The 55,683-nt window shown below is 73.3% G+C and carries 54 protein-coding genes (2 of these 54 cut by a window edge); 16 read left to right on the top strand and 38 right to left on the bottom strand.

Going from position 1 to position 55,683, the window contains the following annotated elements; all coding sequences use genetic code 11:
- Both abc-f and ACZ6W9_RS19545 read right to left on the bottom strand, forming a co-directional pair.
- Positions 1-763: the start of a ribosomal protection-like ABC-F family protein gene (gene abc-f / locus ACZ6W9_RS19550; RefSeq protein WP_389968240.1), read on the bottom strand. 833 nt of this gene lie to the left of the window's left edge; only the first 763 of its 1,596 coding nucleotides appear in the window; its start codon is at positions 761-763; the stop codon falls past the left edge of the window.
- 274 nt (positions 764-1,037) lie between these two features.
- Positions 1,038-1,694, bottom strand: a complete 657-nt coding sequence (locus tag ACZ6W9_RS19545; protein WP_389968242.1) for an acVLRF1 family peptidyl-tRNA hydrolase — start codon at positions 1,692-1,694, stop codon at positions 1,038-1,040.
- 211 nt (positions 1,695-1,905) lie between these two features.
- Here ACZ6W9_RS19545 and ACZ6W9_RS19540 point away from each other — a divergent pair, with 211 nt between their 5' ends.
- Both ACZ6W9_RS19540 and ACZ6W9_RS19535 read left to right on the top strand, forming a co-directional pair.
- On the top strand, positions 1,906-3,003 hold the full coding sequence (locus tag ACZ6W9_RS19540; RefSeq protein ID WP_389968244.1) for an EAL domain-containing protein: 1,098 nt from the start codon (positions 1,906-1,908) through the stop codon (positions 3,001-3,003).
- 279 nt (positions 3,004-3,282) lie between these two features.
- Positions 3,283-4,125, top strand: coding sequence for a siderophore-interacting protein (locus tag ACZ6W9_RS19535; RefSeq protein ID WP_389968246.1), 843 nt, complete (start codon positions 3,283-3,285; stop codon positions 4,123-4,125).
- Positions 4,126-4,207: 82 nt separating this feature from the next.
- Here the strand turns inward: ACZ6W9_RS19535 and ACZ6W9_RS19530 are convergent, their stop codons facing one another.
- The 17 genes from ACZ6W9_RS19530 to ACZ6W9_RS19450 form a co-directional block, all read right to left on the bottom strand.
- Positions 4,208-4,813 (bottom strand): response regulator transcription factor, encoded by a 606-nt coding sequence (locus ACZ6W9_RS19530; protein WP_362944096.1) that lies wholly within the window; start codon positions 4,811-4,813, stop codon positions 4,208-4,210.
- Entirely contained in the window at positions 4,810-5,946 is a 1,137-nt protein-coding gene (locus ACZ6W9_RS19525) for a sensor histidine kinase (protein WP_389968249.1), read from the bottom strand. Before ACZ6W9_RS19525 ends, ACZ6W9_RS19530 begins: the two co-directional genes overlap by 4 nt.
- A 50-nt stretch (positions 5,947-5,996) precedes the next feature.
- Positions 5,997-6,731, bottom strand: a complete 735-nt coding sequence (locus ACZ6W9_RS19520; RefSeq protein WP_389968251.1) for an ABC transporter permease — start codon at positions 6,729-6,731, stop codon at positions 5,997-5,999.
- Entirely contained in the window at positions 6,728-7,615 is an 888-nt protein-coding gene (locus ACZ6W9_RS19515; protein ID WP_389968253.1) for an ABC transporter ATP-binding protein, read from the bottom strand. The genes ACZ6W9_RS19520 and ACZ6W9_RS19515 overlap by 4 nt, the downstream gene beginning before the upstream one ends.
- A 164-nt stretch (positions 7,616-7,779) precedes the next feature.
- Positions 7,780-8,625: an ATP phosphoribosyltransferase gene (gene hisG / locus ACZ6W9_RS19510; RefSeq protein WP_362944088.1), complete on the bottom strand. Its 846-nt coding sequence runs from the start codon at positions 8,623-8,625 to the stop codon at positions 7,780-7,782.
- 64 nt (positions 8,626-8,689) lie between these two features.
- Positions 8,690-8,953, bottom strand: coding sequence for a phosphoribosyl-ATP diphosphatase (locus tag ACZ6W9_RS19505; RefSeq protein WP_012892448.1), 264 nt, complete (start codon positions 8,951-8,953; stop codon positions 8,690-8,692).
- Positions 8,954-9,328: 375 nt separating this feature from the next.
- Positions 9,329-10,891, bottom strand: a complete 1,563-nt coding sequence (locus tag ACZ6W9_RS19500; protein WP_470118927.1) for a DEAD/DEAH box helicase — start codon at positions 10,889-10,891, stop codon at positions 9,329-9,331.
- 364 nt (positions 10,892-11,255) lie between these two features.
- Positions 11,256-11,624, bottom strand: coding sequence for a metal-sulfur cluster assembly factor (locus ACZ6W9_RS19495; protein WP_389968257.1), 369 nt, complete (start codon positions 11,622-11,624; stop codon positions 11,256-11,258).
- On the bottom strand, positions 11,621-12,058 hold the full coding sequence (sufU, locus tag ACZ6W9_RS19490) for a Fe-S cluster assembly sulfur transfer protein SufU (protein ID WP_389968259.1): 438 nt from the start codon (positions 12,056-12,058) through the stop codon (positions 11,621-11,623). Before sufU ends, ACZ6W9_RS19495 begins: the two co-directional genes overlap by 4 nt.
- A gap of 19 nt (positions 12,059-12,077) precedes the next feature.
- Complete coding sequence (locus tag ACZ6W9_RS19485; RefSeq protein ID WP_389968261.1) at positions 12,078-13,337, bottom strand: cysteine desulfurase; 1,260 nt, start codon at positions 13,335-13,337, stop codon at positions 12,078-12,080.
- Positions 13,337-14,110: a Fe-S cluster assembly ATPase SufC gene (gene sufC, locus ACZ6W9_RS19480; RefSeq protein WP_389968263.1), complete on the bottom strand. Its 774-nt coding sequence runs from the start codon at positions 14,108-14,110 to the stop codon at positions 13,337-13,339. The genes ACZ6W9_RS19485 and sufC overlap by 1 nt, the downstream gene beginning before the upstream one ends.
- Position 14,111: 1 nt before the next feature.
- Entirely contained in the window at positions 14,112-14,429 is a 318-nt protein-coding gene (locus ACZ6W9_RS19475) for a non-heme iron oxygenase ferredoxin subunit (RefSeq protein WP_389968265.1), read from the bottom strand.
- Positions 14,426-15,547, bottom strand: coding sequence for a Fe-S cluster assembly protein SufD (gene sufD, locus ACZ6W9_RS19470; protein ID WP_470118924.1), 1,122 nt, complete (start codon positions 15,545-15,547; stop codon positions 14,426-14,428). The genes ACZ6W9_RS19475 and sufD overlap by 4 nt, the downstream gene beginning before the upstream one ends.
- Positions 15,547-16,959, bottom strand: a complete 1,413-nt coding sequence (gene sufB / locus ACZ6W9_RS19465) for a Fe-S cluster assembly protein SufB (RefSeq protein ID WP_389968269.1) — start codon at positions 16,957-16,959, stop codon at positions 15,547-15,549. The genes sufD and sufB overlap by 1 nt, the downstream gene beginning before the upstream one ends.
- Positions 16,956-17,732 carry a helix-turn-helix transcriptional regulator gene (locus ACZ6W9_RS19460; RefSeq protein ID WP_389968423.1) on the bottom strand — a complete coding sequence of 259 codons (777 nt, stop codon included), beginning with the start codon at positions 17,730-17,732 and terminating at the stop codon, positions 16,956-16,958. The genes sufB and ACZ6W9_RS19460 overlap by 4 nt, the downstream gene beginning before the upstream one ends.
- A 105-nt stretch (positions 17,733-17,837) precedes the next feature.
- Positions 17,838-19,190 carry a multidrug effflux MFS transporter gene (locus tag ACZ6W9_RS19455; RefSeq protein WP_389968271.1) on the bottom strand — a complete coding sequence of 451 codons (1,353 nt, stop codon included), beginning with the start codon at positions 19,188-19,190 and terminating at the stop codon, positions 17,838-17,840.
- Positions 19,191-19,375: 185 nt separating this feature from the next.
- Positions 19,376-20,188 (bottom strand): VOC family protein, encoded by an 813-nt coding sequence (locus ACZ6W9_RS19450; RefSeq protein ID WP_389968273.1) that lies wholly within the window; start codon positions 20,186-20,188, stop codon positions 19,376-19,378.
- Between the two features lie 196 nt (positions 20,189-20,384).
- Here ACZ6W9_RS19450 and ACZ6W9_RS19445 point away from each other — a divergent pair, with 196 nt between their 5' ends.
- The 3 genes from ACZ6W9_RS19445 to ACZ6W9_RS19435 all read left to right on the top strand — a co-directional run bounded on the left by ACZ6W9_RS19445 (position 20,385) and on the right by ACZ6W9_RS19435 (position 23,200).
- Positions 20,385-21,293 carry an ABC transporter ATP-binding protein gene (locus ACZ6W9_RS19445; RefSeq protein ID WP_389968275.1) on the top strand — a complete coding sequence of 303 codons (909 nt, stop codon included), beginning with the start codon at positions 20,385-20,387 and terminating at the stop codon, positions 21,291-21,293.
- A gap of 124 nt (positions 21,294-21,417) precedes the next feature.
- Positions 21,418-22,185: an ABC transporter permease gene (locus ACZ6W9_RS19440; RefSeq protein ID WP_389968276.1), complete on the top strand. Its 768-nt coding sequence runs from the start codon at positions 21,418-21,420 to the stop codon at positions 22,183-22,185.
- Between the two features lie 100 nt (positions 22,186-22,285).
- A complete protein-coding gene (locus ACZ6W9_RS19435; protein ID WP_389968278.1) occupies positions 22,286-23,200 on the top strand; it encodes an EamA family transporter in 915 nt (304 codons plus the stop codon).
- 81 nt (positions 23,201-23,281) lie between these two features.
- On the opposite strand, the gene ACZ6W9_RS19430 is transcribed toward ACZ6W9_RS19435, so the two are convergent.
- The 13 genes from ACZ6W9_RS19430 to ACZ6W9_RS19370 all read right to left on the bottom strand — a co-directional run bounded on the left by ACZ6W9_RS19430 (position 23,282) and on the right by ACZ6W9_RS19370 (position 35,990).
- Entirely contained in the window at positions 23,282-23,992 is a 711-nt protein-coding gene (locus ACZ6W9_RS19430) for a GntR family transcriptional regulator (protein WP_470118920.1), read from the bottom strand.
- A gap of 11 nt (positions 23,993-24,003) precedes the next feature.
- Positions 24,004-25,041, bottom strand: a complete 1,038-nt coding sequence (locus tag ACZ6W9_RS19425; protein ID WP_389968282.1) for an ornithine cyclodeaminase family protein — start codon at positions 25,039-25,041, stop codon at positions 24,004-24,006.
- The gene (locus tag ACZ6W9_RS19420; protein ID WP_470118917.1) at positions 25,038-26,054 is read right to left on the bottom strand and encodes a proline racemase family protein; all 1,017 of its coding nucleotides are present in this window, start codon (positions 26,052-26,054) and stop codon (positions 25,038-25,040) included. The genes ACZ6W9_RS19425 and ACZ6W9_RS19420 overlap by 4 nt, the downstream gene beginning before the upstream one ends.
- Before the next feature lie 161 nt (positions 26,055-26,215).
- Positions 26,216-26,923 (bottom strand): ABC transporter ATP-binding protein, encoded by a 708-nt coding sequence (locus tag ACZ6W9_RS19415; protein WP_362944058.1) that lies wholly within the window; start codon positions 26,921-26,923, stop codon positions 26,216-26,218.
- Positions 26,916-27,686 carry an ABC transporter ATP-binding protein gene (locus tag ACZ6W9_RS19410; protein WP_362944056.1) on the bottom strand — a complete coding sequence of 257 codons (771 nt, stop codon included), beginning with the start codon at positions 27,684-27,686 and terminating at the stop codon, positions 26,916-26,918. Before ACZ6W9_RS19410 ends, ACZ6W9_RS19415 begins: the two co-directional genes overlap by 8 nt.
- Positions 27,683-28,678: a branched-chain amino acid ABC transporter permease gene (locus ACZ6W9_RS19405; RefSeq protein WP_470118915.1), complete on the bottom strand. Its 996-nt coding sequence runs from the start codon at positions 28,676-28,678 to the stop codon at positions 27,683-27,685. The genes ACZ6W9_RS19410 and ACZ6W9_RS19405 overlap by 4 nt, the downstream gene beginning before the upstream one ends.
- On the bottom strand, positions 28,675-29,568 hold the full coding sequence (locus ACZ6W9_RS19400; RefSeq protein WP_362944052.1) for a branched-chain amino acid ABC transporter permease: 894 nt from the start codon (positions 29,566-29,568) through the stop codon (positions 28,675-28,677). Before ACZ6W9_RS19400 ends, ACZ6W9_RS19405 begins: the two co-directional genes overlap by 4 nt.
- On the bottom strand, positions 29,565-30,734 hold the full coding sequence (locus ACZ6W9_RS19395; protein WP_470118912.1) for a branched-chain amino acid ABC transporter substrate-binding protein: 1,170 nt from the start codon (positions 30,732-30,734) through the stop codon (positions 29,565-29,567). Before ACZ6W9_RS19395 ends, ACZ6W9_RS19400 begins: the two co-directional genes overlap by 4 nt.
- 259 nt (positions 30,735-30,993) lie before the next feature.
- On the bottom strand, positions 30,994-31,995 hold the full coding sequence (locus tag ACZ6W9_RS19390; protein ID WP_362947511.1) for a proline racemase family protein: 1,002 nt from the start codon (positions 31,993-31,995) through the stop codon (positions 30,994-30,996).
- Positions 31,996-32,111: 116 nt separating this feature from the next.
- Positions 32,112-33,005, bottom strand: coding sequence for a dihydrodipicolinate synthase family protein (locus tag ACZ6W9_RS19385; RefSeq protein WP_362946049.1), 894 nt, complete (start codon positions 33,003-33,005; stop codon positions 32,112-32,114).
- Between the two features lie 5 nt (positions 33,006-33,010).
- Complete coding sequence (locus tag ACZ6W9_RS19380; RefSeq protein WP_470118910.1) at positions 33,011-34,501, bottom strand: FAD-dependent oxidoreductase; 1,491 nt, start codon at positions 34,499-34,501, stop codon at positions 33,011-33,013.
- Entirely contained in the window at positions 34,498-34,812 is a 315-nt protein-coding gene (locus ACZ6W9_RS19375) for a (2Fe-2S)-binding protein (protein WP_470118908.1), read from the bottom strand. The genes ACZ6W9_RS19380 and ACZ6W9_RS19375 overlap by 4 nt, the downstream gene beginning before the upstream one ends.
- On the bottom strand, positions 34,812-35,990 hold the full coding sequence (locus ACZ6W9_RS19370; RefSeq protein ID WP_389968298.1) for an NAD(P)/FAD-dependent oxidoreductase: 1,179 nt from the start codon (positions 35,988-35,990) through the stop codon (positions 34,812-34,814). Before ACZ6W9_RS19370 ends, ACZ6W9_RS19375 begins: the two co-directional genes overlap by 1 nt.
- Positions 35,991-36,239: 249 nt before the next feature.
- Between ACZ6W9_RS19370 and ACZ6W9_RS19365 the strand changes: the two genes are divergently transcribed.
- Positions 36,240-37,229 carry a COX15/CtaA family protein gene (locus ACZ6W9_RS19365; protein ID WP_470118907.1) on the top strand — a complete coding sequence of 330 codons (990 nt, stop codon included), beginning with the start codon at positions 36,240-36,242 and terminating at the stop codon, positions 37,227-37,229.
- 122 nt (positions 37,230-37,351) lie between these two features.
- On the opposite strand, the gene ACZ6W9_RS19360 is transcribed toward ACZ6W9_RS19365, so the two are convergent.
- Together ACZ6W9_RS19360 and ACZ6W9_RS19355 are read right to left on the bottom strand one after the other, a co-directional pair.
- Positions 37,352-37,795: an NUDIX hydrolase gene (locus ACZ6W9_RS19360; protein WP_389968302.1), complete on the bottom strand. Its 444-nt coding sequence runs from the start codon at positions 37,793-37,795 to the stop codon at positions 37,352-37,354.
- A gap of 208 nt (positions 37,796-38,003) precedes the next feature.
- Positions 38,004-38,516 carry a DinB family protein gene (locus tag ACZ6W9_RS19355; protein WP_470118906.1) on the bottom strand — a complete coding sequence of 171 codons (513 nt, stop codon included), beginning with the start codon at positions 38,514-38,516 and terminating at the stop codon, positions 38,004-38,006.
- A gap of 194 nt (positions 38,517-38,710) precedes the next feature.
- Between ACZ6W9_RS19355 and ACZ6W9_RS19350 the strand changes: the two genes are divergently transcribed.
- Positions 38,711-39,400, top strand: coding sequence for a SanA/YdcF family protein (locus ACZ6W9_RS19350; RefSeq protein WP_389968306.1), 690 nt, complete (start codon positions 38,711-38,713; stop codon positions 39,398-39,400).
- A 105-nt stretch (positions 39,401-39,505) separates the two neighbouring features.
- Here the strand turns inward: ACZ6W9_RS19350 and ACZ6W9_RS19345 are convergent, their stop codons facing one another.
- The gene (locus ACZ6W9_RS19345) at positions 39,506-40,654 is read right to left on the bottom strand and encodes a PrsW family intramembrane metalloprotease (RefSeq protein ID WP_470118904.1); all 1,149 of its coding nucleotides are present in this window, start codon (positions 40,652-40,654) and stop codon (positions 39,506-39,508) included.
- 114 nt (positions 40,655-40,768) lie between these two features.
- The gene (locus tag ACZ6W9_RS19340) at positions 40,769-41,725 is read right to left on the bottom strand and encodes a heme o synthase (RefSeq protein WP_389968310.1); all 957 of its coding nucleotides are present in this window, start codon (positions 41,723-41,725) and stop codon (positions 40,769-40,771) included.
- A gap of 394 nt (positions 41,726-42,119) precedes the next feature.
- Between ACZ6W9_RS19340 and tkt the strand changes: the two genes are divergently transcribed.
- The 6 genes from tkt (at position 42,120) to pgl (ending at position 50,549) form a co-directional block, all read left to right on the top strand.
- Positions 42,120-44,153: a transketolase gene (gene tkt, locus ACZ6W9_RS19335; protein ID WP_389968425.1), complete on the top strand. Its 2,034-nt coding sequence runs from the start codon at positions 42,120-42,122 to the stop codon at positions 44,151-44,153.
- Between the two features lie 2 nt (positions 44,154-44,155).
- Positions 44,156-45,259: a transaldolase gene (gene tal, locus ACZ6W9_RS19330; RefSeq protein ID WP_389968312.1), complete on the top strand. Its 1,104-nt coding sequence runs from the start codon at positions 44,156-44,158 to the stop codon at positions 45,257-45,259.
- A gap of 5 nt (positions 45,260-45,264) precedes the next feature.
- Entirely contained in the window at positions 45,265-46,893 is a 1,629-nt protein-coding gene (locus ACZ6W9_RS19325; protein ID WP_470118902.1) for a glucose-6-phosphate isomerase, read from the top strand.
- On the top strand, positions 46,894-48,669 hold the full coding sequence (zwf, locus tag ACZ6W9_RS19320; RefSeq protein WP_389968316.1) for a glucose-6-phosphate dehydrogenase: 1,776 nt from the start codon (positions 46,894-46,896) through the stop codon (positions 48,667-48,669).
- Entirely contained in the window at positions 48,670-49,584 is a 915-nt protein-coding gene (locus tag ACZ6W9_RS19315) for a glucose-6-phosphate dehydrogenase assembly protein OpcA (protein ID WP_389968318.1), read from the top strand.
- 191 nt (positions 49,585-49,775) lie between these two features.
- On the top strand, positions 49,776-50,549 hold the full coding sequence (pgl, locus tag ACZ6W9_RS19310; RefSeq protein WP_470118899.1) for a 6-phosphogluconolactonase: 774 nt from the start codon (positions 49,776-49,778) through the stop codon (positions 50,547-50,549).
- A gap of 45 nt (positions 50,550-50,594) precedes the next feature.
- Here pgl and add read toward each other — a convergent pair whose 3' ends face one another.
- The gene (gene add / locus ACZ6W9_RS19305; protein WP_389968322.1) at positions 50,595-51,644 is read right to left on the bottom strand and encodes an adenosine deaminase; all 1,050 of its coding nucleotides are present in this window, start codon (positions 51,642-51,644) and stop codon (positions 50,595-50,597) included.
- A 178-nt stretch (positions 51,645-51,822) separates the two neighbouring features.
- On the opposite strand from add, the gene ACZ6W9_RS19300 reads away from it, so the two are divergent.
- A complete protein-coding gene (locus tag ACZ6W9_RS19300; RefSeq protein ID WP_389968324.1) occupies positions 51,823-52,509 on the top strand; it encodes an alpha/beta fold hydrolase in 687 nt (228 codons plus the stop codon).
- A gap of 24 nt (positions 52,510-52,533) precedes the next feature.
- Here ACZ6W9_RS19300 and ACZ6W9_RS19295 read toward each other — a convergent pair whose 3' ends face one another.
- Entirely contained in the window at positions 52,534-53,646 is a 1,113-nt protein-coding gene (locus ACZ6W9_RS19295) for a GNAT family N-acetyltransferase (protein WP_362946000.1), read from the bottom strand.
- A gap of 165 nt (positions 53,647-53,811) precedes the next feature.
- On the opposite strand from ACZ6W9_RS19295, the gene ACZ6W9_RS19290 reads away from it, so the two are divergent.
- Both ACZ6W9_RS19290 and ACZ6W9_RS19285 read left to right on the top strand, forming a co-directional pair.
- Positions 53,812-55,212: an NAD(P)/FAD-dependent oxidoreductase gene (locus tag ACZ6W9_RS19290; protein WP_389968326.1), complete on the top strand. Its 1,401-nt coding sequence runs from the start codon at positions 53,812-53,814 to the stop codon at positions 55,210-55,212.
- A 114-nt stretch (positions 55,213-55,326) separates the two neighbouring features.
- A protein-coding gene (locus tag ACZ6W9_RS19285) for an amidohydrolase (RefSeq protein WP_389968328.1) crosses the window boundary here: on the top strand, positions 55,327-55,683 show its 5' end (the start). Its footprint extends 1,269 nt past the window's final position; 357 of the gene's 1,626 nt are visible here — the first part of the coding sequence; it begins with the start codon at positions 55,327-55,329; its stop codon lies off the right edge, out of view.

Genomic DNA, 55,683 nt, shown 5'->3' with positions numbered 1-55,683 from the left:
GCTTCTCGTCGGTCTCCCGCTGGGTCAGGTAGGCCTTCCAGCCGACGTTGTAGGTGTCGACCACCGAGCGGTTGGCGTCGAGGTGCAGGACCCGGTTTACCGTCGCTTCAAGAAGCCCCACGTCGTGGCTGATAATGATCAAACCGCCCTGATGGGATCGTAAAAAATCACGAAGCCACCCGATTGAGTCGGCATCGAGGTGGTTTGTCGGCTCGTCAAGCAGGAGAGTCTCCGCCCCGCTGAACAGGATCCGCGCCAGCTCCACCCGCCTGCGCTGACCTCCCGAGAGGGTGGACAGCGGCTGCCCGAGCACCCGGTCCGGCAGCCCGAGGCTGGAGGCGATCGAGGCCGCCTCCGACTCGGCGGCGTATCCCCCCAGGACGTGCAGCCGGTCCTCCAGCCGCCCGTAGGCCCGCACCGCCCGGTCGCGGGTCCGGTCGTCCGCCGAGGACATGCCCGCCTCGGCCGCGCGCAGCTCACGCAGCACCTCGTCCAGCCCGCGGGCCGACAGGATGCGGTCGCGGGCCAGCACCTCCAGGTCGCCGGTGCGGGGGTCCTGCGGGAGGTAGCCGACCGCGCCGGTGGTGGTCACCGTGCCCGACGCCGGCAGCGCCTCCCCCGCCAGCACCTTCGTCAGGGTGGTCTTGCCCGCGCCGTTGCGGCCGACGAGCCCGATCTTGTCACCCGGGTTGACCCGGAACGACGCGCCCTCGATGAGCAGCCGGGCCCCGGCGCGCAGCTCGATGTCAGAAGCCACGATCATGGTGGAAAACACTCCAGAATGGGATGGGACGGCTCACCGTACTGCCAGTACCGCCGAAGTACCGCCGAACCGGCCGTCGTGTGCTCCTCAGGCCCCCGGCCCGGCCGTCTCGCCTCGCGGGGCGGCGTCAATCGGAAGTGCGCATACCGATCAGTGTACGGCGCGCGTACGAGGGCTCTCCCCAGGTCGCGCCGGACCGGCCGTGCCGCGGGTGCGGTACGGCCGGGCCACCGGTACGGCCGGCCGCGCCCCCGGTACGGCCCGGCGGGGCCGGTCAGGTCGGATCGGCCAGCCGGATGCGGACCGCGCGGAACAGGCCCGGGGCGGTCCGGAGCACGGCCAGCCGGGGATCGGGGACCGTCAGGAAGGGCCCGGCCTCCAGCGCGAAGACCCCCTCCAGCCTGCGGTCGGCCCGCAGCGCGTCCACCGCGCGCCGGTCGCCGCCCAGGACCACCGCCTCCAGCTCGGCCAGACGCGGGGCCAGGACCCGCAGCGCGACCTCGGCCGCCGCCGCGTGGGCCTCCCCCACCTGCTTGTCCCTGCGCCGGGCGAACCGCTGCTGGGACCAGCCGCCCGCCGCGCTGCGCCCGTGCACGAGCCGAGAGCCCACCTTGGACGCCAGGAGCGTCTCCCCCTGGAAGACCCCGGCCGCGTGGCCGCCGAGCCGCACCAGCAGCACGCCGACGCGGCGCTCGGCGCGGGCGTGGGTGATCAGCCGTGCCAGCGGGCCGCCTCCGTCGGGCGTCAGCGGCGGGAACGGCACGTGACACTCGGCCACCGCGCCGTCGGCGGCCGCCAGCCGTACGGTCCCGTCACCCGCCGTCGTCTCCAGCGGGCCGTGCCGGGCGGCGAAGCCGTCGATCCAGCGGCCGAGCCGCTCCGGCCCCACCGACACCCAGCGGGCCCCGCCTCCGGCCGGTCGTGATGTCACGGGAACCGACCCTACCGGCCCCGTCGCCGCCCCGGACCCCGCCGGGAGGGGGACGCATCCGCCACGGGCGGCATGTCCACGGCGGCGTCCGGCCCGCCACGTGACGTTTCCGCCACGGTGACCGGCCGCTCAGCGCAACCCCCGGAGAAGACTCGGTGAACATCCCCGCGCCCGGTTCAGAAGCGCACCGGAGAGGCCCCATCCTCGGAACGTGCCGAGTGGAACGCCCCCTTTCTCGCCGGCTTCCGGGCCCGCCGCCGCGGCCCCCGCGCCCGTCGTCGATCTCGCCACCGGGGGCGTCATCGCCCTCCAGCCCGCGGTCCGGGGTGAGAACCTCTCCTCGGTGCTGCGGGCGATTCCGCACGTCGCCGGAGCCGGAACCCGCATGCCGCTGCTGCTCCCCCTGCCGTCGACGGTGGTGATCGGCGGATCGGCCGCGCTGGCGCCGCTGCACGAGGCCCTGCGCGTCAGCGGGCGTCGCCCCCCGGAGGTGATCCTGCTGGTGCAGGGCGACTTCGCCCCGATCGAGCGCCGGACCCTCCTCACCGGGCTGGAGGGGATACGTGCCGTCGGCTACCTGACGGCGATCGGCGGGCTCGGCACCGGCCACGTCCCGCTGGACCTGCTCGCCGACGCCGCGCCGTACCTGGCGGCGCTCTCCCCCGCACTGATGGCCGAGGTGCCGCGGGACCGGCGGCGCGCCACGCTCGCGGAGTCCCTCTCGGGCCTCGCGCGCAGTCTCGGCGTCCACATGCTCGCCCCCGCCGTGACCCGGGAGAGCCAGCTCGCCGCGGTGCGCTCCTGGGGGGTACGACTGGCGCAGGGGCCGCTGCTGGTCCCCGGTCCTTCCGGGCGGGTGCACGTACCGCTGCCCGTCGCCGAGCGGGAGCTGGCGGCGGCCCCCCTCGGCCCTCGCGTCCAGGAGTTCCTGCTCCCGGCGGTGACCCTGCCCTGCGAGGCCACCGCCGAGGAGGTGACCGCGGCCTTCGGTGGAGAGCCGTCGATCACCAGCGTGGTGCTGGTGGACGAGTACCAGCGTCCCCGGTCGAGTCTCGACCGGGGACGCTTCCTGCTGGCCGTCGCCGGCCGTTTCGGGCATGCGCTGCACGCCCGCAGGCCTGCCGCCCGCCTGGCCGACCCGGCCCGCACCGTTCCCAGGTCCACCCCCGCCGTCACCGCCATGCGGGCCGCCGGGCATGATCCGGCGCGGGTCTACGACGACCTGGTGGTCATCGACGAGATGGGCCGCTGCATCGGGATCGTCCGCGTCTCGGACCTCATCCGTCACGTCACGGCCGAGACGCGCTGAGCTTCTCGTCACCGCCGTTCCCCCGGCTCACCCGCGGTCGGCCGTTCCCGCGGATCACCGTCCGGACCCGGTTTCTTTACATCGTAGATTCATAGTTCGCGCTCCGCGTGCGAGCGCGCCGGGGGAAGGCGCGGACGGGCCGCCCGAGGACGGACGGGCGGAGCGCCCGCGGGCGCCGGAGCGCTCCCGGCCCCGTGGCGCGCCCCCCGCGGGAGCAAGTCCGGCAAATGCCCGTATCCTACGAATTAGGCGAACCTAACCTTCCCTATCGGAGTGATCATGGCAGAGGGCAGACCGGCGCGCAGGACGACCCGCGGCGAGGTGGTGCGGGTGGAGCGGCTCACCCCGCACATGATCCGGGTGGTGCTCGGCGGCGACGGCCTGGCCGGGTTCGAGGCGGGCGAGTTCACCGACCACTACGTGAAGCTGCTGTTCCCCCCGGCCGGGGTGACCTACCCCGAGCCGTTCGACCTGGCCGCCGTCCAGCGCGACCTGCCCCGTGAGCAGTGGCCCACCACGCGGACCTACACGGTCCGGGCGTGGGACCCCGCGGCGCGCGAGCTGACGCTGGACTTCGTCCACCACGGCGACAGCGGCCTGGCCGGCCCCTGGGCGGCCCGGGTACGGCCCGGCGACGAGATCCACTTCCTGGGTCCCGGCGGGGGCTACGCGCCCGACCCCGAGGCCGGATGGCACCTTATGGCGGGTGACGAGAGCGCCCTGCCGGCCATCGCCGCCTCGCTGGAGCGCCTCCCCGCCACCGCCCGCGCCCACGTGTTCCTGGAGGTGGCCGGCCCTGAGGAGGAGCAGCCGCTGAACCACCCGGCGGACACGGAGATCGTGTGGCTGCACCGCGGCGACGCGCCGGTCGGCGAGGCGCTGGTCGCCGCCGTGCGGGCGTTCGCCTTCCCCGAGGGCGAGCCGCACGTCTTCGTGCACGGCGAGGCGGGGTTCGTCCGGGACCTGCGCCGTCACCTGCGGGCCGAGCGCGGCCTGCCGCTGTCGCGGCTGTCCATCTCCGGCTACTGGCGCACGGGCCGCGACGACGAGTCCTGGCGCGCCACGAAGAAGGAGTGGAACCGGCGGATCGAGGAGGAGGAGTCCGCGCTGCTGTCGGCCTGAGGCGCGGCGTCACGGGGCCGGGAGCCCGCCGGGCCCGGACACGGGCCGCCCGGAGCGGAGCCGGGGCGGCCCCGTGGCGAGGTCAGAGCCAGCCCTGCGACCGGGCGCGCCGGACCGCCTCGATGCGGTTGCGGGCGTGGGTCTTGTGGATGGCCGAGGACAGGTAGTTGCGGACCGTGCCCTCCGACAGGTGCAGGCGCCCGGCGATGTCGCCGACGGTGGAGCCGTCGGCGGCGGCGGCCAGGACGTCGCGCTCACGGGGCGACAGCGGGTTCGGGCCGGCGCTCAGCGCCGCCGCGGCCAGGTCCGGGTCGATGACCCGCTCGCCGCGGCGCACCCGCCGTACGGCGGCGGCCAGCTCGCGCGCCGGGCTGTCCTTGACCAGGAACGCCACCGCCCCGGCCTCCATCGCCCGGCGCAGGTAGCCGGGGCGGCCGAAGGTCGTCAGGATCACGACCCTGCAGTCCGGCACCTCCTCGCGGATCATCGCCGCGGCCGTGATGCCGTCGCCGCCGGGCATCTCGATGTCGAGCAGTGCGACGTCCGGGCGGACCTCACGCGCCACGGCGACCGCCTCCGGGCCGGAGGCGGCCTCCCCCACCACCTCGATGTCGGGCTCCAGCCCGAGCAGGGACACCAGCGCGCCCCGGACCATCGCCTGGTCCTCCGCCAGCAGCACCCTGATCACGCCCGCGCCTCCCCCGCCGCCGCGGGGACCGTGACCCGCAGGACGAACCCGTTCCTCCGCGGCCCGGCGCTGACCACGCCGCCGGCCGCCTCCACCCGCTCGGCCAGGCCGCGCAGCCCGCTGCCCGGCTCGTACGGCCCCGCCCCGCGCCCGTCGTCGGCGATCTCCAGCACGGTGGCGCCGCCGTCGGAGGTCACGCCGATCTCGCACCGGCCCGCCCGGGCGTGCCGTATGACGTTGGTGACGCCCTCCCGCACCGCCCAGCCGAGCAGACCGTCCAGCTCCTCCGGCAGGGGCGTGCCCGCCAGGCGGACCGTCACGTGCGTCCCGGCGGCCTCCAGGGCCGCGCGGGCGCCGTCCAGCTCCTCCGGCAGGCCGCGCCTGCGGTAACCGGCGACGGCCTCGCGCACCTCGACCAGCGCCTTCCTGGCCACCGCCTCGACGTCGCGGATCTCCGGCAGCGCCCGCTCCGAGCCCTCCGCCGCCAGCCGCCCGGCCAGCTCGCTCTTCAGCACGATGAGCGACAGGCTGTGGCCGAGCAGGTCGTGCAGGTCGCGGGAGATGCGCAGCCGTTCCTCTCCCGCCGCCAGCCGGGCCATCTCCTCCTGCGCCCGGCGCAGCTGGGCGACCAGCAGCCGGGTGGAGCGCATGCCCCGGAACAGCGCGCCGAGGGTGACGGCCTGCAGCAGGAACAGTAGGGTCAGGCCGAGGTCGTGCTCCTCCAGCAGGCCGACCAGCGTGACGACGAGACACATCGCGGCGATGCAGGCCATCGACTGGCGCGGGCGCAGCATGCCGGCGTGCAGCACGACGGCGAAGATCGGCAGGGCCGTCCAGCTGCCGCCGAGGGTCGCCGCCAGCGCGACGGCCAGGACCGTGGCGGCGCCCAGCAGCCAGTAGGTGGAGCGGTCGGGCTCGCCGAACGTCCGCACGAGCAGCACCGCGGCGGCGTAGCAGGCCGTGAAGACCACCAGCCCGAGGACGCCCCACGCGGCCCTCGCGCCGGTCAGCTCCCCGGTGACGATCTCCAGGATTGGGAAGCACATGTAGACCAGGCCGGTGGACAGCTTGGCCAGCAGCCTGACGCGGTCGCCGTCCACCTCGCGGAGGAGCCGCGCGGAGAGGGTCTTCACGTCGGGAATCCTCCCATCAGGAGATCTCAGGCGCGCGCGGCTCGGGGATCTCAGGCGCGCGCGACGGCCCGCCGGTAGGCGAGCACCGCGATCACGCCCAGGACCACCGCCCAGCCGGCGAGGGCCAGGAGGTCACCCGGCGGCAGGCCGTCCCCGGCGACGATGCCGTGCCCCACGCCGACGTAGTCGGCGGACGGCAGCAGCCGGGCGACGCCGCGCATCCCCTCGGGCATGACCTCCAGCGGGATCCACAGACCGCCGAAGAGCGCCAGCGCGAACATCCCCATCATCGACACGGGCTGCGCGGTGTCGGGGGGCAGCAGCGAGCCGACGGCCAGGCCCAGCGCCGTGAACGGCGCCACGCCGAGCCACATCGCCGCCAGCAGGCCGAGCCACCGCCCGGGAGGCATCGAGACGCCCTGGAACAGCATGGCGGCGGCGCTGACGAGCAGGATCGCCGGCAGCACCAGCAGCATGGAGGCGATCAGCTTGGTCGTGATGATCTTCCAGCCGGCCAGCGGGGTGATCTGGAGCTGACGCAGCCAGCCGCTCCCGCGTTCCTGCGCCCACGGCACGGCGGTGCTCATCAGGGAGGCGGCGAGGCCGCCGTAGGCGCTCATCGAGACCAGGAAGTACGCCCTGCCGCTCAGCCCCCCGGCGTCGGCCTGGTCGCCGTAGACGCTGGAGAAGATGAGGTAGAAGACGACGGGGAAGACCACGACGAAGATGACGTAGCGCTTGTTGCGCAGCATCCGCAGGGCTTCGAGCCTGACGTAGTCCGTCATCGTGACTCCTGGACGAGGGAGAGGAAGGCGTCTTCGAGGTCGGCGCCGTCGATCCGCAGGTCGCGGACCTCCAGCGTGGTGCCGCGGTAGAGGGCCGCGACGGTGGCGTCCGGGTCGGCGGTGCGGAGCGTGGCGGTGCCGGCGGAGATCTCCACGTCGGAGACGCCCGGCAGGGCCTCCAGGCCGGCCGCCGCCTGGCCGCCGAGGGTGAAGCGGACGGTGTGGCCGCCCGCCCCGGCCTTGATCTCGGCGGCGGTGCCGTCGGCCACGACGCGTCCCCCGGTGATGACGATCACCCGGTCGGAGTTCTCGTCGGCCTCGTGCAGGTAGTGGGTGGCGAACAGGACGGTCCGGCCGCCCGCGGCGTAGGAGCGCATCGCCTCCCAGAACCGCAGCCGCGACTCCACGTCCATGGCCGCGGTGGGCTCGTCCAGCACCAGCAGTCTGGGCGCCCCGGCGACGGCCAGGGCGAACCTGACCCGCTGCGCCTGCCCCCCGGACAGCTTGACGGCCCGGCGCCCGGCCAGGGCGGTGAGGTCGGCCATCGCAAGGATCTCGTCCAGGCCGAGCGGGGAGGGGTAGAGCCGCCGCACGAAGGCGACCAGCTCCCGGACGGTGAGCTCGGGGATGAGCTCGCCGCTCTGCAGCATGGCGCCGACCTCTCCCCTGGCGACGGCCTCGTCCGGGGAGTGGCCGAAGACCTCGATGCGGCCCCGGGTGGGGCGCAGCAGCCCGAGCAGCATGTTGATCGAGGTGGACTTGCCGGCCCCGTTGGGGCCGAGCAGGGCGACGGTCCGGCCGGCCTCGACGGTCAGGTCCAGGCCGTCGACGGCGAGCACGTCGCCGTAGCGTCTGCTCACGTCGGCGAAGGAGATGGCGTTCATGGGCGCAACGCTAGGCACGCCCGGACGCGGGGCTCAGTGCCCGCCGTCCGGGATCGGCGGTGACATTTGTCAGATCCGCCCCGCCGGCCGTACGGCCGCCCGCCGCGGGCCGTACGGCGGGCGGCCAGACCGGCGAGAGACGGCGCGCGGCCGGAGAGGACGGATCAGAGACGGCAGGCGAAGATGGCGGTGACCAGGATGGCCTTGGCGCCGATCTCCCAGAGCCGGTCCATCACCTGCTGGTGCCCCTTGCGCGGCACCATGGCGCGGACCGCCACCCAGCCCTCCCGGTGCAGCGGGGAGACCGTGGGCCCCTCCATGCCGGGGGTGAGGGCGATGGCCTCCTCGATCCGCTCGACGCGGATGTCGTAGTCCATCATCACGTAGTCGCGGGCCACCAGCACGCCGCGCAGGCGGCGCAGGATCTGCTGCATTCCCTGGGTCTCGGGGGCGCCGACCCGCCTGATCAGCACCGCCTCGGAGCGGGCGATCGGCTCGCCGAACACCTCCAGGCCCATGTTGCGCAGCGTGGTGCCGGTCTCGACGACGTCGGCCACGGCGTCGGCCACGCCCAGCCGGACGGCGGTCTCGACCGCGCCGTCCAGCTTGATCACCCGGGCGTCCACGCCCTGCTCGGCGAGGTAGGCCTCCAGCAGGCCGGCGTAGGCGGTGGCGACGCGCCTGCCCTTGAGGTCGGCGACGCCGGAGAAGCGGCCGGGGACGGAGGCGAAGCGGAAGGTGGAGCCGCCGAAGCCGAGGGGCAGGACCTCCTCGACCTGCGCGCCGGAGTCGCGGAGCATGTCGCGGCCGGTGATCCCGGCGTCGAGGGTGCCCTCTCCGACGTAGACGGCGATGTCCTTGGGCCGCAGGAAGAACAGCTCGCAGGAGTTGTCGGGGTCGACGACCACCAGTTCCTTGCTGTCCTTGCGCGGGCGGTAGCCGGCTTCCTTGAGCATGGTCTGGGCGCCCTCGGTGAGGGCCCCCTTGTTGGGGACGGCGAGACGCAGCATGGCGTGGAAGTTCCTTACACGGGCGGGAGAGGTGTCACGGGATCTGCGAGCCGGGCGGACCGGCTCACAGATGCTTGTAGACCTCGTCCAGCCCGATCCCTTTGGCGATCATGAGGACCTGCACGTGGTAGAGGAGCTGGGAGATCTCCTCCGCGGCGCGCTCGTTCGACTCGTGCTCGGCGGCCATCCAGCTCTCGGCGGCCTCCTCGACGACCTTCTTGCCGATGGCATGGACCCCGGCGTCCAGCGCGGCCACGGTCCCCGACCCCTCGGGCCGGGTGCGCGCCTTGTCGGACAGCTCGGCGTACAGCTCTTCGAAGGTCTTCATGGTCTCTCTCGGAAAGTCGTCGGATGTACCCGTCAAGGGTAGCCGGACCCCGGGACGTGCGGGGTGGGTGTTCGCACTTCGGGACGGGTACGGGGACGGCGGCCCGCACCGGGCGGACGCATCCGGGATGCTTCGTCCTGGATCGGCCCGCCGGACCGTCCATCCGGGCGGGCCGACCCGGGCGTCCGTCCGGGCATCTGTCCGGGCATCTGTCCGGGCGTCTGTCCGGGCGTCCGCGGAGGGGCCGCACCGGTCCTGAGCGGCGGACCCGGCCGGCACGTCCACCCGGGCGGACGCGTGAGGGCCGGCACGGCATCGCCGTACCGGCCCTCACGGTCGGTCAGTCAGTCAGGCCGGCACGCGCGCCGGCGGCCCTCAGCGGCCGTGGTGGCGGTTGCCGCGCCCTTCGGGGCGGCCCCCGGAGCGGAACTCGCCGCGGAACGACTCGCGCTCCCCGCCGGAACGCCCGCCGCGGCGGGCGCCGGGCCTCGAGTCGGGGTGGCCGTCGGAGCGGCGCTCGGAGCGGTACTGGCCGCGCAGCTCCGAGACGTTCCCGCGGGGCTCGCCCGCGCCATGCTCACGGGAGCGCTGGCCGTCCTCGCCGCGGGCGGGCCGCTCGCGGAACCGGCGCGGGCCGCGGCCGCCGCCGCCGAAGCCACCGCCGCCGCGGCGCTCGCGCTGCTTGGTCGCGGGGGCGGCGGGCTCCCAGACCGGGACCGCCTCGCCGCTGGGCGTGCGCGCTCCGGCGATCTCCGAGAGGCGCGGGTGGCCCGGGGTGGCCCGCAGGCGGAACGGCTTGATGCCCGCGCGGCGGGCCATCGCGTCGGTGGAGCGGCGCTCGCTGGGGAGCACCAGCGTCATGACGGTGCCCTTCTCCCCCGCGCGGGCCGTACGGCCGCCGCGGTGCAGGTAGCTCTTGTGGTCCTGCGGCGGGTCGACGTGCAGCACGAGGCTGATGTTGTCGACGTGGATGCCGCGGGCGGCGACGTCGGTGCAGACCAGGACGTCGATCGTGCCTTCCTTGAACTCGGCCAGGATGCGGGTGCGCTGGTTCTGGCGCTTGCCGCCGTGCAGGCCGCCGGCGCGGACGCCGACCTGGGCGAGCTGCTTGCACAGCCGGTCGACGCCGTGCTGGGTGCGCGCGAACACGATGGTGCGGCCCTCGCGGTTGGCGATCGCGGCGGTCACCGCGAACTTGTCGTCGCGGTGGACCTCCAGGAGGTGGTGCTCCATGGTGTCCACCGGCGAGGAGGCCGGGGCGAGGGAGTGGGTGACCGGGTCGGTGAGGAAGCGGCGGACCAGCTTGTCCACGTCGCCGTCGAGGGTGGCGGAGAACAGCAGGCGCTGGCCCTTGGCCGGGGTCTGCTGCAGGATCGCGCTGACCACCGGGAAGAAGCCCAGGTCGCACATGTGGTCGGCCTCGTCCAGGACGGTCACCCGGACCTCGTCCAGGACGCACTCGCCCTGCTGGATCAGGTCGGTCAGCCGGCCCGGCGTGGCCACGACGATCTCGACGCCGCGGCGCAGCGCCTCGATCTGGCGGCCCATGGACATGCCGCCGACGACGGTCTTCATCCGCAGCGACAGGCCGCGGCCGAGCGGCTCCAGCGCGTCGGTCACCTGCATGGCCAGCTCGCGGGTCGGCACCAGGATGACGGCGAGGGGGCGGCCCGGGCGCGCCTTGGTCCCGGCGACGCGGGCCATCGTGGGAAGGCCGAAGGCGAGGGTCTTGCCGGAGCCGGTCTGACCGCGGCCGAGGACGTCGCTGCCGGCGAGGATGTCGGGGATGGTGGCCCGCTGGATCGGGAAGGGGGCCTCGATGCCCTGGCGGGAGAGACCGGTCACCAGCGGCTTCGGCAGACCCAGGAGGGTGAACTCGGAGACGCCCGCGGGGGCCGCGGCGGACTGGGTGATCTCGGGCAGGGCAGCGTCGAGCATGGTCACGAAGATTCGTGCCTTTCGATAGAAGTACGGGGCACGTCACTTCTGCGAAAGGACGAGCCTGAAGCGCGCGGCGTGGGCCGCGCTCGAACGACGCCCATGAGGGGCGGTGGTGCGGTGCAAGTCGAGGCGCACCGCACGGAGGCGGGTGTGATCACCCGCACGCAGTCGAACCACGATCAAGCATGCCTGGCGTTCGCAGTGCCAGGCCGAACTCGGGGCGCTCCGCGGGAGACGGGCGCTTGTCCGACGACGGAGTCAACGCTCCGCACCGGGGTTTTGTTCCCCGGTATCGGGCATCCTCTCACATAATCCGGCCGCGGCGCGCACCGGCGGGTGCGGGCCGCGACCGGCGGGACGGTCAGACGTTGAAGCCGAGCATGCGCAGCTGCTCGCGCCCCTCGTCGGTGATCTTGTCCGGGCCCCACGGCGGGAGCCAGACCCAGTTGATCTTCACGTCCGAGACCATGCCGTCCAGGGCCGAGTGGGCCTGGTCCTCGATGACGTCGGTCAGCGGGCAGGCCGCGCTGGTCAGCGTCATGTCGATGGTGGCGATCGGCGCGGCGCCGGCCTCGCCGGCGTCGAGGTTGACCCCGTAGATGAGGCCGAGGTCGACGACGTTGATGCCGAGCTCGGGGTCGACGACGTCCTTGAGCGCCTCCATGACCTCGTCAAGGGTGGTCTCTCCGTCATACGACGCCGAGGTGGGCGTCTCCACAGGCTTGCTCACTCAGAACTCCTCATGACCGCGTCCTTGTAGGCCATCCAGGCCAGCAGGGCGCACTTGACGCGGGCGGGGTACTTGGAGACGCCGGCGAACGCCACGGCGTCGCCCAGCACCTCCTCGTCGCCCTCGACCTGCCCCCTGCTCTGCATGAGCCGGGTGAACTCCTCCACCACGGCGAGCGTCTCGTCCACGGTGGAGCCCTCGGTCAGCTCGTACAGCACCGAGGCCGCGGCCTGGCTGATGGAGCAGCCCTGGCCGTCGTAGGAGACGTCCTCGATCTTGCCGCCGTCGCCGAGCTTCACCCGCATGGTGATCTCGTCACCGCACGTCGGGTTCACGTGGTGGACCTCGGCGTCGTACGGCTCGCGCAGCCCCCGGCCCTGGGGGTGCTTGTAGTGCTCCAGGATCAGCTCCTGGTACATCGACTCGGCGATCATCTCAACTGCTCCGGCATTGCTAGGCGAACACCTTCCGCACGTGGTGGAGGCCGCGGACCAGGGCGTCGATCTCGGCCGGTGTGGTGTAGAGGTAGAAGGACGCCCGCGTGGTGGCGGGGATCCCGAACCTCAGGTGCAGCGGGCGGGCGCAGTGGTGTCCGACCCGCACGGCCACACCGAAGTCGTCGTCCAGGATCTGCCCCACATCGTGCGGGTGAATCCCCTCCAGGGTGAAGGAGACCGTGCCGCCGCGCATGTCGAGGTCGCGCGGTCCGATGACCTTCAGCCCCGGGACCTCCGCCAGCGCCTCCAGCGCGTGGGCGGTGAGCTCCCGCTCGTGCCGGGCCACCGCGTCCATGCCGATCTCCGACAGGTAGTCGACGGCGACGCCGAGGCCGATGGCCTCGACGATCGGCGGGGTGCCGGCCTCGAACTTGTGCGGCGCGGGCGCGTAGGTCGAGCGGTCCATCCAGACCGCCTCGATCATCTCGCCGCCGCCGAGGAACGGGGGCATGGCGTCCAGCAGCTCGCCCCGGCCCCACAGCACGCCGACGCCGGAGGGGCCGACGACCTTGTGCCCGGTGAAGGCGAGGAAGTCGACGCCGAGCGCGGCGACGTCCACCGGCTGGTGGGGGACCGACTGCGAGGCGTCCAGCATCATCAGCGCGCCGACCTGGCGGACCCGGGCGAGGACCCGCTCGACGGGGTTGACGGTGCCGAGGACGTTCGACTGGTGCGTGATCGAGACGATCTTCGTCCGCTCGTTGACCAGCTCCTCCAGGCCCGAGAGATCGAGGCGGCCGTCGTCGGTGACCCCGAACCAGCGCAGCGTGGCGCCGGTGCGCTGGGCGAGCATCTGCCACGGCACGATGTTGGAGTGGTGCTCCATCTCGGAGATGACGATCTCGTCGCCGGGACCCATCCGGAACCGGGGGTCGTCGTTGGTGCGGTTGCCGAAGGAGTAGGCCACCAGGTTGAGCGCCTCGGAGGCGTTCTTGGTGAAGACGATCTCCTCGCGGCTCGGCGCGCCGACGAACGCGGCGACCTTGTCGCGGGCGGCCTCGTACGCCTCGGTGGACTCAGCGCCCAGCGCGTGCATGGCCCGGCCGACGTTGCTGTAGTGCATGGCCATGTGCTCGCGCATCGCCTCGACCACCCGGGTCGGCTTCTGCGCGGAGTTGGCCGAGTCGAGGTAGACCAGCGGCCGGCCGCCGGGCAGCTCGCGGGAGAGGACCGGGAAGTCCTTCCTGATCCTCTCCACGTCAAAGCCGGTCGTCATCAGGCCGTTGCCTTCGTGTACGCCTCGTAGCCCTCGGCCTCCAGCTTCTCGGCGAGCTCGGGGCCGCCCTGCTCCACGATCCGGCCGGCCGCGAAGACGTGGACGAAGTCCGGCTTCACGTAGCGCAGGATGCGGGTGTAGTGGGTGATGAGCAGCACGCCGGTGTCGCCGCCGGCGCGGAAGCGGTTGATGCCCTCGGAGACCACCCGCAGGGCGTCGACGTCGAGGCCGGAGTCGGTCTCGTCGAGGACGGCGATCTTCGGCTTGAGCAGCTCCAGCTGGAGGATCTCGTGGCGCTTCTTCTCGCCTCCGGAGAAGCCCTCGTTCACGTTGCGCTGGGCGAAGGCCGCGTCGATCGACAGGGCGTCCATGCCGCCCTTGAGGTCCTTGGAGAACTGGCGGAGCTTCGGGGCCTCGCCGCGGGCGGCGGTGACCGCCGAGCGCAGGAAGTTGGAGACGCTGACGCCGGGGACCTCGACCGGGTACTGCATGGCGAGGAACAGGCCGGCGCGGGCACGCTCGTCGACCGACATCTCCAGCAGGTCGGCCCCGTCGAGCAGGACCTGGCCGCCGGTGATGGTGTACTTCGGGTGGCCGGCGATCGCGTAGGCGAGCGTGGACTTGCCGGAGCCGTTGGGGCCCATGATGGCGTGGGTCTCGCCGGCCCGCACGGTCAGGTTGACTCCGCGCAGGATCTCCTTGTCCGCGACGGAGACCTTCAGGTCGCGGATCTCGAGCGTGGAGCCCGCGGGGACCCGGGTCGAATCAGACACTTTATGACTCCTTCGAGAGCGAGACGAGGACGTCATCGCCGTCGATCTTCACTTGGTAGACAGGGACGGGCCTGGTGGCGGGAGGCCCGGTGGGCTTACCGGTGCGCAGGTCGAAGCACGAGCCGTGCAGCCAGCACTCCAGCGTCTCGTCGTAGACGTCGCCCTCGCTGAGGGCGACCTCGGCGTGGGAGCACACGTCGTGCAGCGCGAAGGCCTCATGCCCCTTGCGCACGAGGGCCACCGGGGTGCCCTCCACCTCGACGGCGATCACTCCGCCGTCGGGGATGTCGCCGAGCTTGCAGACCTTTTCGAACGTCACTTCTCCAGCTCCGCCTCGACCTTGGCGAGAACGCGCTCGCGGAGCTCCTCCAGCTCGATCTTCTCCAGGAGCTGTGCGAAGAATCCGCGGATGACCAGGCGGCGGGCCTCCTCGAAGGGGATGCCGCGGGCCTGGAGGTAGAAGATGTGCTCGTCGTCGAGTCGGCCCGAGGCGCTGGCGTGGCCCGCCCCGGCGACCTCGCCGGTGAGGATCTCCAGGTTGGGCACGGAGTCGGCGCGGGCGCCGTCGGTGAGCAGCAGGTTGCGGTTGAGCTCGTAGGTGTCGGTGCCCTCGGCCTCGACCCGGATGATGACGTCGCCGATCCACACGGCGTGGGCGCCGTCGCCCTGCAGCGCGCCCTTGTAGACGACGTTGCTGCGGCAGTTGGGCTGGGAGTGGTCGACGAGCAGGCGGTGCTCCAGGTGCTGGCCGGCGTCCACGAAGTACAGGCCGGTCAGGTCGGCGTCGCCGCCGGGGCCGGTGTAGGAGACCGAGGGCGACAGCCGCACGACGTCGCCGCCGAGGGTGACCACGAAGCTTTTGAACGTGGCGTCCTTGCCGAGCCGGGCGTGGTGGTGCGAGACGTGCACCGCGTCGTCGGCCCAGTCCTGGAGGCTGACGACCTTGAGGGTGGCGCCCTCGCCGACGGCGAACTCGACGTTGTCGGCGTAGACCGCGCTGCCCCGGTGGTCGAGGACGATGACGGCCTCGGCCATGGGCTCCACGTTGACGAGGGTGTGGCCGTAGGCGGCCCCGTCGCCGGACCCGGTGACGGTGACCACGGTCGGGACGGAGGCGACGGCCTCGCGCGGAACCGTGATCACGGTCGCCTTCTCGAAGGCGCCGTAGGCCTGGGCGCTGACGCGGTCGCCGGGGACGTAGGCCCGGCCGAGCCGCGGGTCGTCGCGGCCCACGGTCTCGACGGTGACCTCGGGGGCCGCCTCCACGGCGACCACGACGCCCCCGCCGGAGGCGGCGGCGCCGGTGTGCAGGCCCTTCAGGCGCGACAGCGGGGTGAAGCGCCACTCCTCCTCGCGGCCCGTGGGGACCGGGAAGTCCTCGACGTCGTAGGAGGACCTCTCGTGGAGGGTCGACAGGGGCTTTGTCTCGAGACCCATCAGCCGACGGCCCCTTCCATCTGCAGCTCGATCAGGCGGTTCAGCTCCAGGGCGTACTCCATGGGCAGCTCGCGCGCGATCGGCTCGACGAAGCCGCGCACGATCATCGCCATCGCCTCGTCCTCGTTCAGGCCGCGGCTCATCAGGTAGAAGAGCTGGTCCTCGGAGACCTTGGAGACGGTGGCCTCGTGGCCCATGGACACGTCGTCCTCGCGCACGTCGACGTACGGGTAGGTGTCGGACCGGCTGATCTGGTCGACCAGCAGGGCGTCGCACTTGACCGTGCTGGCGCTGCCGTGCGCGCCCTCCTCGATCTGCACCAGGCCGCGGTAGGAGGCGCGGCCGCCGCCGCGGGCGACGGACTTGGAGATCACGGTGGAGCTGGTGTTCGGCGCCAGGTGCACCATCTTGGAGCCGGCGTCCTGGTGCTGGCCCTCACCGGCGAAGGCGACGCTGAGGGTCTCGCCCTTGGCGTGCTCGCCCATGAGGTACACCGCCGGGTACTTCATGGTGACCTTGGAGCCGATGTTGCCGTCGATCCACTCCATGGTGGCGCCCTCGTAGGCGACGGCGCGCTTGGTGACCAGGTTGTAGACGTTGTTCGACCAGTTCTGGATGGTCGTGTAGCGGCAGCGGGCGCCCTTCTTCACGACGATCTCGACGACCGCGCTGTGCAGCGAGTCGGAGGAGTAGATGGGCGCGGTGCAGCCCTCGACGTAGTGGACGTAGGAGTTCTCGTCCACGATGATCAGGGTCCGCTCGAACTGGCCCATGTTCTCGGTGTTGATCCGGAAGTAGGCCTGCAGCGGGATCTCGACCGTGACGTTCGGCGGCACGTAGATGAACGAGCCGCCCGACCACACGGAGGTGTTGAGCGCGGCGAACTTGTTGTCGCCCACCGGGATGACGGTGCCGAAGTACTCCTTGAAGAGCTCCTCGTGCTCGCGCAGGCCCGTGTCGGTGTCGACGAAGATGACACCCTTCTCCTCGAGGTCCTCACGGATCTTGTGGTAGACGACCTCGGACTCGTACTGGGCGGCGACGCCGGCGATGAGGCGCTGCTTCTCGGCCTCGGGGATGCCGAGCTTGTCGTAGGTGGACTTGATGTCCTCGGGCAGCTCGTCCCAGGAGGTGGCCTGCTTCTCGGTGGAGCGGACGAAGTACTTGATGTTGTCGAAGTCGATGCCGGTGAGGTCGGAGCCCCAGGTGGGCATCGGCTTCTTGCCGAACAGGCGCAGGCCCTTCAGGCGAAGGTCCAGCATCCACTCCGGCTCGTTCTTGAGCGCGGAGATGTTGCGGACGACCTCTTCGGACAGGCCGCGGCGGGCGGCGGCTCCGGCGGTGTCCGGGTCGGCCCAGCCGAACTTGTAGTTCCCGAGGCCATCCAGCTCCGGGCGGTCGGTGACAGTCACCTTCCGGTCTCCTTGCTCATATCGTCGGATGTGTCTTGACGCGGTGCGGGCCGCTCGGACCCGGCCGCCCGCCGGAGCGCGTCCGGGCCGGGCGTCCTGCGCGGGCTCACGTGCGTGGTGCAGATGCCGTCGCCGTGGGCGATGGTCGCCAGCCGCTGCACCGGAGTGCCGAGGATGCGCGCGAACGCCTCCGTCTCGGCCTCGCACAGCTGGGGGAACTCCGCCGCCACGTGAGCCACGGGGCAGTGGTGCTGGCACAGCTGCTCGCCCCCGGATCCGGCCCCGCTGGCGGAGGCGGCGTAGCCGTCGTCCGACAGGGCCTCGGCCAGGACGCGCACGCGCTGGTCGGCGGGGACCTCGCGCATCCTGGGCAGCAGGCGGCCGACGAGGCCGGACACCTGCGAACGGGCGAACTCGGCCACCGCGTCCGATCCCATGCGGTCGGCGATGAAACGCAGGGCGTTGCCGGCGAGCCCGTCGTAGGCGTGCTCGAAGGCGCTGCGTCCCGCGTCGGTGATGGCGAAGAGCTTCGCCGGCCGCCCGCGTCCGCGCTGGCCCCTGGGCCTGGCCGTACGGGGCTCGATCATGCCCTCGGCCAGCAGGGTGTCCAGGTGGCGGCGGACGGCGGCGGGGGTCAGCCCGAGCCGTTCGCCGAGGGCGGCGGCGGTGATGGGTCCGTGCTCCAGGATGAGCCGGGCGACACGCGCGCGCGTGCTGCGCTCGGCGGACACGCCCGAGTGCCGCGCGATGGCGGCCTCCGGGGTGTCATGCATCTCGGTCACGTATTTCACAACATCAGTGTGGCGTAATTCCTTCCCGCCTGACAAACCGCTGCGTGCGGTCCCTCTCGTGCTGTTCATCACGCAGGAAAGGCTTACCTAATCCGCCGGGACGACATCCACCGGGACGACGGAGGAGGCGCCGCGGCGCAGCACGGTGAAGGCGGCGAGGGCGGCCAGCGCGAAGACGGCGAGCACCGCGGCCATCGGCAGCGCTCCCCCGCCCGCCAGGCCGGTCAGCGGCGCGGCGACGGCGCCGAGCGCGAACTGCAGCACACCGGTCAGCGCCGAGGCGCTCCCGGCGACCTGCTGCGGCTGCCCGGCCAGGGCGAGCGCCCCGGCGCCGGGCATCACCAGCCCGCCCCCGCACATCATGACGAACAGGCCGGCGGCCAGCACCGGCAGCGGCAGGTGGGCGAGGGCGGTGGCCATCAGCACCGCGGCGCCCGCGGCGAAGAGGACCAGGCCGATGACGATCAGCCGGGAGGGGGCGACCCTGCGCCCGGCCAGCCGCCCGCCGATCTGCGCGGCGACGGTCAGCCCGAAGGCGTTCAGCGCGAACAGCAGCGAGTACGTCTGCGGGGAGGCGCCGTAGACCTCCTGGACCACGAACGGCGAGGCGGAGATGTAGGCGAACATCGCGCCGAAGCCCAGGCCGCCGGTGAGCGCGCTGGACATGAACGACCGGTCGCGCAGCAGGTGCCAGAAGGTGACGAGGGTGTGCCGCAGCCCGCCCTCCTCGCGCCTGCCGGGCGGCAGCGTCTCGCGCACCCCGAACAGGGCCGCCGCCAGCAGGAGCAGCCCCGCGACGGAGAGCGAGACGAACACGCCCCGCCAGGAGGTGTGGGCCAGCAACTGGGCGCCCGCGATGGGGGCGAGGATCGGCGCGAGGCCGCTGACCAGCATGAGGGTGGCGAAGATGCGGGCGATGGCCGCGCCCTGGTAGAGGTCGCGGACGACGGCCCGCACGATCACCAGCGCGGCGCCGCCCGCAACGCCCTGCAGCAGCCGGAACCCGACAAGGCCGTAGACGCCGGGCGAGAACGCGCACAGCAGGGAGGCGACGGCGTAGGCCGCGATGCCGATCAGCAGCGGCTTCCGCCGTCCCCGCACGTCGCTGATCGGGCCGGCGAGGATCTGCCCCGCCGAGACCCCGATCAGGCAGGCGGTCAGGCTGAGCTGCACCTGGGACTGGCCGGCGTCCATCTCGGCGGCGATGGCCGGCAGCGCCGGCAGGTACATGTCGATCGACAGCGGGCCGATCGCGGACAGCGCGCCCAGGATGAGCAGCAGCGTCCCCCTGCGCCGCGCGGCGGGCGCCTCCACGGATCCGGCGGACGCCTCCACCGCCTCCACGGGCCCGGCGGGCTCGGCGAGCACCCCCTCGGGCGCGGCCGAGGCCTCCGCGGGCTCGACGGACGCCTTCTCTGACTCGGCGGCTGCCGCGGTCATCTACTCCAACCCCTTTTCCCTCACGGGCCACGACGGGCCCTTGAGGGCCAGGGGTCTGGAACCGCAATCAGGCCATCCGAATTCCCAAATTTCGGAAATATGAGGAAAAAAGGTTAGCGCTCGCCGTACGGCCGGCGCCGCGACGGCGGTGCCGGCCGGTCGCGGCCGGCACTCCGGTCACGGGGTCAGCCGGTCGCCTCCCGCGGGCCGACCACGGCGAACAGGGCCGCCTGCGGGTCGGCGACGACCGCCGTCCTGCCCGCCGGCGTCGTCGTGGGCGGCGTCTCCAGCGAGCCGCCCAGGTGGACGATCCTCGCCACGGCCTCGCCGACGTCCTCGACGGCGAAGCAGACCAGCCAGTACGGCGGCGCGCCGGGCGGGAGCGGCCCCCGGGCCGCCGAGGCCCCGGCGACGGGACGGCCGTCCACCCGCCACTCGACGCGGTCGCCGTCCGGCCCGCCGATCGCGTCGGTCCCACCGGCCCCGCCGGCCTCGCCGTCAGCGCGGCTCCAGCCGAAGACGGACGCGTAGAAGGGGTCGCAGCCCCGGGGGTCGGCGGTCACCAGCTCGCTCCAGGCGAACGCGCCCGGCTCGCCGGTCACCTCCGCGCCCCGGTGCAGGCCCGGCTGCCAGGCGGCGAAGACGGCGCCCCAGGGGTCCTGGAAGGCCGCGGCGACGCCCTCGCCGAGGACCTCCGCCGGCTCGCAGACGACCTCTCCCCCGGCGGCGCGGACCTTCAGCGCCGTGACGCCCGCGTCGTCGGTGGCCACATAGGTGTTCCAGACCGAGGGGACGCCGTCGCCCGAGCCCGGCCCGACGCCGGCCACGGCCCTGCCGCCGAGGGTGAACCGGCCGTACCCTCCCGACTCCGGACGCGGGTCGAACACCGCCTCCCAGCCGAAGACCTCGCGGTAGAACCGGACCGACAGGGTGACGTCGGCGCTCGACAGCTCCACCCAGCACGGGACACCTGATTTGCAGCCACTCCGCTCGGACACGCCGAACCTCCTCATGTCGTGATTCGGGACAGGCACAGAGTGGCACGCGGCCCTCGGCGGACCGGGCGGCCGATCGGGAGCCTTGGCGGGATCCGCCCGAAGCCTTTACCGGACGCGGGGACGGCTCGCCGCCACGCCGGGAACAACCGCAGGTCCGGCAGCGGGAGCACCCGGGGTGGTCCCTAAACTCGTGGTCATGGAGTCCCCAGCCGTCGAGATCATCGATCTGGTCAAGAGATACGGCCGCACCACCGCGATCGACGGTCTCACGCTCACCGCGGGCCGCGGCGCGGTCACCGCCATCCTCGGCCCCAACGGGGCGGGCAAGACCTCGACCATCGAGATCTGCGAGGGGTTCCGGCGGCCCGACGGCGGCACCGTCCGGGTGCTGGGCCTCCCGCCCGCCCGGCCGGAGCTGCGCGCCCGGGTCGGGGTGATGCTCCAGGCCGGGGGCGTCCCCCCGGCGGCGCGCTGCGGGGAGTGGCTGCGCCTGATGTCGCGTTTCCACGCCCACCCCCTGGACCCGGCGGCGCTGCTGGAGCGGCTCGGGATGACCGAGCACGCCCGCACGCCGTACCGCAGGCTGTCGGGCGGGCAGCAGCAGCGCGTCTCGCTGGCCGCGGCCGTCGTCGGCCGTCCGGAGCTGGTCTTCCTCGACGAACCGACCGCGGGCCTGGACCCGCAGGCCCGGCACGCCTGCTGGGACCTCGTCGCCGACCTGCGGGCCGCCGGCGTGTCGGTGGTGCTCACCACCCACCACATGGACGAGGCCGAGAGGCTCTCCGACCACGTCGTGATCATCGACCACGGCGGGGTGGTCGCCGAGGGCACCCCGAGCAGCCTCACCGGCGCCGAGCGGCAGCTGCGCTTCCGCGCCCGGCCGGGCCTGTCGCTGGACGAGCTGCTGGCCGCGCTGCCCTCCGGCAGCACGGCCAAGGAGTCCCCCTCGGGGCACTACATCATCGAGGGGCAGGTCGGCCCGGAACTGCTGGCCACCGTGACCACCTGGTGCGCCGCGGAGGGCGTCACGGCCGCCGACCTCAGCATCGAGCGCCGCACGCTGGAGGACGTCTTCCTCGAGCTGACCGGCCGGGAGCTCCGATGACCGCCACGCCCCGCGGCGGACCCGCCGGCGGAGCGCGAGCACCGGGAGCGCCGGGAGCACAGCCGGCACTGAGAACACAGCGAGCCCTGAGAGCCCTGAGGGCGCAGAGAGCACGGAGAGCGCAGTGACCACCCTCGACCTCACCCCGGCGCCCGGCGCCGCCCCGCTGCCGCGGATGGTGCTCGCGCAGGCGGGTGCGGAGATCAAGTCGACCCTCCGCAACGGCGAGCAGCTCCTGCTCACCCTGATCATCCCTGTGCTGCTGCTCGTCGGCTTCTCCACCACGTCGCTGGTGAACGTCGGCCGCGGCTCCCGGGTGGCCTTCATCGCCCCCGGTGTGATCGCGCTCGCGGTGATGTCCACCGCCTTCACCGGCCAGGCCATCGCGACCGGCTTCGAACGCCGGTACGGCGTGCTCAAGAGGCTGGGCGCCAGCCCGCTGTCCCGGACCGGGCTGATGCTGGCCAAGACGCTCGCGGTGATCGCCGTGGAGGTCGTCCAGGTGGTCGTCATCGGCGCGGTGGCGGTGGCCCTGGGCTGGCGGCCCTCGGGCTCCCCCCTGGCCGCGCTGACGCTGATCCTGCTCGGCACCGCCGCCTTCAGCGGCCTCGGGCTGCTGATGGCCGGCACCCTGCGCGCCGAGGCCACGCTCGCCGGGGCCAACCTGGTCTACCTCGTCCTGCTGGGCTGCGGCGGGGTGATCTTCCCGCTGACGGCCTTCCCCGCGGCGGTGGAGCCTGTGCTGCGGCTGCTACCGATCTCCGCGCTGACCGGCGGGCTGCGCGCGGTGCTGACCGGCGGTGCGGCGCTCCCCCTGGGCGCCGTCGCGATCCTCGCCGTCTGGGCGGCGGCCTCCCTGGCCCTGGCCTCCCGCACCTTCAGGTGGGAATGACCCGCCGCCGGTGATCTCACATCCCGGACGGCGTCCGCCCGCCCCGGGCCCGGCGAGTAAGGTCTGAAAGTCGATACGGCACTGACATAGGGGGAGTCTCATGACCGCCGAGGGGCTGCCCGGGCCGGCGGAGCCGTACCGGCGGGGGCTGCCGGGGCCGGGAGCGCTGCTGCGGACCGCCGCCGACGCCGTCCCTCCGTCCGGGCTGGTCATCCTGGCCATCCTGTCGGTGCAGCTCGGCGCGGGTTTCGCCAAGGACCTGTTCGCGCAGCTGCCGCCGAGCGCGGTGGTGTTCCTGCGCATCGCGATGAGCGCGCTGGTCCTGGGCGTGGTCGCCCGGCCCCGGCTGCGGGGCCTGACCCGGCGGGACGTCGCGGCCGGGGTGGCGTTCGGCGTGATCCTGGGCGTGATGAACCTGTCCTTCTACGAGGCTCTGGCCCGGCTGCCCATGGGCATCGCGGTGGCGATCGAGTTCCTCGGGCCGCTCGGGGTGGCGGTGGCCGCCTCGCGCCGCCGCCTGGACCTGCTCTGGGTCGTGCTGGCCGGGTCGGGGATCGCGCTGCTGGCCCCGTGGGGCTCGGCGGCCCGGACGAGCTGGACCGGAATCGCCTTCGCGCTGGTGGCCGCGCTCTGCTGGGCCGGCTACATCGTGCTGTCGGCGGCCGTGGGCCGGCGCTTCCCCGGCACGACCGGCCTGTCCTTCGCGATGATCGTGGCGTTCGTGGTGATCGCGCCGCTGGGCGTCGGAACGGGCGGCGCGGATCTGCTGCGGCCGGAGGTGCTGCTGATCGGGCTCGGGGTGGGCCTGCTGTCATCGGTCATCCCCTACTCGATCGAGCTGGAGGCGCTGCGCCGGATGCCCAAGCAGGTGTTCGGCATCCTGATGAGCCTGGAGCCGGCCGCGGCGGCGCTGATCGGGCTGGTCGTGCTGGGCGAGGTGCTGGACGCGCGCGAGTGGGCCGCCATCGCCTGCGTGGTCGCCGCCAGCGTGGGCTCCACCCGCGGCGCCCGCTGACCCACGCCCGGCCCGGGGCGTAGGGCCCCGGTTCTCCCGGACGTACGGCGCGCGGCCTTCCGGCCGGGGCGGCCCGGGACGTTACTCGGCGCCGCCGGCCCAGATGCCGCGGACGTGGCCGATGTGGCGGCGGATCAGCCGCTCGGTGCCCTCCCGGTCGCCGGCCGCCAGCAGGTCGAGCAGGTCGAGGTGCTCGCGGGCGGAGCCGGCCAGGCCGCCCCGGGCGCTGAGGGCGGGCAGGCCGTACAGGCGGGCGCGGCCGCGCAGGTCGCGCACCACGTCCACCAGGTGCGCGTTGCCGGCCAACGCCAGCAGCTCCAGGTGGAAGCGGATGTCGGCGTCGACGTAGGCGAGCAGGTCGCCGCGGTCTGCCGCGTCGACGATCCGCTGGGCCAGCGGGCGCAGCGGATCGAACCTCGCGGTGCCTCCCGCGCCGTCCGCTCCCCCGCCCGCGCCGTTCCCGGCGGCCAGGCGGGTCACCGTGGGCACCTCGATGAGCAGGCGGATCTCGGTGAGCTCATCCAGGTCGCGGTCGGACAGCTCGGTGACCCGGAAGCCCTTGTTGCGCACCGCCTCGACCAGACCCTCCTTCGCGAGGTCGAGCATCGCCTCGCGCACCGGGGTGGCCGAGACGCCGAACTGGGCGGCCAGCACGGGCGCCGAGTACACGACGCCGGGCCGCATCTCACCGGTGATCAGGGCGGCCCGCAGGGCGTGCGCCACCTGCTCCCGCAGGCTCTGCCGCTCACCCACCGCCGGCAGGTCGAGCCGGTCGTCCGCCGAAGGAGCCATCCCCGCGCCTCTCATCTCGTCATCCGGGCCCGCAGCCACGCCTCGTAGGCGGCTCCCGCCACCACCAGGTCCTCCCATGCCATGCCCACGCTCTTGAACACCCGCGGCCCCGGGCCGGGGGACACGGCGCCGGTGACCAGGTCCGCGAGGTTCCCGGCGAGATGACCGGAGGTGATCGTACCGTTCCGCAGCGGGATGACCAGATCACCCGCCTCGGCGAGGGCGGCGCGGCGCGCCTCGACGACCACGGTGGACCGTGCGACGAGATCGTCGTCGATCTCCCGGGCGTCCGGCTCGTGGGAGCCGACCGCGATCACGGTCACGCCGTCGCGGATCATCCTACCGTCGAACAACGGGGTCCTGGAGGTGGTACAGCAGGCCACGAGACCGCCCTGTCCGGGATCGGCCACGACGTGCGCCGCTCCGGGCTCCGCGCCCGCCGTCGCGCCGCCGGGGACTCCGTACGCGCCGGACGCCGCGCCGGACGGGGCCGCGTACGCGGCGGCGGGCACGGCGTCGGCCCGCAGGCCCGCGGCGGCGCAGCGGGCGGCGAACTCCCCCGCCCGGACCGGATCCCGGGCGACCACGGTCACGCGCCGCAGCGGCCGGACCGTCCGCAGCGCCTCCACGTGCCCCCACGCCTGCGGCCCGGTGCCGAACACCGTCAGGTGCCCGGCGTCCCCGGCGGCCAGGTGCCGTACGGCCAGCGCCGAGACGGCCGGGGTGCGCAGCGCGGTGAGGGCGGCTCCGTCCAGCAGGGCCAGCGGGACGAGGGTCTCGCCGTCCATCAGCAGGTAGGTGCCGCAGATCCGGGGCAGGCCGCGGGCGGGGTTGCCCGGGGCGACGCCGGCCACCTTGATCCCGGCGAAGCGGCCCCAGGCGGCGGGCATCAGCAGCAGCTGCCCGGCGGGGACCTCCACGACGGGCCGCCGCGGGCCGTCCTCGGGGTCGAGCCCGGCGAGCAGCGCCTCCTCCAGGACCCGTACGGCCGCGGCCATCGGCACCAGCTCGCGCAGCGCCGGCCCGTCCAGGTAGGGGGGCGTGCTCATCGGAGCGTGAACCCGGTGCCCAGCGGGTCACACGGGTCCAGGGTGAAGCGGTGCTCGCCGGTGCGGTAGGCCATGCCCTCGATCTCGGGGACGACGCCCTCCTCCGTCTCCTCGGCCACCCACGCCCGGAAGGAGGTCCCCACGACGCCCTCGTGGACGAGCGTGCCGGTGAAGCCGTCGGCGTGCAGCAGCGCCAGCCGGGCGGCGGTGCCCGAGCCGCAGGGCGAACGGTCCACCTCTCCGTCGGCGAAGACCGTCACGTTGCGCTGGTGGCCCGGGCCCGCCTCGTCGTGGAAGATGACGCCGTAGATCCCCGACAGCCTCTCGTCCCGCGGGTGGCGGGCGGCGGGATGGCCGGCCAGGGCGGCCTTGACGGCCCGGCCGAGCGCGATCAGCGCGGTCAGGTGCTCGGGGGCCACGCTGAGGCCGAACGCGGCGGCCGGGACGGAGGCGTAGACGGCCCCGCCGTAGGCGACGTCGGCGGTCACCCCGGCCAGGCCGGGGAGTCCGGGGACGGACGCGGCCGGGCCGGCCGCGGCGGCGAGCGGGCCGAGGGCGACGTCCCTGGCGAGCACGTAGGAGGGGACGTTGCGGAAGGTGACGGCCTCGACGCGGCCCGCCGAGCGGCGCACCCGGGCCGTCACCCGTCCGGAGGGGACGTCCACCACGACATCGGTCTCACCGTCCGGGTCGGTCGGGACCAGGCCGGTCTCGGCGGCGTGGACGCCGAGCGCGATGGTGCCGTGCCCGCAGGCGGTGGAGTAGCCGTCCTTGTGCCAGAACAGCACGCCGAGGTGGGCTCCGTCGTCGTCCGGCGGGACGAGGAAGCAGCCGTACATGTCGGCGTGGCCGCGCGGCTCGTGGCAGAGCAGCCGCCGCACGGCGTCGACCTCGGGGGCCCGCGCCGCCTCGCGGCGTTCGAGGACGGTGCCGCCGGGGATGTCCGGCGTCCCGGCGGTGACGATCCGGAACGGCTCGCCGCCGGTGTGGTAGTCCACCGTGTGGATCCGCATGTTCTCCCGTTCTGTCGTTCCGGCCCGGTGCGGGGCCGCCCTCCGTGGGGTCTTCTCCCCGGGGCGGCCCCGTGAAGGTCCTGCTCCGGGACGCGGCGCCGTGCGGCACCGTGCGGCACTGTGGGACGCCGTGGGACGCCGTGGGACGCCCCACGGTGCCGTCAGACGCCGCCCAGGTACGCCTCGACCACCCGGGGGTCGTCGCGCAGCTCGGCGGCCGGTCCCTCCAGCACGCGTTCGCCGTTCTCGATCACGTAGCCGCGGTGGGCGATGCCGAGCGCGGCGGTGGCGTTCTGCTCGACGAGCAGCACCGAGGTGCCCTCGGCGTTGATCTGGGCGATCAGCTCCATCACCGACGCCACCACCAGCGGGGCCAGCCCCATGGACGGCTCGTCGAGCAGCAGCGTCCTGGGCCCGGTGACCAGGGCCCGGCCGATGGCGAGCATCTGCTGCTCGCCGCCGGACAGCGTGCCGCCCTGCTGGGCGCGCCGCTCGGCCAGCCGGGGCAGCAGCCCGTAGACCCGGTCGATCCGCCGTCGCACCTCGGCCTGGTCGCGGACGAGGTAGCCGCCGATCTGGAGGTTCTCGTGGACGGTGAGGGTGCTGAAGACCCGGCGGCCCTCGGGGACGTGGACCAGGCCCAGGGCGGTGACGCGGTGCGGCTTCGCGCCGGTGACGTCGTGGCCGTCGAAGACGACCGTGCCGCCGCTGGGCCGTACCAGCCCGGAGGCCGCCGCCAGCGTGGTGGTCTTGCCGGCGCCGTTGTTGCCGAGCAGGGCGACGATCTCGCCCTGCCCGACGGTGAGCGACAGCCCCCGCAGGGCGTGCACGCCGCCGTAGTGGACGTCGAGTCCGCTGATCTCAAGCATGGGTGTCGCTCCCGAGGTAGGCCTCGATGACGGCCGGGTCACGGCGCACGTCCTCCGGGCGGCCGTCGGCGATCTCCTTGCCGAAGTTGAGCACGACCACGCGCTCGGAGACCTCCATGACCAGGCCCATGTCGTGCTCGATGAGGACGATGGCCACGCCCAGCGCCTGGATGCGGCGGATCAGGTCGAGCAGTTCGGTCTTCTCGCCGTGGTTGAGGCCGGCGGCGGGCTCGTCGAGCAGCAGCAGGTCGGGGCGGCGGGCCAGCGCCCGGGCGATCTCGACGCGGCGCTGCTCGCCGTAGGGCAGGTGGCGGGCCTCGCCGTACCGGTCGCCGCGTAGGCCGACGAAGTCGAGCCAGTGGTGGGCCTGCTCGGTGCACTCGCGTTCGGAGCGGCGGTAGCGGGGGGTGTGCAGCAGCGCGTCCAGGACGTTCTGCCGCAGCCACAGGTGGGCGCCGGCCCGTACGTTGTCCAGGACCGACAGTTCGCCGAACAGGCGCAGGTTCTGGAAGGTCCTGGCGACGCCGAGCGCGGCGACGGCCGACGGCCGCAGGCCGCGCAGGCTCCGGCCGCGCAGGGTGATCTCCCCGGCGGTGGGGCGGTAGAAGCCGGTGACGCAGTTGAACGCCGAGGTCTTGCCGGCGCCGTTGGGCCCGATGACCGAGACGACCTCCGCCTCGTTCACCGAGAACGTCAGCCCGTCGATGGCCAGCAGCCCGCCGAAGGCCAGGCGCAGGTCCGAAACGCTGAGCAGGGTCGTCACGGGACCTCCTTGGACCGGGCGGGCCACAGCCCCTGCGGGCGCAGCAGCATGACGGCGATGAGCAGGACTCCGAACAGGAAGAACCGGTAGTCGGCCAGGTCGCGGAGGATCTCCGGCAGGATGCTGATCACGATGGCGCCGATGACGACGCCGGGGATCGAGCCCATGCCGCCCAGGACGACGGCCATCAGCACCAGGGCCGACTGCAGGAAGGTGAAGCTGCCCGGGGAGATCGCCGACAGGTGGGCGGCGAACAGCACCCCGGCCAGGCCGCCCCAGACGGCGCCGGCGATGTAGGCGGCGAGCTTGACGCGGTAGGTGTGCACGCCCATGGCCTCGGCGGCGTCCTCGTCCTCGCGGACGAACCGCCAGGCCCGGCCGATGCGGGAGCGGCCCAGCCGGGCGGCGCCGAGGACGGCCAGCGCGACGACGACCACGGTCAGGTAGTAGAACGCGACCGGGCTCCCGGTCAGGCCGGGGATGCCGTAGATGCCCGAGGGGCCGCCGGTGACGTCCAGGTTGTTGGCGGTGATCCGGATGATCTCGCCGAAGCCGAGGGTGACGATGGCGAGGTAGTCGCTGCGCAGCCGCAGGGTGGGCGCGCCGATGACGACGCCCGCGACGACCGTCACGACGATGACGGCCGGCACGGTGGCCACCAGCGGCAGGTCCAGGCGGGTGGCCAGCACGCCGCTGGTGTAGGCGCCGACCGCGAAGAACGCGACGTAGCCGAGGTCGAGCAGGCCGCAGTAGCCGACCACGATGTTCAGCCCGGCCGCGAGCATCACGAAGATGGCCGCGCTGGTCATGACCGACAGCGCGTACGGCGTGGCGTCGACGAACGGCGCGAGCAGCGCGACGAGCAGGCCGGCCAGCCCGGCCCGGCGGTTCTGCAGCAGCCGGGAGGCGCGGGTGGGCGGCTTGCCGGCGCCGCGGCGGCGGACCTCCGGGGTCTTGACGTCTTCGGGGGTGGCGTCGGGGATGCGGGTCACACTCGCTCCGTCACGCGTTCGCCGAGCAGGCCGGTGGGCCGCACGGTCAGGAACAGGATCAGCACCCCGAAGGCGAAGACGTCGCGCCACTCGCCGCCCAGCCAGAACGTGCCGAACGACTCCAGCAGGCCGAGCACCAGCCCGCCGAGCATCGTGCCGGGGATGTTGCCGATGCCGCCGATGACGGCCGCGGTGAACGCCTTGAGCCCGATCAGGAACCCCATCAGGAAGTCGATCTTGCCGTAGTAGGCGCCCGCCATCACCCCGGCGGCTCCGGCGAGGGCCGAGCCGATGAAGAAGGTCCGGGAGATGACGGCGTTGACGTCGATGCCCATCAGCGAGCTGGTGGCCGGGTCCAGGGCGATGGCCCGCATGGCGCGGCCCTCGCGGGTCCGGGTGACCAGCAGGTTCAGCCCGATCATCAGGACCACGGCCACCCCGACCAGGACGAGCTGCGCGAGCGTCAGCCTGGCCCCGGCGACCTCCAGCGAGGTGCCGCCGAGCCGCAGCGGGTAGACCCGCGGGTCGGCCCCGGCGGCGGCGCGCATGCCGTACTCCAGGGCGAAGGACGCGCCGACCGCGGTGATCAGCAGGGAGAGGCGGGGGGCGCGGCGCAGGGGCCGGTAGGCGATCCGTTCCAGCGCCACCCCGGCCAGGCCGGTGACGGCCATGGTGACCACCAGTACGGCCAGCAGCACCGGCAGCGCCATCGAGGAGGACACGCCGCCGACCGCGCCGAGGATGGCGAAGCCGGCGAACGCGCCGAGCATGTACAGGTCGCCGTGGGCGAAGTTGAGCAGTTTGATGATCCCGTAGACCATGCTGTAGCCCAGCGCCACCAGGGCGTAGAACGAGCCGACGAACAGCCCGTTCCAGATGAGCTGCGTCATTTCAGGGAGTCCTGCAGGGTGATCTTGCCGTCCTTGACGACCAGGATCTGGAAGCCGCCGTTGGACAGGGTGTGCTCGGGGGTGAACTTCAGCGGGCCGGAGAACATCTGGAACCCGTCGATCGCCTCCAGCGCCGAGATGACCTTGGCGCCGTCGGTGCCGCCCGCCTTGCCGACGGCCTCGGCGGCCAGCCTTACGGCGTCGTAGGCCTGGTTGGAGTAGGGGCCGGGCTCGGTGCCGAACTTCTTCTTGTACGCCTCGATCCAGCCCTCGGCGCCCTCCAGGGTGTCGGGGGTCTGGGTCATGGTGGCGTAGACGCCCTCGGCGGCCTCGGGCCCGGCGATCTCGACGAGCTTGGGCGAGACCGAGCCGTCGCCGACCATGATGGAGCCCTTGTACCCGGCCTGGCGGAGCTGGCGGGCGATCAGGCCGCCCTCCTGGAAGTAGCCGGTCCAGTAGACGAAGTCGGGCTTCTTGGCCAGCACGTTGGTGATGTTGGCGCTGTAGTCGCTCTCCTTGGGGGTCACCGCCTCGACGAGCGCGGTGTCGGGGCCGCCGGGGGCGTCCAGCAGGGTCTTGGTGCGCAGCGCGATGTCCTTGGAGTAGCTGGTGTTGTCGTGCATCAGCGCGACGCTCTTGGCGCCCTGCTTGGTCATCCACTTCTCGGCGGCGGCGGCCTGCTGGGTGCCGGTGCCGTTGATGAGGAAGACGTGCTTGAGCTTCTGGTCGACCAGCTCCTGGGAGTTGGCCGCCGGGATGATCATCGGTATGTTCGACTTCCCGAAGATGGGAAGGGTGGGCAGCGTCGCGCCGGAGCAGTATCCTCCGACCGAGACGTCCACCCCCTCGGTGACCAGCTTGTTGGCTCCGGCCGCCGCGGACTGGGCGTCGCAGGCGTCGTCGGCGGTCTTGAGCTCCAGCTTTCGGCCGAGGACCCCGCCCTTGGCGTTGATCTCGTCCACGGCGAGCTGGGCCGCGTTGCTCATATAGGGGCCGATCGCGGCCTCGCTGCCCGACTGGGGGATCAGCATTCCGAGGACGATCGGCTCGTTCGTCTTGGCGGTGTCGCCTCCGTCGCCGCCGCCGAGCAGCCCCTGGCCACATCCGGTGGCGAGCAGGGCCACGGCGGCCAGCGAGGCGATGGGGGCAAGGGGGATGGCACGCATGTGCGGCTCCTCACGGCTAGTGATGTGTGACATTGCACATAGGTGGGCCCTGAGCCGTCAAGGACCGAAACAAGACCGTTAGCCTTCTCGTCCCGAACCTTCATCTACCGGCGTCCGGCACCCCGCGGACGCCCGCGGCACGGCACGCGGAACCGGTACGGCGGGCCGGTGCGGAACGGCCCGCCGTACCGGGGCACGGGACGACGGAGGCGGGTGCGGGCCGGGCCGGGTCAGGACCCGGCCCGGGATCACACCCGGATCAGAGCAGGAAGCCCGCGGGGAAGGGGTCGCGCGGGTCGAGGAAGTACTGCGCGGTCCCGGTGACCCACGCCCGCCCGGTGATGGCCGGGACCACCGCGGGCCGGCCCGCCACCTCCGTCTCCGCGACGAGCCGCCCGACGAACCGGGTGCCGATGAACGACTCGTTGACGAAGTCGGTGTCCAGGCCCAGCTCGCCCCGGGCGTGCAGCTGCGCCATCCGGGCGCTCGTGCCGGTGCCGCACGGCGAACGGTCGAACCAGCCGGGGTGGATCGCCATCGCGTGCCGCGAGCGGCGGGCGTCGGACCCCGGGGCGGTGAAGTGCACGTGGTGGCAGCCCCGGATGCCGTCGTCCAGCGGATGGACCGGCTCGTCCTGCTCGTTGACCGCCTTCATGATCTCCAGCCCCGCGCCGAGGATGCGGTCCTTGGCGGCGCGGTCGAACGGCAGGCCCACCGACTCGATCGGCACGATCGCGTAGAAGTTGCCGCCGTACGCCAGGTCGTAGCGGACCTCCCCCAGGCCGGGCACCTCGACCACCCGGTCCAGGCCGGCGCTGAAGGAGGGCACGTTGACGATGGTGACCGCGACGGCCGCGCCGTCCTCGACGCGCACCTCGGCGACGACCAGCCCGGCGGGGGTGTCGAGCCGGATGGTGGTGACCGGCTCGACGACCTCGACCATCCCGGTCTCCACCAGCACGGTCGCCACGCCGATGGTGCCGTGGCCGCACATCGGCAGGCAGCCGGACACCTCGATGTAGAGCACGCCGTAGTCGGCGTCGGGCCGGGTGGGCGGCTGCAGGATGGCGCCGCTCATGGCCGAGTGGCCGCGCGGCTCGTACATCAGCAGGGTCCTGACGTGGTCCATCTCGGCCAGGAAGTGCTCGCGGCGCTCGGCCATGGTGGCCCCGGGGATGACCCCCACCCCCCCGGTGATCACCCGGGTGGGCATGCCCTCGGTGTGGGAGTCCACCGCGTGGAAGACCCGTTTCGTTCTCATCTCCCCCTCCTCGGGGACGTTCGGTTCCCCCTCGGGAGGGCTCGGTCTCCCTCCCTCGGGGACGTTCGGCCTCCCCTGCCGGGGAGGTACGGCGGGCGCCCTCAGGACCCGCGGTGCTAGCGCAGGCCCTCCGCCAGGACCTTCTCGGTCGCGGTGCGCACCGCGGCCTCCTGCTCGGGGGTCAGCGGTGTGCGCGGCGGGCGGCACGGGCCGCCCGGCCGGCCGGCCAGGTCCATGGACAGCTTGATGGCCTGGACGAACTCGGTCTTGGAGTCCCAGCGCAGCAGCGGGTGCAGCGAACGGTACAGCGGCAGCGCGGTGGCCAGGTCACCGGCCGCGGCCGCGGCGTACAGGGCCGCGCACGACTCGGGCAGCGCGTTGGGGTAACCGGCCACCCAGCCGACCGCGCCGGCCAGCAGCAGCTCCACCAGCACGTCGTCGGAGCCGACCAGCAGGTCCAGGCCCGGGGCCAGCTCGGCCAGCTCGTAGGCCCGGCGCACGTCGCCGGTGAACTCCTTGACCGCCACGATCAGCCCCTCCTCGTGGAGGCGGGCCAGCAGCGCGGGGGTGAGGTCCACCTTGGTGTCGAAGGGGTTGTTGTAGGCCACGATCGGCACGCCCGCCCGGGCGACCTCGCGGTAGTGCTCCAGCACGGCCCGCTCGTCGGCCCGGTAGGCGTTGGGCGGCAGCAGCATGACCGCCCCGCACCCGGCGTCGCGGGCCTGCTCGGCCCAGCGGCGCGCCTCCAGCGCGCCGTAGGCGGCGATCCCCGGCATGACGCGGTCACCGCCGACCGCCTCGACCGCGGTCTCCACGACACGGGCCCGCTCCTCGGCGGTCAGCGTCTGGTACTCGCCCAGCGAGCCGTTCGGCACCACGCCGTCGCAGCCGCCGGCGACCAGCCAGCGGCAGTGCTCGGCGTAGCGGCCGAAGTCGGGCGCCAGGTCCTCGCCGCCGAGCGGCAGCGCGGTGGCCACCATCACTCCGCGCCAGGGCTTCTCACGGGTCATCACGGTCATCCTTCCGAAGGGGGGTGTTCCAGGCCGGCGAGGTCGCCGAGCCGGACGGGCTGGGCGATCGGGCGCCGCGGCGCGGCGGGGTCCTCGCCCGCCAGGCACGCCACGGCGTAGCCGCACATGCGGCCCTGGCACCAGCCCATGCCGGGCCGGGCCAGGAGTTTCACGGAGCGCGCGTCGACGGCGCCCAGGCGGCGTGCCTCGCGCACGGCCGACAGCGGCACCTCCTCGCAGCGGCAGACCAGGGTGTCGTCGCGCAGCCAGTCGCGCCAGCCGGGCCGTACCGGGTAGGCCTCGTGCAGCGCCCGCGCGAAGGCCGCGAGCCGGTCCACGCGCCGCGCCAGGGCGGGCAGCGGCGGGACGCGACGGCCCTGGTCGGCGGCGACGGTACGGCCGGCCAGGCGGCCCTCGGCCTCGGCCGCCTCCGCGCCGCCCACTCCGGTGGTCTCCCCCGCCGCGTAGACGCCGGCCACGCTGGTGCGCCGGCCCGCGTCCACCGCGACGACGGGGGTGCCGTCGGCGTCGCGGCGGGTCGCGCAGCCCAGCTGGACGGGCAGCTCCAGCTGGGGGACGAACCCGTAGCCGAAGGCGAGGGTGTCGCACTCGACGGTCCTCGTCGCGACCGGCCGCCAGTCCGCGTCGAGCCGGGCGACGGTGACGTGGGTCAACGCGTCCTCGCCGTGCGCGGCGACGACCGCGTGGCGGCCGCGGTAGGGCACCCGGTGGCGGGCCAGGACGGCGGCGTAGCCGGCGGCCTCGGCGGCCTTGCCCGCGGCGAGCAGCGGGTGCCGGGCCAGGCCGAACCGGCCGCCCGCCTCGTAGACGCCGCGCACGTCGGCGCCGGCCCTGGCCAGCCCGGCGGCGACCGGCAGCAGGAAGGGACCCGTCCCGGAGACCACGACCCTGCGGCCGGCCACGACGAGGGAGCCCTTGAGCAGCGCCTGGGCCCCGCCGGCGGTGAGCACGCCGGGCAGGTCCCAGCCGGGGAACGGCAGCGGGCGGTCGTGCGCTCCGGCGGCTATCAGCAGCGCGCGGGCGTGGACGGTGCGGGGCCGCTCCTCGCGGTCCCCGGCCAGGCACCGCACGATCACCGCGGCGCCCGCCGCACCGTCCACCGTTCCGGCGGCGGAACCCGCCGAGCCGCTCGCCACACCGTTCACCGCGTCGTCCGCCGGGGCGTCCTCGGTGGGGCCCGCCGTGGCGCCCGCCGCGCCGCCGGTCCGTTCGACCGCCCAGACGCGGTGGCCGAGCAGCGTCTCGGCGCGCGACCGCAGCGCCTCCCACTGCCGCATGAACCGCTCCAGGCCGTGGTGCAGCGCCCCGGGTCGCCGGGCGTGGAAGGTCTCGGGCAGGTGGCGGTGGTACTGGCCGCCGGGCCGGGGCGCGGCGTCGATCACCACGACGTCCAGCCCGGCGAGGGAAGCCTCCAGCGCGGCGGCGACCCCGGCGGGGCCCGCGCCGATGACGGCCAGGTCGTACGTGCGCGTCACCGTCCGAGCACCTCCGGGCCGGGGTCCGCCGCGGACGTGCGGACCCGGTCGCCGGGGCGGGCCTCGGTCACGCAGGCCCGCAGGGCGGGGACGTCGTTGACGGTGACCAGGCAGTCGAAGCAGACCCCGATGCCGCAGAACAGTCCCCGGGGACGGCCCCCGAACCGGGTGGAGCGCCAGGAGCGGACACCCGCGGCGTGCAGCGCGGCGCCGACGCTCTGGCCGGGGACGACGGGGACGGCCCTGCCGTCCACGCTGATCTCGAACGCGGGGTCGGGACGCGCCCCCACGAGCTCGTACGGTGACCGCATCAGTCCTCCTTCGCGGGTGTTCCGGTGCCGGAACCGTCCGGCTCGAAGCGGTCCGGGCGGAAGGGGTCCAGGTCGAGGCCAGGCCGGACGCCGGTCAGGGCCTGGGCGATCAGGTGCCCGGTGGCCGGGGCCAGGCCGATGCCCGCGCCCTCGTGGCCGCAGGCGTGGTGCAGGCCCGGGGCCCTGGGGTCCTCGCCGATCACCGGGAGGTGGTCGGGGCAGTAGGGGCGGAATCCGCAGTAGGCGCGGATCACCCGGCGCGCCGCCAGCGCGGGGAACAGCTCGACGGCCTGGCGGGCGAGCCGTTCCAGGACCGGGATCGAGACCGTGCGGTCGAAGCCGACCCGTTCGCGGCTGGCGCCGATGAGGACCGGTCCCGACGGGGTGCCCTCGACCACGGCCGAGGTCTCCAGGCCCTCCGAGTCGCTGGCGACGTTGGTGACGTAGGCGGCGGTGTAGACCTTGTGCAGCACGAGCGGCTCGTCGAGCGGCTCGGTGACCAGGATGAACCCGCGCCGCGGCAGGATCGGCAGGTACACCCCGGCCAGCGCGGCGACCTCGCCGCCCCAGGTGCCGGCGGCGTTGACGACGGCCCCGGCCGGGATGTCGCCGTGGTCGGTCCGCACGCCGGTGACGCGCTCGCCGTCGCGGAGGAAGCCGGTGACCGTGACGCCGGTGCGCAGGCTCAGCGTGCCGTGCCCGGCTCCCCGGGCGTCCAGGGCGCCCTCGCGGAGCAGCGTGGCCGCGGCCAGCATGGGCTGGACCTGGGCGTCCTGGGGGTAGAAGACGCCCCCGGCGAAGCCCGGGGCCAGGTGGGGCTCGTAGTCGGCGAGCCCTCCGGGCTCGACCACGGTGTGCTCGACGCCCTGCCCGGCCGCCAGCGCGGTGAGGGCGGACAGCACCGCGTCGTCCTCGGCGACGACCAGGCCGCCCTTGGGCTCGTACTCGAACCCGCCGAGCCCGGCCAGCTCGCGCCACAGGCCGGCGGAGAGCACGGCCAGGTCCAGTTCGGGGCCGGGCTCCTTGTCGGAGACCAGCACGTTGCCCTCCCCTGCTCCGGTCGTGCCGCCCGCCACCGGCCCGCGGTCGAGCACGACCACGTCGAGCCCGGCCCGCGCCGCGTAGTGGGCGCAGGCGGCGCCCACGACCCCGGCGCCGATCACGACGACATCCGGCACGGCCCACCTCGTTTCCTCGTCCGGCCCGCCGGTACTATGTCACATACCTCAAGGGCGATCAATGCCTTCCCGTCCTGATTCCACCCTCCGCCGCCCTCACCTCCCACGCCCTGCCCCGTCGCCCCGGCCTTCCCCCACCGCCCCGGCCCCGTACGGCCTCCGCCGGGGCGTCCGGCGCGCGGCCCCGCCGCTCCCGAGGACCCGGGGGCGAAGGCGGGACCATCCCTCGCGCCGCCTAGCATGTGAGCCGTGAACCACCTTTTCGACCAGGCTCGTCACCGTGCCGCGGGCATGTGGCTGTCCGTGTGGTCGCCCACGACCGCCACCATGCGCCGCTGGGCGCTGGCCGCGGTGGTGGCCAACGCCGGAATCACCGTGACCGGCGCGGCCGTACGGGTCACCAAGTCGGGCCTCGGCTGCCCGACCTGGCCCCGGTGCACCCCCGAGAGCCTGCTGCCGACCGCCCACGAGGGCATCTCGGCGACCAACATGGCCGTCGAGTTCGGCAACCGGCTGCTGACCTTCATGGTCCTGGCCGCCGGCCTGGGCTGCCTGATCGCGGCGGCGCGGCTCTCGCCCCGCCGCCGGGTCCTCATCGGCCTCGCACTGGTACAGCCGGCCGGCGTGGTCGCGCAGGCCCTCTGGGGCGGCCTCGTCGTGCGCAGCGCGCTCAACCCGGTCACGGTGAGCGTGCACTTCCTGCTCTCCATCGCCCTGATCGCCGCCTGCTTCGCCCTCTACGCCCGCGCCGGGGAGGGCGACGGCGCCCCCGAGCCGCTGGTCCACCGCGACATCCGGATCCTCGGCCGCGTGCTGGTCGCCGCCGTGGCGGTGCTGCTGGTGGTCGGCGTCGTGGTGACCGGCACCGGCCCCCACTCCGGCGACCAGATCGCCACCCGGTTCCCGTTCGACATCCAGGCGGTGGTCCGGCTCCACGCCGACGTCGTCTACGTCGTCCTCGGACTCACCCTCGCCCTGCTGCTCACCCTGCGGGTCAGCGGAGCCCCGGCCCACGCGCGGCGCGCGGCGCTGGTACTGCTGGGCGTGGAGCTGGCCCAGGGGGTCGTGGGATACGTCCAGTACTTCCTGGCCGTGCCCGCCGTACTGGTCGGTGTGCACGTGCTGGGGGCGACGCTGGTGTGGATCTTCACGCTGCGCGCGGTGTACGCCCTGCGGACCCGGCCCGCGCTCGCCGTCCCCTCCGCCGAACCGGAGAGACTCACCCCCGTCCCGGCCTGACCGGGCTCGCAACGGGCGACGGGCCTACCGACCGCGTCAGAGCGTGACCGGAGCCGCCCCGACGACGGGAGGCCCGGTCGCGTCCGGCGTGGTCAGGAGAAGAAGGCCGTTCCCGCGCCGGGTCAGGCCGGGGCCACCCTTAGGTCGGGGAGCCGGAACAGCTCGTGGGCATGGTCGGCCAGCAGGCGGGCGACGGAGGCCGGCACGAGGTCGATTCCGGCGAGACCCGCCGAGGTGAGCGGGACCTCCTCGACGACGTACTCGCCACGCGCCGGGTCGGCGAACTCCGGCCCGTCCCGGCGAGCCGAATCCCAGGAATGGATCCGGGCCAGGAAGAAGTACTGGCGGTCGTCCCCGTCCTCGATGTGGATCAGCGCGTGGACGGTGGCGGCTCCGGCGAGTTCCTCGCGGATCTCCCGGTGCAGCGCCGCCTCCAGGCTCGCGTCGCCGTCCTCGACTCCGCCGCCGGGCAGCACCCAGTACGGTGCGACGCCGGGTCGGAGACGTCTGATGGTCAACAGGCACCCGGTCGGGGTGACCAGAACGCCACGGACTCGTTCCCGCATGCGGGCGTCCTTTCAGTGCAGCAGCCATCCGCCGTCGACATGGAGGGACTGACCCGTGTTGACATCCTCCCCTCCCTGCACCCCGACGTCCTGGCCGCCCAACGCCGCGAACGCGCCCGCATCCGCAGCGAACGCCGGCAACGCTGGGGCCGACCACGCCGAGCAGCGGCATGATCAACCCCGGTGAGCGCACCAGCGTTCACCGAGTTCAGTGATCTGCGGCCGGTCGGTCGTCGTTGACCAGCCACTGCCGCCCGTCGATCAGCTCCCGGACCGCGTCGAGCTGTCCGGCGTGCGTCGCAGTGTCGACGATCACGTGCATCAGCACTTCGCGCAAAGACCCCAGCCGCCATGGCCCCGAACCGAACATCTTCGTCGGCCACCAGGCCAGCACGGCATCGATCGCCGTCGCCCCGATGACCCTGTTCGACTGCTCGATCGTCTGTCGATACCGTGCGAGCACGTCCGCGCCGGAGCACTCCTCGGGGACCTTCCAACCGAACTCGCCGGCCACGAGCGTGTCGATGACCTGGCGATCGGCGGTCATCGCTCCACGAAACCAAAGCGCCTCGGACCAGGTCAAATGGTGCACCAGGTCGCGGGGTGACCAACCGGACGGCAGCACCGCCTTGCGTAGGTCCCCCTCGCCAAGGCCGTCCAGGATGCCCAGGACGTGCTTGCGCTGCGAGTCCAGGTAACCGAGCAGTGTTTCGCGCTCCACAGCCTTGCTCTCCCCCGATATTTGTGGATTTCAGACCATACAACAACGAGATCGGCAACCGCATGGATCAACGTGAGCGCGGCCAAGCCGGCGTGTTGTCCACCCGGTGAACGTTCATGGTCACCGCACCAGGTGATCTGGTCACGTCCCGGCATGATCGGGACAGCGAGCCCGCGCGACGGGACAATGGGGGCATGCAGTTGTCTCGCGGGCTTCTCCGGCGTTCCTATCTGGCGGCCGTCCTGTCGAGCGTGCTGGCGCTCGCCCCGATGACCTGGGCGTGGCTGGCCAGCTCCGGGCACCGGGCGGTCGCCGACGCCTCCCCCGGCTGGCTCTCGGAGGTCCCGCCGGCGCCGGTGGCGCTGGTGCTGGGCGCCAGGGTCAACGGCCGGACCCCCACCCCCATGCTCGCCCGCCGTCTGGACGTCTCCGCCGAGCTGTACCGGGCGGGCAGGGTCCGGGCGATCCTGCTGTCGGGCGACAACGGCCGCCCCGGCTACGACGAGCCGACCGTGATGCGCGACTACCTCCTCGCCCGCGGCGTCCCCGGCCAAGCGCTCGTCCTCGACTACGCCGGCTTCGACACCTGGGACTCGTGCGTGCGGGCCCGCGAGGTGTTCGGGGCCACCCGGGTGACCGTGGTGAGCCAGGTGTTCCATCTGCCCAGGGCCGTCGCGCTGTGCCGGGCGGCGGGGCTGTCGGCCTTCGGCGTCGGCGACGACTCCTCGCTGCGGTGGGCCTCCACCACCTACGCCTACGCCGTCCGCGAGTTCGGCGCCTCGGCCAAGGCCCTGCTGGACACGGCGCTGCGCTCCTCCCCGACCTTCGCCGGACCGCGCGAGACGACCCTGGACGCCGCCCTGCGGGCCGCAGGCGCGCCCTGAGCAGCCCTTCGGTCGACCGAAAGCCGTGCGGGGGTCGGGCGACCGTACGGGGCCGGTCGGCCGTACGGGCTCACCCGGCGGGCCCACCGCGGCCGTACGGCGGGCTCAGCGGACGGGCGGGACGGTCCGCGCGGGCGCGGGGAAGGAGGCGCGGGCGCCGGCGATGCAGCGCAGCAGCGCCTGCTGCTCCTCGTCGAACGTCCGCTCGTCGATCACGCCGCGCCGGGCCCGCTCGTGCAGCAGTCCCAGCTCGGTCGCGGCGAGCTGGAAGTCGCTCATCGCCCGCCGCCCGGCCCGGCCGCCGTGGTTCTTGGCCCAGTCGCGCGCCTGGCGGCGGGCCGGCAGCGACGAGAGCATGAAGACGTCGTACGGGCCCACCAGGCCGGTCGGCTGGTAGGCGGGCAGGTAGGTCTGGATCAGGGCGACGATGCGCTTGCGGTCGCGGAAGACGATCACGATGAGCACCACCAGCACGACCATCAGCAGCAGGTAGGCCACGGCCAGGCCGGTGATGCCGGCGTAGGTGGTGAAGCCGTTCCAGATGCCGTGCAGCAGCATCGCCCCGGCCCAGCCCGCCAGGACCACCCAGGTCCGGCCCGGACCCCGGCGCAGCGCGGCGTAGGCCACCGCGACGCCGATCATCGAGGTGAACAGCGGGTGGGCGAACGGCGACAGCACGCCCCGCAGCACGACCGTCACCGCCAGGCCGTGCGTGCCGGCCTCCGACAGGGCGGCGATGTAGTAGCTGACGTTCTCGCTCATCGCGAAGCCCAGGCCGACCATGCTCGCGTAGATGACGCCGTCGGTGGGCCCGTCCAGCTCGGCCCGCCGGAACCGCAGCAGGCCCAGCAGCACCAGGCCCTTCATGGTCTCCTCGACCACCGGCGCGCCGAAGGTGGCCGCGACGGCGCGGGCCGCGCCCGGGCCCAGCTGGGCGGCGTTCTCGATGTAGAGCAGGTTGAAGGAGTTGATCACGCCGGCGACGAGCACCGCCACCCCCGCGCCCCAGGCGAAGGCGAAGACGAGGTTGCTGCGCGGCTCGGGCTCCATGCGGTCCAGGGCCAGCACGGCCGCCAGCAGGACCGGAACGGGCGCCAGTGCCAGGGCGAGCGCGATGAAGAAATACACCGGGTCGCCGTTGAGCACGTCGAAGGAGAACGACACCAGCGCGCACAGCCCGGTCACGACGAGCCCGGAGATCAGCGCGACGGACGGGCGGTCCCTCAGCACCCAGCGGGGGTCACGGCTCGCCATGTGGCAACCGTAACGGAACAACCACGAGGTGTCCCAATCCCGCCCCCCGCGGGGGGCGCCCTGGCCGGGGACGGCCATCGGCCCGCCTCCGGACGTCCGTACGGAGCGGGTGGGTCAGACGAACATCGAGTCGATGGCGACGGTGAGGAAGAGCAGCGCCAGGTAGGCGTTGGACCAGTGGAAGAAGCGCATCGGGCGCAGGTCCACACCGGTCCGGCCGGCCTTGACCCGGCCGAGGAGGCGGTAGACCTCCCACAGGCAGGCGCCGCCCAGGACGGCCGCCACGACGGGGTAGAGCAGGGTGGTGCGGGCCACCGGCCACAGCAGCAGCGAGCACAGCACCGTGGCCCAGGTGTAGGCCAGGCTCTCCAGCACCACGCGGCGCTCGGTGGCGACCACCGGCAGCATCGGGACCTTCGCCGCGGCGTAGTCCTCCCGGTAGCGCATGGCGAGGGTCCAGGTGTGCGGGGGCGTCCAGAAGAACACCACCCCGAACAGCACCACGGGGGCCCAGTCGAGGTCGCCGGTGATGCCCGCCCAGCCGATCAGCACCGGCATGCAGCCGGCGATGCCGCCCCAGACGACGTTCTGCGAGGTGCGGCGCTTCAGGAACATCGAGTAGACGAACACGTAGAACAGGTTCGCGGCCAGGGAGAGGCCGGCGGCGAGCCAGTTCACCGCAAAACCCAGGCCAAGAGTCGACAGGACGCCGAGGGCGACGCCGAAGATCAGCGCGTTGCCCGGCGGAACCTGCTCGCGGGCCAGCGGCCGGCGGCGGGTGCGGCGCATCGCCGCGTCGATGTCGCGGTCGATGTAGCAGTTCAGCGCGTTGGCGCTGCCCGCCGACAGGGTGCCGAAGACCAGGGTCGAGACGGCCGTCCACAGCGGGGGGAGGCCCCGCGCGGCCATGAACATCACCGGTAGCGTCGTGATCAGCAGCAGTTCGATGATCCGCGGCTTGGTGAGGGCGACGTATGCCTTCACGACGGCGCCGAACGAGCGCGGAGCGGCGGACGCCGCAGCGCCCGCGTGAAGCGGGGCCGTCGTCGGTTGCTTGTCGGTCAGCACCATCTAAGGCGCTTCCAGCACGTGCGGGGTCAACGCGTAACCTCTGATTAGAGCGGATCCGTGAATGCGGGCACCAGCCAGCCTTGAGGTCTCAACTGTAGTTGCTGAGAGGGGCGGTCCCGGCACAGGGTGCGGAAAGCGGTGTGAGCGGACGGCCATGGGGTACCTCCCGTGAGTCGTCCGCGCTGGTGAGCGCCCGACGGAGCCGCCGGTGATCGGCCTGCGCGACGCTGGGGAGGCCGACCCGTTAGGGTCCGGTGTGGGCGGGAAAAGCCAAACCGGCGCCACCATCACACGACAAGATCCGGAGATCGAGCACTTGAGCAGCGAACTCGTGCCAACCCTTGAATGGAACGACCTCGACCGCAGGGCGGTCGACGTCGTACGGGCTCTGGCGATGGACGCGGTAGAGAAAGCGGGGTCGGGCCACCCCGGCACCGCGATGAGCCTGGCCCCCGCCGCCTACCTCCTGTTCCAGAAGGCGATGCGGCACGATCCCTCCGACCCGACGTGGGTGGGTCGCGACCGGTTCGTCCTGTCCGCCGGACACTCCAGCCTCACCCTGTACATCCAGCTCTTCCTGTCGGGCTACGGCCTGAGCCTCGACGACCTGAAGTCGCTGCGGCAGTGGAACAGTCTCACCCCGGGTCACCCCGAGCACGGCCACACCGTCGGCGTGGAGACCACCACCGGCCCGCTGGGCCAGGGCATCGGCAACGCCGTGGGCATGGCCATGGCCGCCCGCCGCGAGCGGGGCCTGTTCGACCCCGACGCCCCCGAGGGCACCAGCCCGTTCGACCACATGATCTGGTGCATCGCCTCCGAGGGCGACATCGAGGAGGGCGTCAGCCACGAGGTCAGCGCCCTCGCCGGCCACCAGAGGCTGGGCAACCTCGTCGTCGTCTTCGACAGCAACCACATCTCGATCGAGGACGACACCCAGATCGCGCTGAGCGAGGACATCACCAAGCGCTACGAGGCCTACGGCTGGCACGTCCAGACCGTCGACTGGACCGGCGACGGCGAGTACAGCGAGAACGTCGGGGCGCTGAACCAGGCCCTGGAGGCCGCCCGCGCCGAGACCGGCAGGCCGTCGTTCATCCGGCTGCGCACCATCATCGGCTGGCCCGCGCCCAACAAGCAGAACACCGGCAAGGCCCACGGCTCGGCCCTGGGAGCCGAGGAGATCTCCGCCACCAAGCAGATCATGGGGATGGACCCGGAGAAGAGCTTCGACGTCCCCGCGGAGGTGCTGGAGCACACCCGCGAGGTCGTCGAGCGCGGCCGGGCGGCCCGCCACGAGTGGGAGCGGGCCTACGCGAGCTGGCGGGAGGCCAACCCGGAGCGGGCCGCGGAGTTCGACCGGATCAGCCACCGGCGGCTGCCGGCCGGCTGGACCGAGGCGCTGCCGACGTTCGAGCCCGGCGCGTCCGTCGCCACCCGCAAGGCCTCCGGCGAGGTGCTCAACAGCCTCGCGCCGGTCCTGCCGGAGCTGTGGGGCGGCTCGGCCGACCTCGCCGAGTCCAACAACACCACGATGAAGGGCGAGCCGTCCTTCATCCCCGAGGAGTTCCAGACCAAGGAGTTCCCCGGCAGCCGTTACGGCCGGACGCTGCACTTCGGCATCCGCGAGCACGGCATGGGGGCGATCCTCAACGGCATCGCGCTGCACGGCGGCACCCGCCCCTACGGCGGCACGTTCCTGGTCTTCAGCGACTACATGCGGCCCTCGGTACGGCTCGCCGCGCTGATGAAGCTGCCGGTCACCTACGTGTGGACGCACGACTCCATCGGCCTGGGCGAGGACGGCCCGACCCACCAGCCGATCGAGCAGTTGTGGGCGCTGCGCGGCATCCCGGGGCTGGACATCGTCCGCCCGGCCGACGCCAACGAGACGGCCGCCGCCTGGCGCGCCATCCTGGAGCACACCGACCGCCCGGCCGGCCTGGCGCTGACCCGGCAGAACCTCCCGGTCTACGAGGGCACCCTCGACTACGACAAGGTCTCCAAGGGCGCCTACGTGCTGGAGGAGGCCTCCACCGGCCAGCCCGCGGTCATCCTCATCGCCACCGGCTCGGAGGTCGAGCTGGCCGTCGGGGCCCGGAAGCTGCTGGAGGAGGAGGGCATCCCGGCCCGCGTGGTGTCGATGCCGTGCGTCGAGTGGTTCCAGGAGCAGGACACCGCGTACAGGCAGCTGGTGCTGCCCAAGGCGGTCCGCGCCCGCGTCGCGGTGGAGGCGGGAATCACACTGGGCTGGCGGCAGTTCGTGGGAGATGAAGGGGAAGTGGTGGGCCTGGAGCACTTCGGTGCCTCGGCTCCCTACAAGACCCTGTACGAGCAGTTCGGCCTGACCGCCGAGCGCGTGGCCGCCGCCGCCAAGGCGAGCCTCGCCCGGGTCGGGGCCGACAAGGGCGAGACGACGGGAAACTGATCATGAGCGAGATCCTGAAGAACCTCTCCGACCAGGGCGTGTCCATCTGGCTGGACGACATCAGCCGCGAGCGCCTGCGCACCGGCAACCTGGAGGGGCTCATCCGCGACAAGCACGTGGTCGGCGTCACCTCCAACCCGACGATCTTCGCCTCGGCGCTGAGCAAGGGCGACGCCTACGACGTCCAGATCCACGACCTCGCCGTGCGGGGGGTGGACCTGGAGGAGGCGGTGCGCGCGATCACCACCTACGACATCCGCTGGGCCGCCGACGTGCTGCGGCCGGTCTACGACGCCACCGGCGGCCTGGACGGCCGGGTCTCCATCGAGGTGGACCCGCGCCTGGCAAAGGACACGGACAAGACGATCGCCGAGGCGCGCGCCCTGTGGTGGCTGGTCGACCGCCCCAACACGATGATCAAGATTCCGGCCACGGTCGAGGGGCTGCCCGCGATCACCAAGGCGATCTCCGAGGGCATCAGCGTCAACGTCACGCTGATCTTCTCCCTGGCGCGCTACCGCGCGGTGATGGACGCCTGGCTGGCCGGCCTGGAGCAGGCGAAGGAGAAGGGCCTGGACCTCTCCGGCATCGACTCGGTGGCCTCCTTCTTCGTCAGCCGGGTGGACACCGAGATCGACAAGCGGCTCGACGAGATCGGCACGCCCGAGGCCAAGGCCCTCAAGGGCAAGGCCGCGGTCGCCAACGCCCGCCTGGCCTTCGCCGCCTACGAGGACGTGGTCAACTCTCCGCGCTGGCAGGCCCTCAAGGAGGCCGGCGCCCGGCCGCAGCGCCCGCTGTGGGCCTCCACCGGCACCAAGGACCCCAGCTACCCCGACACCCTCTACGTCGACCAGCTCGTCACGTCCGGCACGGTCAACACGATGCCGGAGAAGACCCTCGACGCCGCGGCCGACCACGGCCGGATCGAGGGCGACACGGTCCGCCCCTCCTACGAGGACGCCTGGAACACCATGGCGGCGCTCAAGGACGCCGGCATCGACTACGACGACGTGGTCGCCGTGCTGGAGCGTGAGGGCGTGGAGAAGTTCGAGGCGTCCTGGAAGGAACTGCTGGCCACGGTCGAGTCCGAGCTGCGGAAGGCGTGAGGCACATGACGGCATCCGTGACGATCGGCAACGAGCGGCTGGCCGAGCGGGCCGCCGAGACCGTCAAGGACCTCGTCGCCACGGGCTTCCACCAGGCCCTGGCGAACGGCGATCCCGGCCTGTGGGGCCCGGACGCGCAGGCCGAGGCGGCCATCCGCCTCGGCTGGCTCAACCTCCCGCTGACCAGCCGGGAGCTGCTGCCGGAGATCGGCAAGCTGGTCGAGCGGGCCCGCGCCCAGGGCCTGGACCACGTGGTCCTGGCCGGCATGGGCGGCTCCTCCCTGGCGCCCGAGGTCATCACGACCACCGCGGACGTCCCGCTGACCGTGCTCGACACCACCGACCCCGGCCAGGTGCGCCGCGCGCTGGCCGACCGGCTGGAGCGCACGATCGTGGTGGTGGCCAGCAAGAGCGGCGGCACCGTCGAGACCGACAGCCACCGCAGGATCTACGAGCAGGCGTTCCGCGAGGCGGGCATCGACCCCGCCGAGCGGATCGTCGTGGTCACCGACCCGGGATCGCCGCTGGAGCAGGCCGCCATCGAGGCGGGCTACCCGGTCATCCTGGCCGACCCCAACGTCGGCGGCCGCTACAGCGCCCTGTCGGCGTTCGGCCTGGTGCCCAGCGCGCTGGCCGGGGCCGACATCGAGAAGCTCCTCGACGACGCCGAGGCCGTGCGCCCGCTGCTGGCCCAGGCGGAGGGCAACCCGGGTCTCACGCTCGGCGCCGCCCTGGGCGCGGCCGCGGCCGCCGGGCGCGACAAGCTCGTCCTGGAGGACAGCCTCGCGGAGATCAACGGCCTGCCCGACTGGATCGAGCAGCTGGTCGCCGAGTCCACCGGCAAGCAGGGCCGGGGCATCCTGCCGGTCGTCGGCGCCGACCCCAACGACACCGACGACGAGCTGGTCGCCGGGATCGAGTCCGGCGGCGACGTGACCGTCAGCGGCCCGCTGGGCGCGCAGTTCCTGATCTGGGAGTACGCCACGGCCGTCGCCAGCCGCGTCATCGGCATCGACCCCTTCAACCAGCCCAACGTGGCCGAGTCGAAGGAGAACACCGCCAAGATCCTCGACCGCGCCGAGCCGCCGACCGGTACGCCGGTCCTGGTGGACGGCCCGGTGGAGGTGTACGGCGAGGTGCCGGGCTCCCCGGCTCCCAAGGACCTCTCCGAGGTGCTCACCGCGCTGCTGGAGGCCATCCCCGAGCGGGGCTACCTCGCGGTCATGGCCTACCTCGACAGGGAGGCCGCGTTCGACGCCCCGCACGCCGAGGGCGCCTCGTTCGAGGAGATGACCGACGCCTGGAGCGCGGCCGACCCGGCCACGCTGCGCGGGCTGCTGGCCGTCCGCACCGACCGGCCGGTGACCTTCGGCTGGGGTCCCCGGTTCCTGCACTCCACCGGCCAGTACCACAAGGGCGGCCCGCAGGACGGCGTCTTCCTCCAGATCACCGGGGCGAACGAGACCGACGTCGAGGTGCCGGGCAAGCCGTACACCCTGGGCAGGCTCCAGCTCGCGCAGGCCCTGGGCGATCTGGGCGCGCTGGCCGACCGCGGCCGGCCCGCGGTGCGGCTGCACCTGACCGACCGGGCCGCCGGGGTCGCACGCCTGCTAGAGGCAGCGCGGGAGGTCTGAATGAGCAAGCAGAGAGCCGGGAAGGCCGCCGAGGCGGCCGTTCCCGACGGCACGGGCGACGGGCGGTCCGCGGCGCCCGCCGAAGCATCCGCCGGCACGTCGGCTGAGACGTCCGCCGAGACGCGCGACGGGGCACGCGCCGCGTCGCGCGCCGGGACGCCGGAGGACGGCGCCCGCCGCGGCGATGACCTGCACACCTCCGACTCGGTGGCCGTCGCCTCGGCGGGGGCCACCGCGGGCACCACCGACGCGGTGGTGGCGGCCAACCCGCTGCGCGACCCGCGCGACAAGCGCCTGCCTCGGGTGGCCGGGCCGTGCGTGCTGGTGCTGTTCGGCGTGACCGGCGACCTGGCGCGCAAGAAGCTGCTGCCGGCGATCTACGACCTGGCGAACCGGGGGCTGCTGCCTCCCGGCTTCTCGCTGGTCGGGTTCGCCCGCCGCGACTGGGAGGACCAGGACTTCGCGCGGCTGGCCCACGACGCCGTCAAGGAGCACGCGCGCACGCCGTTCCGCGAGGAGGTCTGGAAGCAGCTGTCGGAGGGCATCTTCTTCTGCCCCGGCGAGTTCACCGACGACGGCGCGTTCGACGCGCTGGCCATGATGCTCAAGGAGATCGACGAGACCCGGGGCACCGGCGGCAACTACGGCTTCTACCTGTCGGTGCCGCCGAAGTTCTTCCCGGTCGTGATCGAGCAGCTCAAGCGGACCAGCCTCGCCGACGCGCCCCCCGGGTCGTGGCGGCGGGTGGTGATCGAGAAGCCGTTCGGGCACGACCTGAAGAGCGCGCAGGAGCTCAACGCCGTCACCAGCGCGGTCTTCCCCGAGAGCTCGGTGTTCCGCATCGACCACTACCTCGGCAAGGAGACGGTCCAGAACATCCTGGCGCTGCGCTTCGCCAACAACCTGTTCGAGCCGATCTGGAACCGCGGTTACGTCGACCACGTCCAGATCACGATGGCCGAGGACATCGGCATCGGCGGCCGGGCGGGTTACTACGACGGCATCGGCGCGGCCCGCGACGTCATCCAGAACCACCTGCTCCAGCTGCTGGCGCTGGTCGGGATGGAGGACCCGACGTCCTTCGACGCCGACTCGCTGCGCCGGGAGAAGGAGAAGGTCCTCAAGGCGGTGCGGCTGCCGCAGGACCTCGCCCTGGGCACCGCGCGCGGCCGCTACGCCGCCGGCTGGCAGGGCGGCGAGCCGGTCGTCGGCTACACCGAGGAGACCGGCATCTCTCCGGACTCCACGACGGAGACCTACGCCGCCGTCAAGCTGGAGATCGCCAACCGCCGCTGGGCGGGCGTGCCGTTCTACCTGCGCACCGGCAAGCGGCTGAGCCGCCGGGTGACCGAGGTCGCCGTGGTGTTCCAGCGCGCGCCGCACCTGCCGTTCAGCAAGGACGAGACCGAGATCCTGGGGCAGAACGCCCTGGTCGTCCGGGTCCAGCCGGACGAGGGCATCACGGTGCGCTTCGGTTCCAAGGTGCCCGGCACGGCCATGGAGGTCCGGGACGTCTCGATGGACTTCGCCTACGGCGAGTCGTTCATGGAGTCCTCCCCGGAGGCCTACGAGCGGCTGCTGCTGGACGTGCTGATCGGCGACCCGCCGCTCTTCCCGCACCAGCGCGAGGTCGAGCTGTCGTGGAAGATCCTCGACCCGGTCGAGGAGTTCTGGACGTCGCAGGGCCCGCCGGAGGAGTACCCCTCCGGGACGTGGGGCCCGGCCTCGGCCGACGAGATGATGGCCCGTGACGGCCGCGCGTGGAGGAGGCTGTAGATGGCGAACTTCATGCTCAGCGGCACGACCGCGTCGAAGATCTCCTCCCAGCTCACCCAGCTGCGGCACCAGATGGGCACGCCCGCGCTCGGCATGGTGCTGACCCTGGTCGTCGTCTGCGACGAGAGCAACCAGTACGACGCGGTCCGCGCCGCGACCGACGCCGCCCGGGAGCACCCCTCCCGGATACTGGTCGTCATCGCCCGCGACGCGTCCGAGCCGAACCGGCTCGACGCCGAGATCCGGCTCGGGGAGTCCACCCCGGGCGAGGTGATCCTGCTGCGCCTGTACGGCGAGCTGACCCGGCACGCCGACTCGGTGGTCAGCCCCCTGCTGCTCACCGACACCCCGGTGGTGGCGTGGTGGCCGGGCCACTGCCCGGAGTCGCCGTCCAAGGACGCCATCGGCGTTCTGGCCCAGCGCCGCATCGTCGACGCGCACGCCGCGCCCGACCCGGTCGCGGCGATCTCCTCCCGCGCCGACGCCTACCTGCCGGGCGACACCGACCTCGCCTGGACCCGGCTGACGTCGTGGCGGAGCCTGCTGGCCGCCGCGTTCGACCAGCAGGTCAGCCAGGTCACCGGAGGCACGGTCGAGGCGGCTCCCGGGCACGCCAGCGCCCCGCTGCTGGCGGCCTGGCTCGGCGGGTGCCTCGGCGTCCCGATCAAGGTGGCCGACTCCGCGGGACCCGGCCTGACCGCGGTCCGGCTGGAGACCCCCGGCGGGGAGATCGCCATCCTGCGCGAGGACGCCCGGGTGGCCACCCTGCAGCGGCCCGGCCAGCCGGACCGGCAGGTCGCGCTGACCCGCCGCCCGCTGTCGGAACTGCTGGCCGAGGAGCTGCGCCGGCTGGACCCCGACGAGATCTACGAGGGGGCGATCCGGCGGATCGCCCGCGGCGGCCCGGAGGGCTGACGCGGCGGGCGCCCGGCGGTCCCGGGCGCCCGCGCGGTCGCCGAGGCGGTCTCCCGGTGGGACCGCCGACGCGGGAGACGCCCTGCGGCACGCCGCGGGGCGTCTTCGCGTCGCCGGTCCTCCGATGGGAGCCTGCTGTCGCACGTCCCTCTTCGCCCGCCGTACCGACTTCCCGTTGAATGAGAGGTTCCGTGAGCGTTCCCACCGTGATCGTCCATCGTGACGCCGACATGCTCGCCAAGGCCGTCGCCGCGAGGGTGATCACCCGCACCGTCGACGCCCAGTCCGCCAAGGGGTCGGCGTCCCTGGTGCTGACCGGCGGCACCGTCGGCACCGCGACGCTGGCCGAGATCGCCGCCAGCCCGGCCCGCGACGCCGTCGACTGGCGCAACCTGGACGTCTGGTGGGGCGACGAGCGCTTCCTGCCCGACGGCGACCCCGAGCGCAACGAGACCGGCGCCCGGCGGGCCCTGCTCGACCACGTCGACCTCGATCCGGCCCGCGTCCACCCGATGCGCGGCCCCGACTCGGGGATGACCGCCGAGGAGTCGGCCGAGGCCTACGTGGAGGAGCTGCGCCGCGCCGCCCGGCCGGAGGACCACGGGCCGGCGCCGTCGTTCGACGTCATGATGCTGGGCATGGGCCCCGACGGGCACGTGGCCTCGCTGTTCCCCGGGATGCCGGCGCTGTACGACGAGCGGCCCGTGGTGGCGGTGCACGGCTCCCCCAAGCCGCCTCCCGTCCGCGTCTCGCTGACCCTGCCGGTCATCCGGAACTCCCGCGAGGTGTGGGTGATCGTCGCGGGTGAGGACAAGGCGGGCGCCGTACGGCTGGCGCTGTCGGAGTCGGGGCCGATGCAGGTCCCGGCGGCCGGGGCCCGGGGCCGGCAGCGGACGCTGTTCCTGCTGGACCGCGCCGCCGCCTCCAAGATCCCCTCCTCCCTGAGCCGCATCTCCTCCCCCTGACCCGCCTCCCCGGCCGGACGCGCGAGCCGTCCGGCCGGGCGGCGGTCAGCGTGCCGGTTCCGGCGTTCCCGAGCCGGTCTGAGCGGCGACGACGGCGTCGATCTCGGCGAGGAGGGCCTGCTTGCCGGCCGGGTCGAGGTAGGAGGCGACGACGGCGTTGCGGGCCAGACCGGCGAGCGCCTCCCGGTCGGGGCCGAGGATCCCGGCGGCGGCGCGGTACTCGCCGCGGAGGGTGGTGGCGAACATGGGCGGGTCGTCGCTGTTGACGGTCACGAACAGGCCCTCCTGAAGCATGCGGGGCAGGGGGTGCTCGGCGAGGTCGGCGATCTGGCCGGTGCGGAGGTTGGAGGTGGGGCAGACCTCCAGCGGGATGCGGGTCTCACGCAGGTAGGCGACCAGGCGGGGGTCTCCCATGCAGCCGATGCCGTGGCCGATCCGCTCGGCGCGCAGCCCCTCGACGGCCTCCCAGACGCTCTCGGGACCGGTCATCTCCCCCGCGTGCGGGACGCTGTGCAGCCCGGCGGCGACGGCGGCGCGGAAGGCGTCGCGGAACGCCTCTCGGTACCTGGGGCGCACGTGTTCGCTTCCGCCGAGGCCGAAACCTACCAGCGCCTGGGGAGGTTCACTCAGCGCGTGGTCGAGTGTGACGCGGGCGCTCTCGGCCCCGCACTCGCCGGGGATGTCGAAGACGTAGGCGACGCGGACGCCGTGGTCGCCGAGGGCGGCGCGGGCGGCCAGGTCCAGCGCCTCGGTGACCTCCCGCATCGGCATGCCCACGACGTGGTGGGAGTAGGGGGTGACGGTCAGCTCGACGTAGCGGGCGTTCTGCGCGGCGAGGTCCCGGGCGAGACCGGTCACCAGGGAGGCCACGTCCTCGGGCTCGCGCACCAGGGCGTTGACCGCCTGGTACACCTCGGCGAAGTGCCCGAAGTCCCGGAACCGGTAGAAGTCCCGCAACTCCTCCTCGGTGGTGGGAACCCGGCTGTCCGGATGGCGGCGCGACAGCTCCAGGACGGTGGGCACCGACGCGGAGCCGACGAGGTGGACATGCAGTTCGGCCTTGGGCAGCGCGTCGATGAAGGCGTCGATCGTCATGGCGCAGACCTTACGGACCTCTTCTCTCTCAGCGGTAGCGATTACCGACGAATCTGACACTAAAAAGTCATGTTCATTTCTGTCGGTGGCACAGGCTTGACTGGGCGGACACGGACTCCGGGTCTCCGGCGCCTCGCGGGCGCGCCCCGGGGACGACCGGCTCAGAAAGGTGAACCGCATGGCGACGTACGTGTTGATCCCCGGCGCCGGCTGCGACGCGTGGCTCTGGCACCGGGTGACGCCGCTGCTGCGGGCTCGCGGCCACGACACGGTGGCGGTCGAGCTGCCCTGCGAGGACGACTCGGCCGGGCTGGCCGAGTACGCCGACGCGGTCGTGACGGCCGTCGGCGACCGCGCCGACCTGGTGCTGGTGGCCCACTCCATGGGGGGCTTCACCGCGCCGCTGGTGTGCGAGCGGCTGCCGGTCGGCCTGATGGTGCTGCTGACCGCGATGGTCCCCTCGCCCGGCGAGTCACCGGGTGACTGGTGGGCCGCCACCGGTCACGCCCAGGCCGTGCGCGAGGTGAACGAGCGCCACGGCCGACCGGCCGACGCCCCTTTCGACCTGGACTTCACCTTCCTGAACGGCGTCCCGCCGGAGATCGCGACCCAGGTGGAGGAGCACTCGCTGAGCCAGTCCGGCACGCCGTTCCTGAAGCCGTGGCCGCTGCCGGCGTGGCCGGACGTGCCGACCCGGTTCCTCGTCTGCCGCGACGACCGCTTCTTCCCCGCCGGTTTCCAGCGGCGCGTCGTCCGCGAGCGGCTCGGCATCGTCCCCGACGAGACGGCCGGCGGCCACCTCGCGCCGCTGAGCCACCCGGAGGAGCTCGTCGAGCGCCTGGAGGCGTTCCGGACCGCGCTGTAGGACCGCGCTGTGAGACCGCGCGGGTCAGGCCGCGGACGCCGCCCGGGACTCCGCGGGCGGCCCGGACCTCACGGGCGTCCCGGACTCCGGGGACGCCATGGAGGCGCCCCGTCTGGGCGTCGCCGTGACGCCGACCGCGAGCCTGGCCTCCACCACGCCCGGGTCGTCGGTGAGGGTCAGGGTCGCGCCCAGCGAGGACATGAGCCTGCGCATACGCGTGTTGCCGGCCAGCATGCTCGCCCGGACCTCGGCGAGCCCGAGGTCGCGGGCCTCGGCGAGGAGGATCCCGGCCAGCGCCGAGCCCAGCCCCCGGCCCTGCCAGCGGTCCTCGACGAGCAGGGCCAGCTCGGCGATGCCCGGGTCGGGGGTGAACATCAGGCTGGCCAGTGCGATCGCCTGGCCGTCGTGCCCGGCGACCATCGAGTGGCCGTGCGCGCGGTCGCAGAGCCGGTCGAAGACGCGGTCCGGCAGCGTGGACACGGGGGTGAAGTAGCGGAACCGGCGCGACTCCGGCGAGCAGCGGTCGTGCAGGTCGCGGACGGCCTCGCGGTAGAGCCGGGTGACCGGGCGCACCTGCGTCTCGGTGCCGTCGGTCAGCCTGGCGGTCCGCGTCGCCCCGGGCGGGCGGTGGCAGGCCGGCTGGGCGAGCCGTACGAAGGAGGCCGCGCGGGCGGCCTCGGTCAGCGTGAAGGGCAGCCCGGCGCGGCGCAGCCGTACGGCGCGGCGCGGTGCGACCGGCACGGTGAGCTGTGTGGGGTCGGGCAGCTCGCTCATGTCGGCGCCGTAGACCCAGCGGGAGTCGTCGGCGCGCAGCAGCTCGCCCAGCAACGCGGGCAGCCGCCAGGGCTCGGCGCGCAGCCGGGAGGCGAGCAGGAGCGCGCGGGTGGGCTCGTCGGTCAGCTCGTGGGCGGTGGCGGGGACGACCTGCACCCGACGTCCGCCGGCGGCCTCCAGCGCCCGGCGCACGGTCTCCGGGCCGGCGGGGATGTCGGCCACGAACTCGTCCACGGTGCCGTCCGCGTCGGACTGGACGCTCAGGCCCAGGATGTTGCCGCCCCGTTCGGCGAGCGCGGTGGCCAGCGAGGCGAGCCGCCCCGGCCGCTCATCGACGGTAGTACGAATCCTCAGAAACCCCATCAAAGCTCCCTCCATCGCCATCAGCTTGGCGGAGCCCTGTTACGGCCCCGCTACACCGGGGTGAGCCCGCCGTTACGTCTCAAGGGAGTTGTGGATGATGCGGTTGTACAACGGTTTCCGTGGGGTGATGCACGCCTCATGACGGATATAGCAGGATATGTGGCCATGAGCACGCGAGTTCCCCTGTCTGGGGACTTTGTCAACGGGGATGTCTCCTTCTGGTACCGCTCCCTCGGCATCCCCGTGGCAGGAGAACCCCTCGACGGCGACCGTGAGGCCGACGTCGTGATCATCGGAGCCGGTTACACCGGCCTGTGGACCGCCTACTACCTCAAGCGGGCCAGACCCGATCTGCGGGTCACCGTGCTGGAGAAGGAGTTCGCCGGATACGGCGCCTCCGGCCGCAACGGCGGCTGGCTGGTCGGCGAGCTGGCCGGCACCCCCGAGCGCTACGCCCGGACGCACGGCGTGGACGCGGCCAAGCGGCTCCAGCGGGAGATGTTCTCCTCCATCGACGAGGTCATCGCCGTCGCGGACAAGGAGGGCATCGACGCCGACATCGTCAAGGGCGGCGTCACCACGGTCGCCACCAACGCCGCCCAGGACCGGCGGCTGCGCGCCCTGCTCGACCACGAGCGCCACTGGGGCTGGACCGAGGAGGACGTCCGGCTGCTGGACCCGGCCGAGCGGGAGAGCCGCCTGCGGGTGGACGGCGCGGTCAGCGCGATCTGGAGCCCGCACTGCGCCCGGATCCAGCCCGCCAAGCTGGCCCGCGGCCTGGCCCGGGTCGTGCGCGACCTCGGGGTGGAGGTCTTCGAGCGCACCCCGGTCACCGAGATCGTCCCGCACGAGGCCCGCACGCCGTACGGCACGGTCCGCGCCGGCCATGTCATCCGCGCCACCGAGGGCTTCACCGCGGAGCTGCGGCAGTACCACCGGGCCTGGCTGCCGATGAACAGCTCGATGATCGTCACCGAGCCGCTGGGCGACCTGTGGGACGCGATCGGCTGGGAGGGCCGCGAGCTGCTCGGCGACATGGCCCACTACTACATGTACGCCCAGCGCACCGCCGACGGCCGCATCGCGTTCGGCGGGCGCGGCAAGCCGTACCTGTACGGCTCGCGGGTGGACGACCGGGGCCGCACCCACGCCTGGACGATCGAGGCGCTGTGGGAGCTGCTGACCGGCATGTTCCCCGCCGTGCGGGAGTCGAGGGTGGCGCACGCCTGGTCCGGCGTGCTGGGCGTGCCCCGCGACTGGTGCGCCACCGTGCACGTCGACCACGGGACCGGGATCGGCTGGGCGGGCGGCTACACCGGCCACGGGGTCACCGCGACCAACCTCGCCGGCCGTACCCTGCGCGACCTGATCCTGCGCGAGGACACCGGCCTCGTGGCGCTGCCGTGGGTGGACCGGAAGGTCCGCGGCTGGGAGGTGGAGCCGCTGCGCTGGATCGGCGTGCACGCGATGTACGACCTGTACCGCCGCGCCGACGCCAGGGAGAAGGCCGGCCTCGGCCGCACCTCGGCGCTGGCCCGCGTCGCCGACGCCATCACCGGCCGCTAGGTTCGGTTCCGTCGCCGTCCGAGGTTCCGTCGCCGTCCGAGGTTCCATCGCCGCCCGAAGGAGAAGCATGCCCCACCTGCCCGGTCCCGCCGCCCGCACCCCGGCGGCGACCGAGTGAACGAGATCCTCTTCCGCGGCGGGCGCGTCTTCCTGCCCGGCGGAGCCTTCGCCGAGGCCGTGCTGGTCCGCGGCGACCGCGTCGCCGCCGTGGGCTCCGAGGCCGACGTCGCACGCCGGGCCGGCCCCGGCTGTGAGACCGTCGGCCTGGACGGCGGCCTGCTCATCCCCGGCTTCACCGACGCGCACATCCACCCGGTGCAGGCCGGCCTGGAGCGGGCCAAGTGCGACCTGGCGGAGGTCTACGGCCTGCCGGAGTATCTGGAGAAGATCGCCGCCTACGCCGCCGCGCACCCGGACCGGGAGTGGATCGAGGGCGGCGGCTGGGACATGTCGGCCTTTCCCGGCGGCCTG

This window comes from Streptosporangium sp. NPDC053982 (assembly GCF_055585205.1).
Note: the sequence above shows the minus strand (reverse complement) of the source record. Positions and strands in the feature narration are given on the sequence as shown.

Excerpts from the sequence above, each read along its gene's own strand:
- ACZ6W9_RS19535 (WP_389968246.1), top strand. The coding sequence starts at position 3,283 with ATGGCAGAGGGCAGACCGGCGCGCAGGACGACCCGCGGCGAGGTGGTG.
- ACZ6W9_RS19520 (WP_389968251.1), bottom strand. The coding sequence starts at position 6,731 with ATGACGGACTACGTCAGGCTCGAAGCCCTGCGGATGCTGCGCAACAAG.
- ACZ6W9_RS19515 (WP_389968253.1), bottom strand. The coding sequence starts at position 7,615 with ATGAACGCCATCTCCTTCGCCGACGTGAGCAGACGCTACGGCGACGTG.
- hisG (WP_362944088.1), bottom strand. The coding sequence starts at position 8,625 with ATGCTGCGTCTCGCCGTCCCCAACAAGGGGGCCCTCACCGAGGGCGCC.
- ACZ6W9_RS19505 (WP_012892448.1), bottom strand. The coding sequence starts at position 8,953 with ATGAAGACCTTCGAAGAGCTGTACGCCGAGCTGTCCGACAAGGCGCGC.
- ACZ6W9_RS19500 (WP_470118927.1), bottom strand. The coding sequence starts at position 10,891 with ATGCTCGACGCTGCCCTGCCCGAGATCACCCAGTCCGCCGCGGCCCCC.
- sufU (WP_389968259.1), bottom strand. The coding sequence starts at position 12,058 with ATGATCGCCGAGTCGATGTACCAGGAGCTGATCCTGGAGCACTACAAG.
- ACZ6W9_RS19485 (WP_389968261.1), bottom strand. The coding sequence starts at position 13,337 with ATGACGACCGGCTTTGACGTGGAGAGGATCAGGAAGGACTTCCCGGTC.
- sufD (WP_470118924.1), bottom strand. The coding sequence starts at position 15,547 with ATGGGTCTCGAGACAAAGCCCCTGTCGACCCTCCACGAGAGGTCCTCC.
- ACZ6W9_RS19460 (WP_389968423.1), bottom strand. The coding sequence starts at position 17,732 with ATGCATGACACCCCGGAGGCCGCCATCGCGCGGCACTCGGGCGTGTCC.
- ACZ6W9_RS19455 (WP_389968271.1), bottom strand. The coding sequence starts at position 19,190 with ATGACCGCGGCAGCCGCCGAGTCAGAGAAGGCGTCCGTCGAGCCCGCG.
- ACZ6W9_RS19445 (WP_389968275.1), top strand. The coding sequence starts at position 20,385 with ATGGAGTCCCCAGCCGTCGAGATCATCGATCTGGTCAAGAGATACGGC.
- ACZ6W9_RS19435 (WP_389968278.1), top strand. The coding sequence starts at position 22,286 with ATGACCGCCGAGGGGCTGCCCGGGCCGGCGGAGCCGTACCGGCGGGGG.
- ACZ6W9_RS19430 (WP_470118920.1), bottom strand. The coding sequence starts at position 23,992 with ATGGCTCCTTCGGCGGACGACCGGCTCGACCTGCCGGCGGTGGGTGAG.
- ACZ6W9_RS19425 (WP_389968282.1), bottom strand. The coding sequence starts at position 25,041 with ATGAGCACGCCCCCCTACCTGGACGGGCCGGCGCTGCGCGAGCTGGTG.
- ACZ6W9_RS19420 (WP_470118917.1), bottom strand. The coding sequence starts at position 26,054 with ATGCGGATCCACACGGTGGACTACCACACCGGCGGCGAGCCGTTCCGG.
- ACZ6W9_RS19415 (WP_362944058.1), bottom strand. The coding sequence starts at position 26,923 with ATGCTTGAGATCAGCGGACTCGACGTCCACTACGGCGGCGTGCACGCC.
- ACZ6W9_RS19400 (WP_362944052.1), bottom strand. The coding sequence starts at position 29,568 with ATGACGCAGCTCATCTGGAACGGGCTGTTCGTCGGCTCGTTCTACGCC.
- ACZ6W9_RS19395 (WP_470118912.1), bottom strand. The coding sequence starts at position 30,734 with ATGCGTGCCATCCCCCTTGCCCCCATCGCCTCGCTGGCCGCCGTGGCC.
- ACZ6W9_RS19390 (WP_362947511.1), bottom strand. The coding sequence starts at position 31,995 with ATGAGAACGAAACGGGTCTTCCACGCGGTGGACTCCCACACCGAGGGC.
- ACZ6W9_RS19385 (WP_362946049.1), bottom strand. The coding sequence starts at position 33,005 with ATGACCCGTGAGAAGCCCTGGCGCGGAGTGATGGTGGCCACCGCGCTG.
- ACZ6W9_RS19375 (WP_470118908.1), bottom strand. The coding sequence starts at position 34,812 with ATGCGGTCACCGTACGAGCTCGTGGGGGCGCGTCCCGACCCCGCGTTC.
- ACZ6W9_RS19360 (WP_389968302.1), bottom strand. The coding sequence starts at position 37,795 with ATGCGGGAACGAGTCCGTGGCGTTCTGGTCACCCCGACCGGGTGCCTG.
- ACZ6W9_RS19350 (WP_389968306.1), top strand. The coding sequence starts at position 38,711 with ATGCAGTTGTCTCGCGGGCTTCTCCGGCGTTCCTATCTGGCGGCCGTC.
- ACZ6W9_RS19345 (WP_470118904.1), bottom strand. The coding sequence starts at position 40,654 with ATGGCGAGCCGTGACCCCCGCTGGGTGCTGAGGGACCGCCCGTCCGTC.
- ACZ6W9_RS19340 (WP_389968310.1), bottom strand. The coding sequence starts at position 41,725 with ATGGTGCTGACCGACAAGCAACCGACGACGGCCCCGCTTCACGCGGGC.
- tkt (WP_389968425.1), top strand. The coding sequence starts at position 42,120 with ATGGACGCGGTAGAGAAAGCGGGGTCGGGCCACCCCGGCACCGCGATG.
- tal (WP_389968312.1), top strand. The coding sequence starts at position 44,156 with ATGAGCGAGATCCTGAAGAACCTCTCCGACCAGGGCGTGTCCATCTGG.
- ACZ6W9_RS19325 (WP_470118902.1), top strand. The coding sequence starts at position 45,265 with ATGACGGCATCCGTGACGATCGGCAACGAGCGGCTGGCCGAGCGGGCC.
- zwf (WP_389968316.1), top strand. The coding sequence starts at position 46,894 with ATGAGCAAGCAGAGAGCCGGGAAGGCCGCCGAGGCGGCCGTTCCCGAC.
- ACZ6W9_RS19315 (WP_389968318.1), top strand. The coding sequence starts at position 48,670 with ATGGCGAACTTCATGCTCAGCGGCACGACCGCGTCGAAGATCTCCTCC.
- add (WP_389968322.1), bottom strand. The coding sequence starts at position 51,644 with ATGACGATCGACGCCTTCATCGACGCGCTGCCCAAGGCCGAACTGCAT.
- ACZ6W9_RS19300 (WP_389968324.1), top strand. The coding sequence starts at position 51,823 with ATGGCGACGTACGTGTTGATCCCCGGCGCCGGCTGCGACGCGTGGCTC.
- ACZ6W9_RS19295 (WP_362946000.1), bottom strand. The coding sequence starts at position 53,646 with ATGGGGTTTCTGAGGATTCGTACTACCGTCGATGAGCGGCCGGGGCGG.
- ACZ6W9_RS19290 (WP_389968326.1), top strand. The coding sequence starts at position 53,812 with ATGAGCACGCGAGTTCCCCTGTCTGGGGACTTTGTCAACGGGGATGTC.